The following is a 56,831-nucleotide window of genomic DNA, read 5'->3' as shown; positions in this document are numbered from 1 at the left end:
TTCGGTTCCAGCTGCAAGGCCTGCCGTATCTCGCCCAATTGCAAAGAGACCGGCGGTCACCCGCCGGTCGAATCATGAAGTACTCAAGCTGACAGCTTCTCGCGCATGAGCTTGTCATAGGCGGCGATCAGACGGTTGACGTCGACGCCGGTCTCCTGTGGTCCGAAGCTCAGATGGCTGACCGTAAAGTCAGAGTAGATGCATGTCGGACGTTCGAGGAAGGCCGGCAGGTCGACGGTCAGCATCTTCTCGTCATCGCCCTTGGCGAGCGCCATGTGCTGCAGATCGCGGCCGAGCCAGCCGATGAAGTTGATCGACTGGCGCTCCTGCCAATCAACGACCTTGGTGGGAAGCGGCAACTCCTTGTTCGGCGATGCCAGAAAGAAGTCGTGGAGTTTGTTGGCCTTGTCTGGATCGGTCCAGAGCGTGCCGCCGAAGCCACCCGGTGGACGCTCGAAATGGCCGAGCGAGGCGGGGAGCGCTCCGGAGACCTGCTGGAAGTGGGCGCAGACGCCATTGTTGACGACATTCGCCGAGGTCACGAAGTAATGCGGGTTCTTGCGGCGGTGATCGATGAAGCCAGCGAGGCCGTCGAGATCCAGATAGACGATGTCGTCGTCGCATTTCAGGAAGAGTGCGTCGGCGAAATCGGCAAGGCGACGGGCATAATACTGATAGGCTTGGAAATACGGCATCTGTTCGCCGGGATTCCCGACGTATCGGCGCACCGGCGCGTCGACATGGCAGAGTTCAAGCGTGGCCCCCCAGCCGCCGCGGACCATGACGTCGGCCCCAGCCGGCAGGGCGATGTCTGGCCAGCGACCAAGCACGACGCCGTTGACCGTCAGCTCGGGTGTCCCCGAGTGTTCGATGGAAATGATGACCTCGTTTGCCCGGCCGGGCGACAGCACGCTCGGGGTCAGCTTGGCCCATACAGTCGGTGCATCGCCTCGGTCGGCGTCATTGAGCCGAGCACGGGGCGCCTTACGGATGACGGACTGCTGATTGTTCCAGCCGCCAATGACGACCTCATAGAAGGTGTCCGGGTCATGCTTTGGCAAAATCGCCAGATGCAGGTCGTTGTTGATCCTCGCATCCATCCGCAGCGGAGACCGGGCGGAGACGGTCCCGCAGGCCTGGTAGCCGACGGCGTCGCTCATGAAGCGAAGCGGGCCGAATTCGCGCGTGACCCATTCGTGATCGGCAGCCGCGCGGGTGAAGTCCCAGATATGCCATTCGTCGATCAGACCATCGGCCATGGCCTTGCGGACATAGCTGTTGAGGATCTGCATCCGGTGTTCCCGGCCGGCAAAGGTCACAAGTATTACAGGCGCCACAATTCTCTCCCAGCCCAGTTCGGTCTTTGCCCGCAGTCGGTCGTCAATGCCGTCACGTCCACAGGCGCGTATCGGTCGGGACGGGGTGGAAGTCGTGCCAGGCGGAGATGCGGTCACGATAGCGCTTGCGATAGGCGGCCTCGTCTTCGAACTCCACTTCGGCCATCATCACTTCAGAGCCGATCTCGTAATACATCTCCATGTTGGAGAGATCCGGAACCGGCGTCTCGCCACGCTCGCGTTCGCCCTGCATCTGCCAGTAGAGTTCTTCCAGCCGGCGGACGAGGCGCGGGATGTCGCGAAGCGCGCAGGTTTCGCGCTGGGCCTGCAGGGAGCTTCGGATCCGCGACAGTTCCGTCTTGTCGTTCGCCAGCGCCACCGCCTTGCGGACGTAGTCGTCAGGGCTTGCGCAGATCAGTTCGGGAATGCCGGCCGATTTGACGATGCTGCTGCAGAAGCGCGAGGCGAAGCTTTTGCCCGGGAGCGTCAGCACGGGGAGACCCATGGTCAGGGCGTCCGAAGCGGTCGAATGAGCGCCGTAAGGGAAAGTGTCGAGGAAGAGATCGGCAATTGCGATACGGGCCAGATGGTTCGGGTTCGGCACCTTGGAGGCGAAGTAGAGGCGGGCCGGGTCGACACCTGCGGACTTCGCGAGGTCGCGCAGTCTCTGATTGACGGCATCGGAGCCACCGAGCAGCCAGAGAATACTGCCGGGGGTCGCAGTCAGGATGGCCATCCAGCGGGCAAACATCGGGCCCGTGATCTTCTGCATGCCGTTGAAGCAGGCGAAGACGAAGGCGTCTTCCGGCAAGCCGACCTCGCTGCGTGTCGGGCGCGGTCCGATCGCGCGCTTGCGGTCGACCGGCTGGTTGCAGGGAATGTGGAGCACCTTTTCGGTGTAGTAGAGTTCGTTGCCCGGCGGGATGATTTGCTCGTCGGCAATGATGTACTGATGGACCGGGCTCGCCATAGTGCCGGGATAGCCGCAGAAGTTCACGATGACCGGGGCAGGGCGGTAGGAGAAGATCTTCGTGCGGGCCAGCTTGGTATAGCCGTTGACGTCGATGAGGACGTCGATCTCGTCGGCCATGATCTGTTTGGCAGCATCGAGGTCCGAAAGCGCGGTGATATCGCGCCAGACATCGATGACGGCCTTCATCCGGTTTTGAGTCGCATCATTGGTGCGCGGTTCGCCGATGTAATAGGCGTAGACTTCGACAGATGTCTTGTCGTGCAGCTCGAGAACTTCGCTCAAGGCGAAGCCGACCGCATGGTCGCGCAGGTCCGAGGAGACGTAGCCGATGCGCAGACGCTGGCCGGTGTCGACCTTCTTGCGCGGAACCGGCTTGTTGAGATGTGCCGCATCCGGGCGGCCGGCGAGCATCTTGAAGTAACGATGGGCCTTGGCCATCTGGTAAAGCGGATCGTCGGCATAGCAGGCAAGCGGCAGCGGCGAGATCGAATCCAGCATCTGCCGCTTCGTCACATATTCCGATCCCTGGACGACCGGCCACTTGCATTGATGCTGGCGGACCGAGATCCAGTGCTGGCCTGCTTCAGGTTTGTCGGGACGCAGTTCGATTGCCTGCCAGAGCGCGGTCTCGGCATCCTCCAGAAGGCCGGCGCCTTCCATGACGCGGCCGATATGCTGCAGGGCCATCAGACGATGAACCGATTTGTCGGGGGTGATTTCGGCGGTCGATTCCACGTAGCTTCGCCACTGCTGGATCGCCTGGGCGCCCAGGCCGCAATCTTCATAGGTTCGCCCGAGATTAATGTGGGCCTGGCCCATCATCGGCTGGGCCTTCAGCGCCGCTTTCAATGCGTTGATCGCGCCCGCGCTGTCGCCCAGTTGCTTGAGCGTCACAGAATAGTTGAAGAAGGCGAGGTGAAGCAGCGGGCTTTGATCATTGAACGCCGTCCATGTCTTGTAGAGTTCGGCCGAAAGGGCGAACTGCCCGGCTGCCGACCACCGTTCCGCCAGTTGCAGGGCGTCGAGCAGCGAAAGCTGCTGGCGTCTCGACTTCTCCAGAGCGGCTGCGAGCTGGGCGTTCTGCTCCGGGGCGAATGCGGTATGTATCACCATCGACATGACATCTCTCATCGGCCAAGTGTGGCCGGGTTTCGTTCCCGCGCAGCGGCGTGTTAAAAAACTCCTAATCAGCCTAGCTTGCTTTGGGCTTGCGTGGTTGTAGCCCGCCTTATCTTAGGACTTGCCAAATCACTCGCTATTGACGATAGCATCCGAGGTTAAGAGGTGCCGTCGTAGCTTTCTGCCAAGAATAGACAGGTGAGTTCCGGGGGTGACTGTTAATAGAAAATTAGAGTGTGCGCCCTAATCATCTGGGCAAGACTCGTCTCATCGTATTTCTGTGTTTGCGGAAAGATGAGGCAAGGTCGTCTCCCGGGTCCGGGGGTAGACGTTCCAAAAGGTGTGGGAAGCAGAGATCAGCTCTGCATGCATGATGCCCTCTCCAACGCCAGGCTCGGTCGAGCCATGTTCCACTTAAAAACTTTCGTCCGTAAGGACACCGCACGGTAAGCGCGATCGATGTGCGCTTGCGTTCGGATTGTGGCCATTCGGGGTGCAGGATGCTCCCCGGGTCGCGTGGTGAGGCACCCGACGTGCTCCTCCGACCGGTGGCAAAGGAATGCAACGGCCAATCGCTAACGTTGAAGGCGCGCGTCAAATGACCTCGATTATCTCTTCTCTGAGCATCACCCAGATCAAGTCGCTGTCTACGGCGACCATCGCTTCCTTCACGAGCGACGACGTTGCTGCGCTGAGCTCCGCTCAGGTCGCCGCGCTATCGTCCAAACAGATTTCTGCCTTCCTGACCGATGATTTCGATCAGCTCGACGCAACCCAGCTCAGTGCGATCTCCAGTGCTGCCATCCGCGGCCTGACGATCGACCAGCTGTCTGTCATCGACAGCGCCAAGATGACGGCCCTGAGCAGCCGGCAGCTGGGTGCGCTGACATCCACGCAGATGACCGCCCTGACATCGGAGCAGTTCGCTGCTCTGACCACCGGCCAGCTCGCTTCGCTGAGCAGCGCCGCTCTTTCCGGTCTCCAGACTGACGATATCGCGACGCTGACCTCGGCGGAACTCGCCGTCATCAGCACCCGCGCTCTCAGCGGCCTCTCTACCGCCAACTTTGCCACTCTCGACTCCACCCAGCTTTCCGGCCTGACCTCCGGCCAGATCGCCGCGCTTTCGACCGCTGCCATCGCAATCCTGACCTCGGACCAGATCGACGGCCTGGACGCATCGCAGATCTCGGCCCTCAACTCGCGCCAGATTGCGGCACTTTCGACCGATGCTATCGCCTCCTTCTCCACTGACCAGATCGTCGCCCTGAACAGCCGGGCCCTGTCGGTGCTGAAGTCGACCCAGGTCGCGGCGCTTTCGACCGATCAGATCGGTGTTCTGACCACCGGTCAGCTTGCGTCGCTCACCTCGACGGCGGTCGCCGGCCTCGGCACGGACGACGTTGCCGCGCTCAGCTCCGACGGTGTGGCCGCCCTCAGCTCCAGAACGCTTGCCGCCCTTTCGACGACAAACTTCGCGGCACTCGGTTCCGGCCAGCTCGTCGGCCTGACCTCGGCGAAAATCGCCGGACTGACGGCGGCACAGATTGGCGTGTTGAGCTCCGATCAGGTTGATGGCCTTACGCCCGGCCAGATTGCGGGCCTGACCAGCGCTCAGATGAACGCGCTGACCGCGGATACGCTGGCCTCGTTCTCGACCGATCAGGTCGGTGCGCTCAGCAGCCGTGCGATCGGTGTCCTCAACTCCACCAAGGTAGCCGCACTGAGCAGCGACCAGGTCGCTGCCCTGTCCACCTTGCAGCTCGCTTCGCTGAGCTCTGCCGCCGTCAAGGGGCTGGAGACGGAAGATCTTGCGACCTTCACCTCGACGGAACTCGCAGCCCTCAACTCCCGTGCGCTCGCTGCTCTCTCCACCGACAACATCGCGAGCCTCACCTCCGCCCAGCTGACGGCTCTTTCGAGCGCCCAGATCGCCTCGCTGACAACGGCGCAGGTGGCTGTGCTCGACAGCGATCAGATTGACGGCCTCAGCGCCTCTCAGGTCGGAGCCCTGAGCTCTGCCCAGGTCATCGCGCTCGGTACGGACAATGTGGTCTCCCTCTCCACCGACCAGGTCGCTGCACTCAGCAGCCGCGCGGTGGGTGCGCTGACGGCAGCCCAGCTCACGGCCATGACGAGTGATCAGATCGAAGCCCTCGGCTCGGCGCAGATTGCCGCCCTTTCGTCGGCTGACCTGCTGGCCCTCTCCTCCGAAGACATCAACACCTTCACCACCGATGAATTCGCGATCATCAGTTCGGCCGCCATTCGTGGCATCGCCGCCTCCGTGATCAGCGAACTCTCGACCGACCTCATCGCTGCCATGAACACCCGTGCCGTGGCCGCGCTCTCGTCCGCTCAGGTCGCCGCCATGACCTCGGATCAGGTCGCAGCACTGTCGATCGGCCAGCTCGGAGCGCTGACCTCGGTTGCCGTTGCCGCCCTTGAAGCCGAGGATGTGGCCACCTTCTCCTCCACCGAACTTGCTGCCCTGCAGTCACGTTCGCTGGCGGCCCTGTCGACCGCCAACTTCGCCACCCTCGGTTCGGATCAGATCGTCGGTCTGACGTCCGCGCAGATCGCGGCTCTCTCGACGGTCCTCATCGGCTCGCTGACCAGCGGCCAGATCGACGGTTTGACCACGGGGCAGGTCGCGACATTCTCCTCTGCTCAGCTCGCCGCCATTAACACGGCCGGCATCGCGTCGATGACCACTGACCAGATCGGTGCTCTCAACACCCGAGCGCTCGCTTCGCTCAAGTCTGAACAGCTGAACGTCCTCACTTCCGACCAGTTTGCAGTGCTTGGAACCGCACAGCTGGCGGTCCTGTCGTCTGCTGCCATCCGGGGCCTCAACTCCGATGCCATCGGCACGCTCTCTTCGGCAGAACTGGCGGTCCTGAATTCTCGTACAATTGCCGCGCTCTCGACCGACAACCTGGCCCTGATCAGCTCTGACCAGATTGCAGGTCTGACGACCGCGCAGATGGCTTCGCTGTCATCCGCTCAGGTCGGCATCCTCTCCACCGATCAGATCGACGGTCTGACGGCCACACAGATCGCGACCCTGAGCAGCGCCCAGATCCGAGCCCTCGACGCTGACGCGATTGCATCCTTCACGACGGAACAGGTCGGTGCTATCAACAGCCGGGCCATTGCAAGCCTGTCCTCCGCCCAGCTTGGTGCGCTCGGCTCCGACCAGTTCGCCGCACTTGGAACCGCCCAGCTTGCGGCCCTGACATCTGCGGCCATCGTCGGTCTCGATAGCTCCGCCATCGACACGCTGACTTCGACCGAACTTGCGGCGCTGAATTCCAGAACTCTGGCAGCACTAACCACCAGCAACTTCGCCCTGCTCGACTCGGCTCAGTTGGCCGGCCTCACCACCGGTCAGGTAACCGCTCTCACCACGGCGCAGATCGAGACCCTGGTCAGTGATCAGCTGGATGGTCTGACTGCCGCCCTCATCGCGATGCTCTCCAGCTCGCAGGTCAAGGCGCTGACCACCGATGCCCTGGCATCGCTTGACACAGCCCAGGTGGCTTCGATCAGCAGCCGCGCCGTTGGCGCCCTCGGCTCTGACGCCATCGCCGCCCTGTCTTCCGATCAGATCGGTGTGCTGACGACAAGCCAGCTTGCGGCCCTGACATCCGCAGCGGTCGCCGGCCTTGCGACCGAGGACGTTGCAGCCTTCGAATCGACCGATCTGGCGGCTCTGAACTCTCGCACCCTGGCTGCCCTGTCGACGGACAACATTGCCGCCCTCAGCTCGCTCCAGCTGAGCGGACTGACGACCGGCCAGATTGCCGCCCTGACGACTAACCAGCTTGCGGTCCTCGACTCCGACCAGCTCGATGGTCTGTCCCCGACCCAGGCTGCGGCACTGACCTCCACCCAGATCCTTGCTCTGTCGAGCGACAACATCGCTTCGCTGTCGACCGATCAGGTGGCTGCCCTCAACTCCAGGGCCATCGGTGCCCTGACTTCGGAGCAGCTGGACGCCATGAGCACCGATCAGGTGGAAGCCCTGACGTCTGCGCAAATCATGGCGCTGAGCTCCTCTGACCTCGCGGCCTTGTCGTCCGACGATATCGCCACCTTCACGGCTGCCGAAATCGGGGTGATCAGCTCGGCCGCGATCTCCGGCCTGTCGACAGGCGCGATCGCTGGTCTCGATACGGACCAAGTCGCGGCGATCTCCAGCCGATCGGTCGGCGCCCTGAGCTCGGCCCAGATCGGAGCGCTCGATACGGCTCAGTTCGCCGCTCTGTCGACTGCCCAGCTTGCCCAGATCAGCTCTGCTGCGGTCGCCGGCCTTGGCACGGATGACCTTGCAACCCTCGACTCCGCTGAAATTGCGGTCCTGCAGAGCCGTACGATCGCAGCTCTCAGCACCGACAACTTCGTGGCACTCACCTCCAGCCAGCTGTCGGGTCTGACAAGCGGCCAGCTGGCATCGTTGACCACCAACCAGGTGTCACTGCTGACGAGCGATACGATCGCAGGTCTCTCCTCGGGCCAGATCGCTTCCCTGAACTCCAGGCAGGTTGCGGCTCTGTCGAACACTGCGCTCGCCGCGCTGACGTCTGAACAGCTTCCGGGTCTGTCGACCTCGGGTGTTGCCAGCCTGAACTCGGCCCAGATCGCAGCAATGACGTCTGACCAGTTCGACTACCTCTCGACGGCACAGATTGGAGCGATCAGCTCCGCCGGTGTCGCCGGCCTGTCGACCGAGGACATCGCGACCTTCGCACCGACGGACCTCGCCGCCCTCAACACCCGAGCGCTGGCTGCCCTGTCCACGGAGAACTTCGCAGCCCTCAACTCGACGCAGCTCGCCGGGATGACCTCCACCCAGGTGGCCGCCCTGACGACCGCCCAGATTGGGGTCCTGACCACTGACGACATCGATGGTCTGACGCCAGGACAGGCAGGAGCGCTGACGACTTCTCAGATCGCTGCCATGTCCACCGACAACCTTGCCTCCTTCTCGACGGAGCAGATTGCGGCACTCTCGAGCCGGGTCTTCGCAAGCCTCACCTCGGGGCAGGTGAAGGCACTCTCGACCGACCAGATCGACGTCTTGTCGTCCGGTCAGCTGGCATTGCTGAGCACCGCAGCGATCAGCGGCCTCGAAACCGAGGACATGGCGACCTTCTCATCGGCTGAACTCGGAGCTCTGAGCACGCGGACCATTGCGGCCCTGTCGACCGACAACTTTGCCGAACTGACCTCGGCTCAGCTGACCGGCCTCAGCGCCGCTCAGGTGGCTGCGATCAGCTCCGCTCAGGTGGGTGTCCTGAATTCGGACCAGATCGACGGTCTCTCCACAGGCCAGATCGCAGCACTGACCTCGAGCCAGATCCGCTCGCTGTCGACCGATAATCTGGCCTCCTTCTCCACCGACCAGGTGATGGCATTGAGCACCCGCGCCATTGCGGCCCTCTCTACCGACCAGCTGGTGGCGATGACCACGGACCAGATCGAGGCTCTGACACCGACCCAGGTGGCGGCTCTGAATTCGTCGGGCATCAACGCCCTGTCGAGCGAAGACCTGGCCGAGTTCTCGACCGACGACATTGCCGCGATCAACACGGCAGCTCTTGCTGGTCTCTCCACGCAGGACATCGACGATCTGACCAGCGATCAGCTGCGGGCCCTGACGTCCACACAGATCCAGGCACTGAAGGACGACCAGATCGCAGCGGTCATCGCAGCCTACCAGTCGCTCTGATCAGGGGAGGCGCTCGCCGCCTCTTCCACACATCGTTCGGAAAGCCCCACCCATTGCGGTGGGGCTTTTCGTTTGGGGCATGACGTGTTCGTCTCGTGCAGAGGTCGACCTTGAGTGACGATGCCTGCATCGGGACCCCGGTGTAGGCAGAGAGTCGGCACGGAAAAGCCCGCCAACTTGAAAGCTGACGGGCTTGAGCTGATGCCAAGGGGGCTGCATTTGCTGCCGGGTGGTATCTCCATCAGCCTTGCTACCGTCAGCCCCGAACCTTCGCGGCATCGCGGGCCAGGGCCTCGGCTGTTGCGCTCCGTCGATACCACATGGTGATGAAGGACGAGGTGATGACGATGAACAGGCTGTAGAGGATCGGGATAAACAGAACCTCCTGCTGCTGGATGCCTGTGAAGGAGAGTGTCACGATGAGTGCCGCCAGCGGCCCGTTCTGGATGCCTGTCTCGAGACTGATCGTGCGGGCACGGTTGCTGTCTTGGCGGAGCGCCCGGGCGAGCCAATAGCCGAGCAGCATGCCCGTCAGGCCGATGCCGACCGCCGCGATATAGACGGGGAAGGGGGTGTCGAGCAGCATCTGGTAATTGCGCGGCACCCAGGAGCCGATCAGGAAGAGGATGACGACGACACCGAGCAGCGAGCCGATCATCTCGATCGTCGCGCCGACGTTTGCGTTCATCTTCCGAAGAAACATGCCAAGCACGGTGGGCACGAGCAGTACCACGAGCACCTGCGCAACATTGCCGGCGGGGATCACGTATTCGCCGCCGAGGCCCGCGAGGCCGCTGTAGAAGCTGAGCAGGAAGGGGACGGTGGCGACGGCGACCAGCGTCGAGACCGTCGTCATCATGATCGACAGCGCCAGCACACCCTTCGAGAAATAGGCGAAGATGTTGCTTGTGGTGCCGCCCGGCATGCAGGCGATCAGGATCAGGCCGGCCGCCATACCGGCGGGCAGGCCGAGGGCGAGCGCGAGGCTGTAACCAAGGAAGGGCATGATCAGATACTGGCTGAGCAGCCCGATCAGGATGCCCTTGGGCTTGCGAAAGGCGATGAAGAAGTCGCGCCAGGTCATGGAGGCGCCCATGCCGAGCATGATCACCATCATCATGATGCCGAGAAGGGTGGTTTCAAGTTCCGTCAACATGCTGGCTGCCCCTCACTTCTTGAATTCGCTTTGCACTTCGGCCTTCAGATCCTTGCGCAGGATCTTGCCGATGGGCGTCTTGGGCAGGGTGTCGCGGAAGACGATGGATTTCGGCACCTTGTACTCGCTGAGCAGGGTCTTGCAGTGGCTGCGGATGGCGTCCTCTGTGAGGTCGCCGTCATGATCCGGGTTCTTGACGACATAGGCCCGGACGGCTTCGCCGGTCTTGGCGTCGGGAATGGCGACGACGGCGGCTTCGAGCACCGCATCCATCTTGGCGAGCGCATCCTCCACCTCGTTGGGATAGACGTTGAAGCCGGAGACGAGGACCAGATCCTTCTTGCGGTCGACGATCTTCAGGAAGCCTTCGTCATCCATGACGGCGATGTCGCCGGTCGCGAACCAGCCGTTCTGCAAGGCCGTCGCTGTTTCATCCGGACGCTGCCAGTAGCCGAGCATGACTTGGCGGCCGCGCACGAGAAGTTCTCCCGGCTCGCCCGACGGAACGAGCTTGCCGTCAGCATCGACCAGAATGACGTCGCAGCCCGGCACCGGAATGCCGATACTGCCGGATTTGGCACGATCATCCAGCGGATTGAAGCTGACCAGCGGTGAGGTTTCGCTGAGCCCGTAGCCTTCGGCGATTGGGGTCCCGGTCATCACCCGCCAGCGGGTAGCGACTGCCTCGTGAAGCGCCGTGCCGCCGGCGATTGCCGCACGCAACTTCCTGGGAGGATAGGCTGCGAACCATTCCTCGTTCATCAGGCCGTTGAACAGCGTGTTGACGCCGGTGATCCAGGTGATCGGGTAGTTCTCGATCGCCCGCTGAAGGTTTTGGACCGGGCGGGGCGAGGGGATCAGGATGTTGCGCGCCCCAAGTTCAAAGAACGTCATCAGGTTCGCGGTGAAGGCGAAGATGTGATAGAGCGGAAGCGCCGTCAGCACCTGATCTTCGCGGGCCATCACGCCGCCGGATACCGCGCGCACCTGGTCGAGATTGGTCAGGATATTGCCATGGGTGAGCATGGCACCCTTGGCGACGCCGGTGGTGCCTCCCGTATATTGCAGAAGCGCGAGGTCGTCGGGGCCCGACGAGGCCCACATGGCTTTCACGTCGGCGCTGTGGGTCCTTCCCTTGGCGAGCGCTTCCTTGATCCGCAGGACCGGAACGCCGATGTTCGGGATAGGCGGGAGAACCTTGTTCCAGACCTTCTGGACGCCGCGAATGATGATCTCGGGCAGCTTCGGGAAGAATTCAGGCACGCCGGCTAGAACAACGGTCTTGATTCCCGTCTTCGGCACAACTTCCGCCAGCTTGTCGGCGAACATGTCGACAATCACCAGCGCCTTGGCCCCGGAATCGTTGAACTGATGGATCATTTCGCTCGGCGTATAGAGCGGGTTGGTGTTGACGAGAATGCAGCCGGCCTTGAAGACGCCGAAGGCGACCACCGGATAGGGCAGGCCGTTCGGCAGCTGCACGGCAACCCGGTCGCCGGCGCGCAGGCCGCAATCATGGTGCAAGAAAGCCGCGAAGGCATCCGACATCTCGCCGACCTGATCATAGGTCAGGCTGCCGTTCATGCCGTTCGGCACGACGCAGGTGAACGCCTTGCGCGGGCCGTTCTCGGCGCAGGAGCGATCCACCAATTCGGCGATGCTGCGGTAGCGAAGGTCGCCCAGTTCCTGCGGGATGCCTGTGCCGTAAGCCGCCAGCCACGGGCGTGGCGGCGTGAAGGTGTGTTCCATGTTTCCTCCCCCAGAGCGCTCTTCGGCGCTTCACCGTCGAGGGGCCGGGTGCAAATGCGATTCCGGTTCCCTCTAACGTGTGGAGGATGGATTTCTCCTGGCTCAAAGTCCAGCGTTTTCCGGGGCTTGGTCGGATAGCTGGGCCGACGAGTGCGGCCGTGCTCGGGAAAACCCCATCACGTCCGCGTTATCGGATTGGGGGCTGCCTGCGGCCGCCGGCAGGGAAAGACCCGGGCGAGCCTATACGATTGGCCGACAAGTGACGGAACGCCTCGGCCTTTCGTGACGCCCTTGACAGTCCTTCCCGCTTCATCATCAGGGAGATTGCGATCATTCGCTGCAGGCCGCACTCTATGCAAACGCGCGATGAATGCCGGGCAGGATGCGTGCAAGATGGTTGAACTCCGTCATGTCGTGGACCGACATTTCATAGGCCGTCATTTCAGCAACCTGTTCGTTGAAGCCGATATTCTGCAGCATTGCCGGCGCCTTCTCCGCATTGGCAAAGCGGGCCATATCGGCATGGGCACCGATCCAGTAGCGGCTCAAGAGTTCCATGCCGGCGCTCGTGTCGCGCGCGATATGGACCATCAGCGTGAACGGTATGTCGGGCGCCGGGGTCGCATAGCAGACGGCGCTGGCGCTTGCTGTAAAGCCTTGTTTCGCCAATGCTTTGGCGTCGAAGCCGAGCGTTGTGGGTTCGGCAAAATGGATGATGGCGTCGAGACGGCTCGGTCCGATCCACTCCTGGATGCGGTTGGGATTGTTGAAGAGCCGCTTCTCGTAGCTGAGCGTCGTATCTTTCAGGCGGGCGGGGTCGGCGACGCTGGTGTCGATATGCGCCTGGGGGAACCAGAGCATATACCGTTCTTTTTCGAGAGGATGCCAGGTGAACCACCATTTGAACATGTCGGTGGTCACGCCCGGCATGACGATGCGGCTCTGCGCATAGGCCATCTGGCCGTCGAGAACGGCATAACCGTTGTCTGTCGTCTTGAAGGACGGGTCGATCAGGCGGTTGAGGTTCTGGGCGCTGGGCGAGGGGACTTCGCGGGGATCGAGCGGTCCGAACTGGATGGCCTGTGCCGATGCCGAGGGGACCGAGAGGTTGGTATCAAGGTAGCGCGCGTAAGGGCTGCTGCGCACGGCCTCCTCGTTTGCGGCGCGCTGCTTCTGTGACGGCAGGGAAAGATAGGTGACCGCGCTCCAGTCTCCATAGGCATCGCGGTGCGCTGCGGGGTCGGCTATCGCGGTCGCTTGCGCCGTGTCCGCATGGGAGAGAAGAGCGGCCGACGTGGTGCCGACGATTGCGGCAGGTGCGCCTTTGAGGAGGGTGCGGCGGGACAGCTTGTGGGGCATGGAGCGGGTTCCTTGGACAGATTGATGCTTGACCATGAACCTACGGCGTGGGCAAAATTAATCAAATCGATCCAAAGAATGAACGAAATCGACATGATTGATATAGGTCGCATCGACCTCAACCTGCTGCTCTCGATGGAGGCGCTTCTGGAGGAAAGGAACGTGTCGCGGGCGGCACGGCGTCTCTCTCTTGGTCAGCCGGCCATGAGCCATAACCTCGCACGGCTTCGACGCTTGCTTGGGGACGAATTGCTGGTGCGAAGTGCCGGCGGCATGGTGCTCACTGCGAAGGCAGTCGGTCTTGAGGTCGAGCTGCGCGCGACCATGCGGAAGATACGCATGCTGTTCGAGGAACAGGTGCCTTTCGAGCCGTCGACAGCCGAGATGACCTTTCGGCTGGGCGTGACCGACAGTGCCGAGGCCATTCTCGTACCGGCTGTCTCAGCCTTGCTTCTCGAGAAGGCGCCGGGCGTGACACTAAAGTTGATTCCGACAGACGGCATTGATGTCGCTGATGGTCTGGAAACCGGCGCCTTCGATCTTGCCATCGGTACGTTTGCCGCAGGGAGAAGCTATCACAAGCAACGCGTGATCTATCATGAAGGCTATCACACCATTTTCAACGCAAGCCTCGTCGCTATCCGCGAAACCATGACTCTCGATGACTACAATCGCCATCCGATGCTGTTCGTCGAGGGGCCGGAAGGGGAGGCGCTTCTTGACGCCTTGGGGCAGCGGGGCGTTTGGCCTCGTATCGCCCTGCGAACGCCGCATCTGCTGACAGTACCGTCCATTGTGTCACAAGCGCCGATGATCGCGACGGTGCACACTCAGGTGGCGGAACGTTTCGCGAAGCATTTCGACCTGTCGGCCAGGCCACTTCCGGAAGAGATCGGCCTGGCGTCAGCAAAGCTGATCCTGATGTGGCATGCGGTCACCGACAAAGCGCCCGCACATGTCTTCCTGCGCGATCTCGTCGCCGAAGCACTCAGAGGTTTGCGAGAAAAATGGCGCACCCGACAGGATTCGAACCTGTGACCTTTGGAATCGGAATCCAACACTCTATCCAGCTGAGCTACGGGTGCATCCGAAGGCGATATGACTCGCCGTTCCAGAAGCGGTCATAGCGCAGTCGCTCGCGCGCATCAATCCGAAAAACAGTAGACGGCTGGGGGTAAATCAACGGGGCAGGGGCTGCGACGAGGGCGAAGTGGGCAAATGCCGATCAAATGTCCGCGGGAACTGATGCAGCCTATACCAAACCTGGGGAAATGAACGTTAGACGTTCAAAAACTGCTGCTCACACCGTGAGGGCTGCCGTTGTGCCCTTGTGGCAGCGGTTTAAACAGTTAGTATCGTTACAGGAAGGTCGTTGTCGGGGGCAGCGGTCGCCCGAGGGGGCAATTATGACAGTGGCGGGGAAATGCCGGAAATTACTATGGATGAATTGGTACCCAACGCGTCCGGGCTAGACTTTTCAGTCATGGACGATGCTGTGGGATATCGACTGCGGCGGGCGCAGCTTGCCGTTTTTCAGCATTTCAATGAAGCCTTTTCTTCGAAAGGTCTTCGCCCGACCGATTTTGCGGTCCTTCTTCTTCTGACCGACAACCAGGGTGCCAAGCAGAGCGAAGTCGCCGAGGCGCTTGGCATTCAGCGGGCGAATTTCGTCGCGATCGTCGATGGTCTGGAAAACAAGGGCTATATCGAGCGTCGCAAGTCGGAAACCGACCGCCGGGTCCAGTCGCTCTACATGACGCCGGCCGGCGAGGCCTATCTCGAAGAGTTGATGCCGATCTGGATCGATCACGAGCGCTGGGTTCTGGAGCAACTCGGCGGCGTTGCCGAGCGCGATACGGTGAACCGCCTGCTGAGGCGCCTCTACGACTGATCTTACCGTCCGAATCCAAGATCGAATCGTCTGATTGCTTCGTCGATCAGGCCATTGGCGATTTTCATGCGGATGGTCGCTGCGTCACTATAGTCTTCGGCAAGACGGTCCGGATGATTGTCGCGGGCGAAGGCCCGTCGGCGCTCCTGCAGGCGCTCGCGATCATCCGATGGCTCAAGACCGAGATCCTCGGCGATCTCCTCTGGAGAGAGCCGGTCCAGCCAGGCCGGCGGTGGCGGTGGCGCGGTCGGTGGTGGTTCGGCAGGCGGTTCAGGCTCTGCCGGCGCGACCTCATCGGACATCAGGGACAGATAAGCATCGAGCCTGGGATCTGCGCTCGGTTCCGAAAGAATTGGCGCCTGCTCGGGCGTCTCTGGCAGGAAGCTCGTCGACAGGCCATTGATCCGGAAGGTCGGTTCTTCTGCCGGAGGTGCTTCTTCCGCCTCGGCATCGAGCCGGTCGACGACCGACTGGAAGAGCGACTTGCCAAACAGCATGCGTGCAAAGACCTCCGCTGCGGCCACCTTGCCGCGCTTTCCCTGCAGGAGAACAGGCCGACGTGGTGCGGGGCTTGCGTCGCATGATCCAAGCCAGCCCGGCGGCGGAGGATCAGCTCTGGGACTGGCTTTGGCTCTGCGTCGCCTCGACCATCAGCTTGACCGTCAGGTCCTCTCCGGCGAGCCCGATGCGCATGCCGGAGACAGGGGCTGCATCTGCATAGGACAGGCCTGTCGCGATCCTGATGTATCGGGTGTCGGGGCAGTGGTTGTTGGCGGCGTCGAAGCCCACCCAGCCCAGGCCCTGCAGATAGACCTCCGCCCAGGCATGGGTTGCGGTCTGCTCCAGCCGGTCGTCCATCAGGAGATAGCCCGAGACATAGCGGGCCGGCAGGCTCAAGACCCGTGCCGCGCCGATGAAGGCATGGGCATGGTCCTGGCAGACACCATGGCCAGCTTCCATCGCCTGCTCTGCCGTGGTTTCCGTGCCGGTCGTTCCCGTTTCATAGGCGATCTGTGCGTTGAGCTTCCCCATCAGGTCATGCATCTTCGCCAATTCGTTGTCGCCCGAAAGGCTGCGTGCGAGTTCGCGGATGAGCTTGCCTGGCTTGGTGAGGGGCGTATCGCGCAGATAGAGCCAGAGTGGCACATAGCCCTGATGCGGGCCGAAGACGCCGGCCCGGTCTTCCGTCTCGATCTCGCCCGAAGCGACGATGTGCACGCTGTGGCTATCGCCTTCGGTGGAGACGAGGTGCGTGTGGTTGCCGAACTGATCGTTGAAGCCCGCTTCGACTTTCGCGCCATCAACGACGATATTCCACGACAGCACTTTCTGGCCCGGGCCATCCTGTGGGCTCAGTCGCAGGCGCTGCAGCGAATATTGAACGGGATCGTCGTAGCGATACTCGGTGGTATGGGTAATCCGGAGACGCATGCGCTCAATCCTGCTCAACTGTAGAACCTGTAGCCCTCGGTGATCTCGCTGCCCAGCTTGTTGTTCAAGGCAATGAAATTATCGAGGAACTCGTGCAGCCCCTGATCCATGATCTGGTCGATGCTGGTCGTCCGAAGGGTGGCATAGACCGTGTCGGCGGTGTCGTGTGCCGCGATGCGCTCGCCGTAATCCTTGCCGATGTAACCGAGATTGGAGACGATCTTCTCGTAGCAATAGGCAAGCGAGCGCGGCATCTGCCCGCTCAAGATCAGGAAGTCGGCGATGTTGGTCGCCTTGTATTCCCCGTCATAGACCCAGCGATAGGAGCGATGGGCGGAGACCGAGCGCAGGATCGATTCCCACTGCATGTTGTCGAGGGAGGAGCCGACATGGGTGATCGCCGGCAATAGCACGTAATACTTGACGTCCAGGATGCGGCTGGTGTTGTCGGCCCGCTCGATGAAGGTGCCGATGCGGGCGAAGTTGTAGAGTTCGTTTCGGAGCATCGAGCCATGGAAGGCACCGCGGATCAAGCCGGCGCGGCGCTTCACGGTATCGATGACCTCGGGCAGGTCGGCCGATTTCAGCTTGCGGGCGAGCATCTGCTTCAATTCGATCCAGCATTCGTTGGTCGCTTCCCAGGTCTCACGGGTCAGCGCGGTTCGCACCATGCGGGCATTGTTGCGGCCGGCGTCGATGCAGGACATGACGCTCGACGGATTGGCAGTATCACGCAGCATGAAGTCGATGGCATCAGAGGCCGTCACCTTGCCGTGGCGTTCGGCAAACAGCGGGCGGACGTCGGCGCTTTTCAGGACTGCGTCCCAATCCTCGTCCGAGGCACCGGAGCGGGTGAGCGACATGCGCAGACCGGCATCCACGAGCCGGGCGATGTTTTCGGCTCTCTCGATGTAGCGGAACATCCAGAAAAGACCGTTGGCAGTTCTTCCGAGCATGACCATGTCAGTCCTCCAGTACCCAGGTGTCCTTGGTGCCGCCGCCCTGGCTGGAATTGACCACGAGCGATCCCTGCTTGAGAGCCACGCGGGTCAAGCCGCCGGGAATGATCTGCACCTTGTCGGAGACGAGGACATAAGGACGTAGGTCGACATGGCGGGGCGCGATCCCCTTGTTGACGAGGATCGGCACCGTCGAGAGCGACAGCGTCGGCTGGGCGATATAGTTGGAGGGGCGCGCCTTCAGCTTGTCGGCAAAATCGGCTCGCTCCTTCTTGGTCGCGGTCGGACCGACCAGCATGCCATAGCCGCCGGAGCCGTGCACTTCCTTGACCACGAGCTCTTCGAGATGTTCGAGCACGTATTTGAGGCTGTCGGCTTCCGAACAGCGCCAGGTCGGCACGTTCTCCAGCAGGGCCTTGCGACCGGTGTAGAATTCGACGATCTCCGGCATGTAAGAGTAGATCGCCTTGTCATCGGAAATGCCGGTGCCGGGCGCATTGGCGATTGTGATGTTGCCGGCGCGGTAGACGTCCATGATGCCGGGAATGCCGAGCGCCGAATCGGGTCGGAAGGTGAGGGGGTCGAGGAAGTCGTCGTCGACGCGGCGGTAGAGCACGTCGATTGCCTCGTAGCCGCGCGTGGTGCGCATCTTCACCTTGCCGTCGATGACGCGCAGGTCCGAGCCTTCGACGAGTTCGACGCCCATCATGTCGGCGAGGAAGGAATGCTCGTAATAGGCGGAATTGTAGATGCCGGGTGTGAGAACCGCGACGCGCGGCTTGCCCTTGCAGCCGGGAGGGGCGAGCGATGCGAGCGACTGGCGCAAGAGATAGGGATAATCCTCGACGCGCTGAACCTTGTTGAGCTGGAAGAGCTCCGGGAACATCTGCATCATGGTTTCCCGGTTCTCCAACATGTAGGAGACGCCGGAGGGTGTGCGGGCATTGTCTTCCAGCACGTAGAACTGGTCTTCGCCGGTGCGCACGATGTCGGTGCCGACGATGTGGGTATAGACGCCGCCCGGCGGGCGGAAGCCGATCATCTCGGGCAGGAAGGCGACGTTCTTCTCGATCAGCTCGCGGGGAATGCGGCCCGCCTTGATGATCTCCTGCTTGTGATAGATGTCGTCGAGAAAGGCATTAAGCGCCAGCACGCGCTGCTCGATGCCCTGGGCCAGCTTGCGCCACTCACGGCCGGAAATGATGCGCGGGATGATGTCGAAAGGTATCAGTTTTTCGGCGCTGTCGGCATGACCATAGACGGCAAAGGTGATGCCGGTCTTGCGGAAGATGTTTTCCGCATCTCGCGACTTCGCCAGAAGCCTTGCCGGGTCCTGGCTGGAATACCAATCGAAGTAGTTCTGGTACGGTGCGCGCGGATCGTTGTCCGCAGTCATCATTTCATCAAATGCCAATGGCGCCATCCCCTTTTTTGTTCATTTGAATACAACCAATTGGGCAATGCAAGGTCGTTCGCGGGCTCCGCTCGCAGAAAGAGAGACGACCGCATCTGCTGGAAAATGGTGCAATCGCGTAAAGCCTGTGCAGGTTCCCGACTGTTTTGCCGGTTCCGGTGGCTCTACTCCCGCGTGATTTGGCATATCGTAAAATTCGACAGGCATTATCCTGCCGGATTTGCCGAAAAAACATGCATGCCGGCCTGAGAGATTTTTTGCAAAGACGCGCTTGAACGGAATTCATAGGTGCCTGCAGGAAAACTCTTTTGACCGTTGCTTGGTGCCGCAGTATCGAAGCTTTCCGCCGGCTGCTGCAATCCGGCCCAAGAAAGATACGTTTCCATGACCCTTGCCCGGCTTGCGCCCGTCCTCTTCGTTCTCCTGTGGTCGACCGGTTGGATTTCCGCCAAATACGCGACATTCTTCGCGGATCCGCTGACCTTCCTCGTGGTGCGCTACGGCACGGCCGTCGTCCTCTTCTATGTCGTCTGTCGGATCGGCGGCGTCGCCTGGCCGAAGCAGCGGTCGGGGTGGTTGCATGCCATCGTATCCGGCATGTTCCTGCACGGACTTTATCTCGGCATGGTCTGGTGGGCGATCGGGCAGGGCGTGCCGGCCGCCTTGTCCGGAATTATTGCAGGGCTGCAGCCGTTGATGACCGGGATTGCCGCGGCCTATCTGATCGGGGAAAGTCTCAATACCGGACAGCGGGTCGGTCTGGTCATCGGCTTCCTGGGTGTGGCGATCGCGGTCTTGCCGAAGGTGCTGATCATCGATGCGTCGAGCATTCCGGCCTATGCGGTTGCAGTGAACGTGCTCGCCATGGCCTGCGTGACGGCCGGCACGCTTTACCAGAAGCGTTTCGTCAAAGAGGGTGACCTCCGGTCGGTCGCGACGCTGCAATATGTCGGTGCGCTGATCGTCACCATTCCGGCGGCCGTCGCTCTGGAAAACCTGCGGATCGACTGGAGCCTCGGTTTCTTCGCCACGCTCGCCTGGTCGGTGGTCGGCATTTCGATGGGGGCGGTCGCGCTGCTGCTCTACCTCATCCGTCGCGGAGACGTGTCGAAGGCAGCGTCGCTCATTTATCTCGTTCCGCCGCTTGCCGCGCTTGAGGCAGCGATCGCGTTCGGAGAAGAATTGACGGTACCGATGATGATCGGCACCTCAGTGGTCATGGTCGGCGTCTATCTGATCAACCGGAAGAGCCCGGTCGAGCCGGTCATCCTGAAAGACTGATGCTATGAAAAATGGCGCGGTGTGAACCGCGCCATTTCAAATTCAAACAGGTTCAAGCCTTGGCTCAGGCTTCGCGACGGCGTCCGCCGGCAGTGCCCGAGCGGGCCGGACGGCCCTGGCCGCTGCCATTGCCCGGACGACCCTGGCCGCCATTGGCGCTGCGGTTCTGTCCGCCGCCATTGCCACCCTTGCGGTGACCGGACTTGGCCGGACGACCATCGGCCTTGGCGCCGCCTTCAGACTTGCCACGACCGGGGCCACCCTGGTGGTTGCGGTTGTTGCCGCCGCCACCGCCGCCAGCGCGACGCTGCGGACGGGCCGGGCGTGCGAGGTTTGCCGGCGGTTCGCCAGAGGCGACGGGAATGTCGATGCCCATCAGCTTTTCGACGTCGCGCAGCAGGCGACCTTCATCGGGGCCGCAGAATGCAATCGCGATGCCGTCACGGCCGGCACGGGCCGTACGGCCGATGCGGTGGACGTAGGCATCCGGGACTTCCGGCAGGTCGTAGTTGAAAACGTGGGATACGGCCGGAATGTCGATGCCGCGGGCGGCAACGTCGGTGGCGATCAGCGTCTTGATCTCGCCGTCGCGGAAACCCTTCAGTGCCCGCTCGCGCTGACCCTGACTCTTGTTGCCGTGGATCGAGGCGACCGAGTAGCCGGTGGCGTCGAGATGCTTCATCAGCTTTTCCGCGCCATGCTTGGTGCGCAGGAAGACGATGGAGCGGCCATCCGGATTGTCGTTGAGGATCTTCTTCAGCATTTCCGTCTTGGCGTTCTGGCCGGCGACGAAATGCACGTGCTGCTCGACCTTGTCGGCAGCCTTGCCCGGAGGGGACACGGCGACCTTGAGCGGGTCGGTCAGGAAGCTTGCAGCGAGATCGGCGATCGATGCCGGCATGGTCGCCGAGAACAGAAGCGTCTGGCGCTTCGGCGGGACCATCTTCGAGATCTTGCGCAGGTCATGGATGAAGCCGAGGTCCAGCATCTGGTCGGCTTCGTCGAGAACGAGGTAACGCACGGCGCGCAGCGAGATCGCGTTGCGGGCGATCAGGTCGAGCAGGCGGCCAGGCGTGGCCACGAGGATGTCGGTGCCCTTTTCGAGCTGCAGCTGCTGCTTGCCGATCGATGCGCCACCGACGACCTGGTTGATCTTCAGCGGCAGGCGGCGCAGGTAGCTGCGCAGGTTGTCGCCGATCTGGTTCACCAGTTCGCGGGTCGGGGCGAGAATGAGGGCGCGGGTGGTGCGGTTGTCGGGACGCTTCTCATCCTTGAGGAGCATCTCGATCATCGGCAGGCCGAAGGCGGCTGTCTTGCCGGTGCCGGTCTGTGCGAGACCGATCAGGTCACGACCGCCGAGAACGACGGGGATACCCTTCTCCTGGATCGGAGTAGGGGTCGTGAAGCCGAGCGTCGTCAGCGTCGCGACGATATTCTTGGAGAGGCCAAGATCATCGAAAGTTGTCAAAGTCATACCTTTCGGGGCGCCAAATGCACAAACCCCGGAACGCGTTCTTCGCGAGCCGGTTGGCATTGGCGTCAAGAACCCCGCGTGATTTGGGAACTTGTAAGTTGGAAAAAAGCTTTCCAAGCGCATCGGCGGAATGCCCGCCCTGATGTCATGCGCCTTATCCTTCGTCGCGTCTCAGTTGTCGCTGGGCACGCTCACGCGGCGGCCGGAAGGTAAAAGCTGACCCGCAAATGATCCCTTTTGCCTGAGAAGTCAAGTGCAATGCACAAAACAGTCTCCTCGGTGCCGTCCCTCGCGCGCCATCGGTTCGTCCGTTTCCGGGCTCCGTTGCCGCAATCGTGAGGTGAACAAATACGGCTGACGGGTGTTTGCAACAGGACGACGCCCGCTTCGGGCCGGCCTTCGGTGACAGGCATGATCTGTAGCCTTCGGCACTGCGTCACCCGATGAATGACAAATGGAGACAGCCATGAAGACCCTTCTCGCCGCATCTGCCCTTATCCTTGCCGCTTCGATCGGATCTGTTCAGGCCGATGACGATCCGTCCTGCCGGGACGTGGCGGCCGATGCGCGGATGTCGCTCGGGGACATGGAACAGAAGGCTCTGGCCGCGAATGTCAGGGCCGAGGAAATCACCGTCGATGACGGCTGCTATGAGGTGAAGGGCATGCGCGACGGTCAGCGTGTCGAAGCGACCTTCCATCCCGTCTCGGGCGAATTGCTGAAGATCGAAAATGACTGAGGCGGAGGACCGCTATCTCAATCTATTAGAGGCCCGCTTCCGGCGGGCCTCTCTCGTTTTGTCATGTTTCAATGGTCGCGCCGCTTCCCGTCGTCGGTGTTTGCAGGCGCGGTCAGCTCAAAATCTGCCCCGGCCTGAACGACGCCGTTCAGCATGACTTCCAGCCTGTGAACGCCCGGATGATAGACCCGCGTCGTGATCGGCCGAAAGGCGTGGCGCTTGGCGAACGCCAGGCTTTCTCCGGGCCGTATCGTCAGACTCTTGCCCTTGAAGACCTTGGGCGAGAGCGAGCCGTCCTTCTTCCGATGGTGAATGGCGTAATCAACCAGAACCGTGCGTGCCTCGCTTCCATTGTTACGTACGTGGATCTCGAAGCCGAACTCTCCGGGAAAACGCACGCGGTCGTTTGCCAGAGCCAATGTCACTGTGACATCGGAGAGCGGCTCGAAGCCGAAATTGGCGAGCGCCTTGGCATGGCCCTTTTTGATGAGCGTGCGCGAGGCGTGTTTGAGCAGCCAGAGCCGATCCTTGGAAGCGCCGGCCCTATGCCGTTCGACGAAGTCTGCGACCAGATCGGGGTGATCCTTGGCGATGTCGTTCAGGCTGTTGGCCACCGAGCGGCGGACATAATCCTCGTTGTCACCGATCAGCGCCTCCAGAATTGGCAGGATCGGGGAGGGATCCTCGACCAGTCGCGGCAGGCGCATGGCCCAGGGCAGGCGGGGACGGGTGCCTTCCGAGGCGAGACGCCGGACATGATGGTTGGGATCATGAGCCCAGCCGGCGATGATCGCCAGCGCCCTGTCTTGCTCTTCGGCGATGAAGGGGCGGATGCCGAATTCTCCGGTGAAATGCGGCGTCAGTGCCTTCAGAAGGCCGAGGGAGGTTTCGAGATTGCGGCGGCCATGGGCGGCGATATACTGGTTGAAGGAGAGAAGGGCCCAGCCGCTGAGGCCGCCCTGTTCTGGCCCTGGCAGGCAATTGTGCAGGATGGAGGCCGCTTGCTCGAAATCGTTCGGCAGATGGCGGTGCAGCGCATCCGCAATGCGTTGACCGCGCTGCATCAGCTCCAGCCCGTCAATGACCGGCAGGATGTCTGCGAGAAAGGCGGCGCGATCGAATGCCTCACTCGCCCGCGCCACGGCATCTGCCGTTTCACGGGCCGTCTGAGGGCCGATCAGGTGTTTCAGCGGCTCAGCCATTGTCTCGGATCGTGTCCTGCGTCTCGAAGTGCTGCATCAGCGTAACACCCGTGATCGCTGCCATGTAAGGTGCGAAGGCCGGATCTGCCTGAACCTTTGCGGCTGCCGCTTCGGCGCTTTGCTTGTCGGCCCATTCGACGAGGTCGGCGATCATGTCGCGCTGATCCATGGAGGTGAGCGGCCGCCAACTGACGAAGCCGGGATAGGTCTTGACCGCCGCCATGGCGGCACGACGAGCCTCTTCGGCGGCTGGTTTGTCGGTTACAGTGCACACGGCGATTTCGAGGATGGTGTTGGTGGTCATTTGGCTCTCCCGTTGACGATGATGGCTTGACCTAGCACAGGCCAACTGACAACCTTCTGGCCATTACCTTCGAAGGAGGCCTGCATGCGCCCCGCCGACCGCCTGTTCCGGATCATCCAGCTGATGCGCGCGACGGGTCGGGCCATGACCGCAGCCGAGATCGCCGAGAAGATGGAGGTCGCACCACGCACGATCTATCGCGACATGGATCATCTGATCGCCTCCGGCGCGCCGATCGAGGGGGAACGCGGGGTGGGCTACATGCTGCGCGAGGCCTTCGATGCGCCGCCGCTCACATTCACGTTTGAACAGCTTGAGGCACTGGCTTTCGGCTTGCGGGCGGTCGAAATGCTCGGCGATCCCCGGCTCGGTCAGGCTGCGCGAGAGGCGAAGGAAAAGATGCTCGGCATGTTGCCGATGGAGCATGCCGAGCGGCTGATCTCCGCCCCGATCCATGCATTTCGCTCGTCGGCCCAGCCCGTCGTGCCGGATTGTCTTGGTGATATGCGTTCTGCGCTGTCTGCGAAGCGCAAGGTCTGGATCGCCTATCACTCACTGCCCGGCGAACGCAGCCAGCGTGTCGTCTGGCCGCTGGGGCTCGCCGCCTTCGGCGCGATCTGGGTGATGACCGCCTGGTGCGAGATGCGCGCCGACTTCCGCGATTTCCGCCTCGACAGGGTCGAGGACTGGAAAGTCATGCCGGACCGTTTCGAGCCGGAGCCGCATCAGACCTATCAGGCTTACTTGAAGCAGCTGTCCTGACGAATCAAAAATCCGTCGCAACCCCGCCTTCGGCCTTGCGTTTTGCTACGAAGGCATCGAGCTCTTCCTCCACCGCCGGATCGATCGGCGGGCGCTCGTAGGAAGTCAGCTTCTCCTTGAAGACACGGTTGGCGTGGTCGTAGGTGGTCGGGCGGCCGGCCTCGGTCCAGGTCTCGAAATTTCGCCAGTCGGAGAGGATTGGCGAATAGAAGGCGCTCTCATAGCGGGCGAGCGTGTGGGCCGTGCCGAAGAAATGGCCGCCAGGGCCGACTTCGCGGACGGCATCGAGCGCCAGCGCATCCTGACTGACGTCGAGGGGGGTGAGGAACTCGGCGACCATCTGCAGCATGTCGACATCGAGAATGAATTTTTCGAAGGAGGCCGTCAGACCGCCTTCGGACCAGCCGGCCGAATGCATGATGAAATTGCCGCCGCCTTGCGTCAGTGCCCAGAGCGAGAAGGCGCTCTCATACGCGGCCTGGGCGTCGAGCGTGTTGGCGGCATTGGTGTTGGAGGTGCGGTAGGGGATGCCGTAGCGGCGGGCGAGTTGGCCACCGACGATGACGGCCTTCATGTATTCGGGCGTGCCGAAGGCGGGGGCGCCGGTCTTCATGTCGACATTCGAGGTGAAACCGCCATAGACCACGGGCGTGCCGCGCTTGACCATCTGGGTGAAGGCGATGCCGCAAAGGGCCTCGGCATTCTGCTGGACGACGGCGCCGGCGATGGTGACGGGTGCCATGGCGCCGGCGAGCGTAAACGGCGTCATGACGACGACCTGGCCACGCGACGACATTTCGATGATGCCCTGGAGCATCGGGCCGTCGAGCCGGAGCGGCGAAGACGAGTTGATGATGGTGAAGAGCGAGGGCTCGCTCTCCATCTGCTCCATGGAGACGCCGCGGCCGATGCGGGCGATCTCGATGGCGTCAAGGTTGCGCTGCTTGCCGAGCGAGTAGCAGTGAAACACCTTGTCGGTCAGCTTCACCATGTCGGAGAGGCAGTCGAGATGACGCACGGAGGCGTGGATGTCGATCGGCTCGACCGGGTAGCCGCCTGTCGTGTGGATCACGTCGTAGCACTGGGCAAGCTTCACGAGCTTGCGGAAGTCTTCCTGGTTGCCGGCGCGGCGGCCGCCCTCGCGATCCGCGACGAAGGGGGCGGAGGCAATCTGGGCGAAGACCAGGTTGTTGCCGCCCATCTTGACGTTGCGCTCGGGATTGCGGGCGAACATCTGGAATTCGCGCGGGGCGAACGCGATCATGTCCATGATCAGGTCACGGTCGAAGCGGACGCGGTCCGCGCCTTCGGTGACATCAGCGCCATGCGCCTTCATGATGGCGCGGGCCTCGGGCAGCATGATGTCCATGCCGATCTCTTCGAGGATGGTAAGCGAGGCCTCATGCATGGCGTCGAGGGCGGCTGGATCCAAAAGCTCCGTCTTTGCAAGGCGGTTGACGAGATTGCGATACTTGCCGGCCGCACCGGTGCGGATGCGTTCGGCGCCTCGACCGCCGGTTCGCCTGCGGCGTTCACCGCCGACAGATAGCGTATCAGTCTCGGACAAGGCGGAGGTCGTAATGTCGCTCATGGTCGATCCATTGTGTCAATCTCGACATCAAGTCTCGCAGGTTCGCGGCTGAAAAGGCATTGCCGTTTGCGACGAAAAACCGGCTCATCTGGAACAGTGGCGCTGATGACGGGATCCGAGACCGATACGCGTTCATTCTACTTCGCTTTTAAAGCTTGGGATGGTGGTTCGCTTACCCGCTGTTTACCATTCCGCGTCATTGATCGGAGGAGGGAGAAACTGATTTGATCCGGGGAAGCGACTTGCTGGACTTGGTCTGCGACAAGATCGCGGTGCTTGATCTGCCTTCCTACGTGAAGGACAGCGAACTGCGCTATGTCGCGGTCAATGCGGCCTTTGCTGACCTGCACAACCTCTCGGTCGAAAGCTTCGTCGGTCGCAGCGATCGGGAAATCCTGGGGGGCGATCTGGACGCCCTGCGCGACGATCGCGAGCGGCGGGTTCTCGTGTTCGGGCAGGACGAGGCGCTGCAGCTGCGGGCTGAGCCGGGCGGACCGACGCGGGTCCTGCATATCGAACGCTTCTTCGACGACGATGACCGGATCTATCTTTTCGCTTTCATGGAGGAGAAGAGAGCCGCGACCCCATCCGGCCCATCGGCTGATCCCGCGGCTCTCGGGACGCTTCCCTCCGTCGCGCTCTTTCAGGCGGTTCTCGAACAATATCCCATCGCCACCTATGTCCGCAGCGCCGATCACCGGCTGCTCTTTGCCAATGGCGTCTATTCGCAGATGGTGGGGCGGCCGATCGAGGATCTCCTGGGTCGAACCGAACAAGAGAATTTCCCCGAGCTAGGCCAGGACTATTTCGAGGGCAACCAGCGTGTCCTCGAATGCGGCGTGACGGAGGAATATCAGGACAATTTCATCCGGGCCGACGGGTCACGCATCCCCGTCCTCAGCCGCACCGGGGCCGTCACCGGACCGGATGGCGAACGCTATATCGTTGGCTCGATCACCGACCTTTCGCCACTCAGGCATGAGCAGGAGAAGCTTGAGAGCGTTCGACAGGAATCAGAAGCGCTGCAGTTGCAGCTCCAGAGCCTGATGGCGTCACTGCCGGTCGGCATCATCGTTCTGGACACCGACTTGCAGATCTCCTTCGCCAATGCGGCGGCCGTCGAGATGACGGAATTCGACGCGTCTCAGCGGTTGGAAGGCATGTCCTATCGGGATTTCCTGACGCGGGCGATGATACGGACCATGCCCAATCTTTCTTGCGAAGAAATCGACGAGCGCGTCGCCTATCGCATCGAGCAGGTCGTCAGCATGGACGAGGGGCCGCTGATCGACGTGAAGACGCCATCCGGACGGGCCTTGGCCGGCGGTAGTCGCCGGCTCGAGGGCGGGCGCATCCTTTTGACCTATACCGACGTCTCGGACATTTATCAGCGCGAAGAAGAGACGCTGCTCTATCGCGCGGCGCTCGAGCAAATGCCGGTGCCCGTCTTCATCCGCAATCCGGATCGCCGGATGATCTACGTGAACAAGGCCTATGAGGACCTCCACGGCCAGCGTCGGGAAGACATTTACGGGCTCACCGAAGAAGAACTCTGGCCGGAAAACGGTCAGATCATGAAGGAGGAAAACCTCCGGATCTTCGCAACCGGCGAGATGATCGAGAAGAACCGCGAAGTGGTCGTCCGCGACGGTCAGGAGATCTCCGTCATCACGCGCCTAAGCCGGATCACCACGGCGCAGAACAAGCATTACCTCGTCGGCTCGGTCAACGACATCTCGATGCTCAAGAAGGGGCAGGAGGCGCTGGTTGCGGCACAGGCGCGCGCCGAGGCGCTCTATGCCGATATCGTCTCGATGCTGCAGGTCATGCCTGTCGGCGTGGTGATCATGAATTCCGACTACATGGTCGAATTCGCCAACGAGAAGTGCCGGGACATCTGGCGCTGGCCGGCTGATATGCAACTAAGTGGGTTGAGCTTCCGGTCCTATTGCGAACAGAACCACAAACTCGGCTATGCCTGGCCGGGGATCGACTTCGAGGAAGGCTACCGCGCCCGTATCGCGCAGTTCGATGCGTTGGAAGGCTCGCATGTCACCGAACTCGCCTATGACGATGGCAAGTTCGTTCTGGCAACGATCACGAGGTTGCACGACCGGAAGATCCTGCTCACCTATTCCGATCTCACCGAGATGCGGGCCCGCGAACGCGAGATCGACGAGGCGCAGCAAAAGCTGGAGCGGCTCGGGCGCTTCGTGCAGGAATCCATGCGGATGATGACGCAGGGCCTGATGATGATCGAGCAGGGTCGCATCGCGGAGGTCAATCCGTCCTTCAGCCGCATCCTGGATCTGCCCGAAAACCTGCTGGCATCGGGCGAAAGCTGGCGGCCGATCTTCGAATATTGTGCGGCGCGCGGCGATTTCGGTGCGGAAGCGCACGAGGTTCTGCAGCAGTGGCAAGCGGCATTGCAGACCGCGAATGCGGTCTCGACCAATTTCCTCGTCGACGGAAAGACCTGGGTCAAGCTGGAGGCGACCTTCGGTGGCGACCGCAGTTGTGTGGTCGTGCTGACCGATTTTACCGAGCTCAAGGAGCGCGAAGCCGAACTCGAAGTGCTCTTGGCGCGGAGCGAAGCCGCCGACAAGGCGAAGTCCGACTTCCTCGCCAATATGAGCCACGAGATCCGCACGCCGATGAACGGCGTTCTCGGCATGGCGGAACTGCTCTCCAAGTCCGAGCTCGACAGCCGCCAGAAGACCTTCGTCGACATTATGGTGAAGTCCGGCAACGCGCTGCTCACCATCATCAACGACATTCTCGACTTCTCGAAGATCGATGCCGGGCAGCTGAAGCTGCGCAAGTCTCCCTTCGATCCGGTCGAGGCCATCGAGGATGTGGCGACACTGCTGTCCGCCGCCGCCGCCGAGAAGGATATCGAACTCGTGGTCTCCGGCGACCAGAAGGTCCGCCATACCTTCATGGGTGATCCGGGACGCTTCCGGCAGATCGTCACCAATCTCCTGGGCAATGCGATCAAGTTCACGGAGAAGGGCCACGTGCATGTCGAGGTGTCCACGGACGCCATGGCAGAGGGACAGGCGATCCTGAAGCTGCGCATCGAGGATACCGGCATCGGCATCCCCCAGGACATGCAGGCGAAGATCTTTGAAAAATTCTCACAGGTCGATACATCCTCGACCCGTCGCCACGAGGGTACCGGTCTCGGGCTCGCGATCACCGGCGGTCTAGTGCGCCTGTTCGGGGGCAAGCTGCAGGTCGAATCCGAGGTCGGGCGCGGCTCGGCCTTCACCGTCGAATTGCCGCTCGCCATCGTTGCCGAACGCCGCGGCCAGAAGGAGTTGCCGGCCACCGTCAAGGATGCACGGGTGCTGGTCATCGACGACAACGCCGTCAACCGCCGCATCATCACCGAGCAGCTGGAGATGTGGGGTTTCGACGGGCTCGCGGTTCCGGACGGGCTGACCGGCCTCGATATTCTCGCTGCCGCCCATACGGAAGGGCTGGCGATCGACGTCGTCGTCATAGACTACCAGATGCCTGACATGAACGGCATCGACGTGGCGAAAGCGATCCGCAGCGACCGTCGCTTCGACGATATTGCTCTGGTCTTCCTGACCTCGATGGACATGGTCGGCGATGACAGGCTGTTCGAAAGCTTGAAGATCCAGGCGCATCTGATGAAGCCGGCGCGGGCCAATGTGTTGCGTGGTGCGATCATCGACGTGGTGCGAACGGCGCGGGTTCACGGCGTGAACGCGCCACGCCTTCGTCCCCTTTCGCCGCCTCCACCATTGGCTCCACGCGCGCCATTGCCTGTGGAGGCCAAGCCAACCGCTTCAGCGGCTCCCGACGATGGGGCCCTCAGAGTGCTGATCGCGGAAGACAATCCCGTCAACCAGATCGTCTTCCGCCAGATCCTGACCGGAAGCGGCGTTGCCTATCGCATCGTCGGCAATGGTGAGGAAGCCGTTCAGGCCTGGCGCAGCGAGCCGCCGGATCTGATCCTGATGGATGTCTCCATGCCGGTCATGAACGGGCATCAGGCGACTGGCGTGATCCGCGCGGAAGAGGCTGCTCTCAGCAGCGGAAGGACCCCGATCATCGGCGTGACTGCCCATGCGCTCGACAGCGATCGTGAGGCCTGCCTTGCCGCCGGGATGGACGACTATCTCTCCAAGCCGATCTCGCCGGAACTCCTTATGCGCAAGATCGAGCAATGGAGTGGCAGGCCCGTCATCGGGCTCGCAGTGGAAGGCTGATCAGGCCGAGCGCCTGACGCCGCACAGCATCTCCCGCTTGCCCGCGAAGCCTGGTCGGCGCTCGACGTCGAAACCCGCTGCGATCAAGTTGCGTCGGACGAAGCCGGCTGCGGCATAGGTCGCAAAGCTGCCGCCTAGTCTTGTCGTGTCGTGGACACGCTGCATCAGGTCCGCCGACCACATGGCGCTGTTGCGCGAGGGGGCGAAGCCGTCGAGGAACCAGGCATCGAAGGTCAGTGTGCTTGCCGTCAGGTTATCCAAGGCATCGCCGCAGACGACCGATAGACGCGTCTGGTCATCAAGGTCGATCGAGATGATACCGGACGGCGTCTCCGGCCAGCGCGCGACGAGGACCTCACGCTCGGCATCGATCTCCGGCCAGCGGGAGAGGGCGCGGTCGATCTCTTCGGCCTGCATGGGGAAGAGCTCGAAGGAGACGAAGTGGAGGTGAGTGCCAGGACGACGATGCTCCTTCCACTGCCGCCAGGTTTCGCAGGCATTCAGCCCTGTGCCGAAGCCGAGTTCGCCGATGGTGAAATCGTCCGCATCCCGCCAACGCTCCGGCAGTCCGTTGCCGGCCAGGAAGACATGGCCGCATTCGAGCCGGCCATCGGTCTGGCAATAAAAATGATCGCCAAAGGCGGTGGAAAAGGGCATATCGCCGTCGTGCCAAGCCAGCGGTACCTGGGTGTCGCCGGTGCCTGGCGGATAATTTGAATGGGTCATGGTGATGTCCGATAAAACGGCTGCGATGTCAGGTCAATTGCGCGCCGATCTCGTGATCGTCGGCGGCGGCATAATGGGCCTCTGGGCGGCTCTCAAGGCCGAGCGCCGTGGTCTCGATACCATCCTGATCGACGGCGACGGTATTGCGAGCGGGGCGAGTGGCGGCCTGCTTGGCGCCTTGATGGCGCATATGCCGGATCGCTGGAACGAGAAGAAGCAGTTGCAATTCGAGGGGCTGCTGTCACTCGAGGCGGAGATCGCTCTGCTTGAGGCGGAGACCGGGCTTTCCGCCGGCTATCAGCGCTGCGGTCGTCTTATCCCCTTGCCGAAGCCGCATCTGAGGCCGATCGCCGAGCGGCATTCGGGCGAGGCGGCTACGAACTGGAACCAAGAGGGCAGGGCCTTCGACTGGACCGTCCTCGACGAGAGCCCGTTTGCCGACTGGCCGTCGCGGAGTTTTTCTGAGGCTGGTGTGGTGTTCGATCGCCTCGCGGGCCGTGTTTCGCCGCGTGCTCTCACCACGGCGATCCGGTCACGTCTTGAGCGATCGGGACGTGTGCGGTTGCTGGTCGGGAGCGCCGTGCAATCGATCGATGCCGGGGCAAGCCAGGTAAAACTCGCTGACGGGACCATTGTCGGTTACGGTGATCTTCTGGTTTCAGCCGGTGTCGGCTCTTTCCCGCTGCTCGATGCCATCGGACCTGCGCTTCGCAAGCCGCTCGGCCGCGGCGTTAAGGGGCAGGCGGCACTGCTCAAACTGGACCTGCCAGCCGATCTGCCGCTCCTTTATCTCGATGGCCTCTATGTGGTGCCGCAGGAAGGCGGGCATGTCGCCATCGGCAGCACCAGCGAAAACACGTTCGAGGATCCTTTCTCGACGGATGCGCAGTTGGATGTCCTGATCACCGGGGCGAGGGAGCTTGCACCGGTGCTGCAGCAAGCCGAGGTGGTCGAACGCTGGGCGGGGCTTCGCCCAAAGGCGGTCGATCGGGATCCGATGGTCGGCCCGCATCCCGATCATCCGCATGTGCATGCGCTGACAGGCGGCTTCAAGGTGAGCTTCGGCATTGCTCACCGGCTGGCGGAGGCCGCTCTCGATTCGATTGGCGGTGAGGCCTTGTCCCTGCCTCACGGCTTTGCCCTTGCCCATCACGTTTCGGTGGCTGCGCGCCGCGCAGGCGGTGAGGAATTTACCGAAATACCCTGAAATCAAAGGGATTGGCTTAGGCTCTGGCCGCGAAATTGCCTCGCCCGCTTCGTGATACTGTCATGCAAATCACCTATCCACGGGGTTGTAACGGCAACTGCTAAAGTGCCGTCGCGAGCCAGTGTGAGGTGCTCGACATGCGCTATGCCATCTGCTTTACGCCGCCTGCCCGTGATCCGCTTGCCGATGCAGCGGCACGCTGGCTCGGCCGCAACGTGTTCTCCGGCGAGGTGGAGGAACATCCGGGACTGAAGGGCCTGGGCGTGCACGAGATTGCCTTTCACACGGCCCTTCCGCGTCGCTTCGGCTTTCATGCGACCTTCAAGGCGCCGTTCCGCTTGAGCGAAGGCGCGAACGAGGCCTCTCTCCTGCGCGATCTGATGCATTTTGCCGGCCGGATGGAGCCCGTGGTTCTGCAGGGTCTGTCGGTCGGACGCATCGGTGACGTCTATGGCTTGATCCTTCAGCGCCCTTGTCCGGAGGTCGATCATCTGGCGGCATCCATCGTCCAGGCTTTCGACGGCTTTCGTGCGCCGCTTTCCGAGGCCGAGATCGACCGGCGCAATCCCGAACGGCTCTCGGCGCCGCAATTCACCAATCTCAGCCGCTGGGGACATCCTTATGTGATGGACGAGTTCCGGTTCCACATGACGTTGACCGGACCTTTGCTCGCCCGCGATTTTCCGCGAATCGAGCAGGCTCTCAAAGCGCATTTCGATCCTGCCCTCGCCGAGCCCGTTGTCATCGCCAATCTCGCCCTCTTCGTCGAAACCGAGCGTGGCGCACCGTTTACCGTGCATTCGCTGCATCCGCTGGGCCGGGTTTCCAACCGCAAGATCGCCTGAGGCCTGTGCGCTGCAGCAAAATGCGCGTTTTCCATCTCGACAGGCGCCGCCCTCGCCAATAGCCTCGCGTCAAAACACGAGAGGTGAACCTATGACGACTGCTCCTTATCCCCGCGACCTGATCGGCTATGGCCGCGACATTCCCGATCCGAAATGGCCGGGGGAGGCCCGGATCGCGGTGCAGTTCGTGGTCAATTACGAGGAGGGCGGCGAGAGCTGCATTCTTGATGGCGACCCGGCCTCGGAAAACCTGCTGTCGGAAATCGTCGGCGCCCAGGCCTGGCCGGGGCAGCGCAATCTCAACATGGAATCGATTTACGAATACGGCTCGCGCGCCGGCTTCTGGCGGCTGTGGCGGATGTTCACCGAGCGCAAGGTGCCAGTGACGGTCTACGGCGTCACGCTTGCCATGGCACGCAACCCGGAAGCTGTGGCCGCGATGAAGGAAGCGGACTGGGAGATCGCCAGCCACGGCTATCGCTGGCTCGAATACAAGGATTTCCCGGAAGACGTCGAGCGCGAGCATATTCGAGAAGCCGTGCGGCTGCACAAGGAGCTGACCGGCTCGCATCCGCTTGGCATGTATCAGGGCAAGCCTTCTGACAACACGCTGCGCCTCGTGATGGAGGAGGGCGGCTTTATGTATTCCTCCGACAATTATTCCGACGACCTGCCGTTCTGGGTGCCGGATCTCGAGGGAAAACCCTTCCTGATCATTCCCTATACGCTTGAAACCAACGACATGCGTTTCGCCACTCCGCAGGGCTTCAATACCGGTGATCAGTTCTTCACCTATCTCAAGGACGCCTTCGATGTGCTCTACGAAGAGGGGAAGAACGGCAGCCCGAAAATGATGTCCGTCGGTTTGCACTGCCGCCTTGTTGGGCGTCCGGGACGGGCTGCGGCGCTCGCGCGGTTTATCGATTATGTGACCAGCCATGAGAAGGTCTGGGTGCCCAAGCGCATCGAGATCGCCGAGCACTGGCACAAGCATCACAAGCCGGCGTGGTGAGGGGGCTAGCCGGCAACCTCCGCCAGCAACCAATCCCGCAGGATCGCGGCAGGCTCGGACAGTGCCGCACCTGAGAGCAGCCAATAGGCCTTGTCTTCGTCGGCGGCTTCATCAAACAGCACCGTCAGCGTGCCGGCTGCCAGATGGTCTGATATCAGGGCGGTCGGGCAGAGGCCGATGCCGAGGCCTGAGAGGACCGAACTGACCAGCAGATTGAAATCGGCATAGAGCGGTCCTGACGGTGTCAGGCCCTTGATCCCGCGCGCCGCCAGCCAGGACTGCCAGGCGGCCTCGGTCGCGTCGTGCAACAGGTCCTGGTTAAGGAGGTCGGCTGGTGTGGTGATCGGTCCGTGTCGCTCCAGATAGCTCGGCGCACAGGTTGGCCGGGTTGCGGCTGGCAGAATGCGCTCCGCGCGAGCAGGCGGGCGGGTGCCGTGGCAGATCAGCAGGTCCGCGCCGGCTTCATCCGGAGTCTGCGCTCCCATGGGGTAGACGATCGAGACCTGGATCTGAGGATGTGCTGCGCGGAAACGGGGCAGGCGTGGGCCGAGCCAATGGGTGACCACCGAGGGCATGCAGGCGAGGCTGGCACAGGCCAAGGATTTGCGAGTGGTCAGCCGTTCTGCGGCACGGGCAATGTGGCCAAGCCCTTCCGAGCAGGCGGCGCCGAATTCGCGTCCATCGGTGGTGAGGCGCACGCCACGGGGGCGGCGTTCGAAGAGGGCAAGCCCCAGCCAATCCTCCAGCGCCTTCACATGCTGGCTGATGGCCGCTGCCGTCATGCCGAGTTCGGTCGCGGCCTGCAGGAAGCTTTCTCGGCGGGCGGCGGCCTCGAAAGCACGGAGTGTCGGGAGCGGTGGCAGTTTCATGACTTCATGACTAAGCCAGGCTTGGTCATGGGGCAAGAAGAGAGGCAGTTGTCTTGATGGGGTGGCTGGGGCACCTTGCGGATCACATTATGCCCACTCCGGAGCCGCCCATGTCCCCCTTCAACGCAAACATCCCCATTCCCGCCGATGCGGCGGCCCGCCGCGCGGTGAAGCCTGTCGTCTGCTATCCGGTCGAGTCGCTTGTCGCACCCGATATGAGCATTCTGGATCGGGCGCGGGCGACGATGGAGAAGGTCGGCGAGGTGATCGTGCCGCCGCGCGAGGGCAATACGTTCGAGGTTCCCAAGGGGCATTCCTTCCGCATCGTCAGCGTCGAGGGGCCGCAGGTCGGCGACCTCAACCTCTGGAATGCCAACGATCTCTCCGAGCGCTTCTTCTCGGGCAAGACGCGGGCGCTGCATGCGACGCATGTGACGACCGGCAACCGTCTCTGGAGCAATCTGCCGTCGCTCCGCCCCATGGCGACGATCAGCCATGATACGCTTGGCTGGTACGGCTTCGACGAATTCGGTGGCGGCGTGCATGACGTGATCGGCACGCGCTGCGATCCCTATACCAACCGCCTGCTATCGGGTGACGACTACCATCACTGCTGCCATTCCAACCTCTGCCGCGCGCTGGCGCATCACATCGGTTCCGACATCAGGGCAGTCGAGCCGCATGTGCATGATGTGTTGAACGTCTTCATGTGCACCGGTTTCACCCGCGACACGCAGCAGTATTTCATGAAGGCGAGCCCGGTTCGCCCCGGCGATTTCCTCGAAATGTTCGCGGAGATCGATCTCTTAGGCGCGCTTTCGGCCTGCCCGGGCGGGGATTGCAGCACCAGCCATTCGAGCGATGTCGCCAAGTGTTATCCACTGAAGGTGGAGATCTACCGGCCGGACATGGCCTTGCTGGCTGATTGGCCGTTTCCGGAGCGGAATGGGTATCAGTTGCAGGATTGAACGCCGCCTACCCTGCGGTCGTCATGCTCGGGCTTGTCCCGAGCATCTGCAACGTATCTGGTTAGTTCGGCCTCGGTGGATCCTCGGCACAAGGCCGAGGATGACTTCGCGTTGGAGGGCAGGTTTCTCCACGAAAAGAGGGCCCGGCAGCGATGCCAGGCCCTCTCGTTTCATTCGCGTGTCTAGGCTCAGCCCTTGTCGAGCGTCGCCATGTCGATGACGAAGCGGTAGCGGACGTCGCTCTTGATAACGCGCTCATAGGCTGCGTTCACCTGGGCGATGTCGATGATCTCGATCTCCGGCGTGATGTCGTGCTTGCCGCAGAAGTCCAGCATTTCCTGGGTTTCCTTGATCGAACCGATCATCGAGCCGGCGAGCGAGCGACGGCCGGCGATCAGGGCAAAGGCATGCACGGGGACCGGGTTTTCCGGCACGCCGAGCAATACCATGGTGCCGTCGACCTTCAGAAGGTTCAGGTAGGCGTTCCAGTCGATCTCGGCGCTGACGGTGCAGAGGATCAGGTCGAAGGAACTGGCGAGCGTCTTGAAGGTCTCCGGATCCGAGGTGGCGTAATATTCCTTGGCGCCGAAGGCGAGGCCGTCTTCCTTCTTCGACAGGCTCTGGCTGAGTACGGTGACGTCGGCACCCATGGCCGCGCCGATCTTGACGCCCATGTGGCCGAGGCCGCCCATGCCGATGACGGCGACCTTCTTGCCGGGGCCAGCCTTCCAGTGGCTGAGCGGCGAATAAAGCGTGATGCCGGCGCAGAGCAGTGGCGCTGCCTTGTCGAGCGGCAGGTTGTCCGGAATGCTCAGCACATAATCTTCTTGGACGACGATGGAGTCGGCATAGCCGCCTTGCGTCGGGGTTACGCCGTCGACTTCCGTGGAATTATAGGTGCCGACGAGACCGGGCATATACTGTTCGCGGTAGAGGTCGCGTTCACAATGCAGGCAGGAATTGACGAAGCAGCCGACGCCGACGCGGTCGCCGACCTTGTATTTCGAAACGCTCGAGCCGACTGCTGTGACGATGCCGGCGATCTCGTGGCCAGGGACCATGGGGAAGGTCGAGTTGCCCCATTCGTTGCGCGCCTGGTGAATGTCGGAGTGGCAGATGCCGGAGAACTTGATCTCGATCACCACGTCGTCCGCGTTCGGTTCGCGACGCTCGAAGGTGAAGGGAACCAATGGCTTGGAGGCATCCGTTGCGGCATAGCCTTTGGCAATCGGCATGGGGTATCCTTTCAAATGGAATGGGAGAAGCGAGCTGTAGATAGGTCGATCCGGGTCTGCTGCAAGCGAAGGACCCTGGCGATTGCGTTGAAAGTGCCTGTCGCCTTCGGAAACTCGACAAGGACAGGGGGCTCGGCTAATCCTTGTCGTCAACTGCTTCGCGGGATGCGCAAGCGGACCCTCCCTGCCGCAGCTGTCTCAGCTGCGGCCTCACATGATACTGGATTGACGGCATGGACAGAGCGGACTTCGTTCAGCGTTTCGGCGGAGTGTTCGAACATTCGCCCTTCATAGCGGAGCGTGCCTTCGATGCCGGTATGATCGAGGAGCCACTGACGGCGCTCGACGTGCATGATGCGATGGCGATGATCTTTCGCACCTCGAGCGCCGAGGAGCGGCTCGGCGTGCTTCGCGCCCATCCCGATCTTGCCGGCAAGCTCGCCATATCAGGCGAACTGACGGAAGACAGCAAACGCGAACAGGCCGGTGCTGGGCTCGACCGCCTGACGGCCGATGAGCATGCGCGCTTCACCGAACTAAATACGGCCTATGTCAAGAAATTCGGCTTTCCCTTCATCATCGCGGTCAAAGGGCTGACGAAGGACGACATTCTCGCGGCCTTCGAGACGCGCATCGCCAACACACGAGACCAGGAATTCGACACCGCCTGCCAGCAGGTGGAAAAAATCGCCAGGCTTCGCCTCGAAAGCCTGCTTCCGGAGACACACTGATATGCTTGAGACCTCGACCGTCGTCCTGCCGGATTTTGCTGCCGGTGCCGTCAATCTCGCCTCGGCCCGCCTCGGTGCCGTTGGTGTTTTCTCGACCGACGAGTTCTTTGCGCCGGTGTCGCGCATGCTGAACGATGAGCCCGCGAGTTTCGATCCGGACCTTTACGACGACAACGGCAAATACATGGATGGCTGGGAAAGCCGTCGCAAGCGCGTGCCGGGCCATGACTACGCCGTTATCCGGCTCGCAATGCCAGGCCGCATCTTCGGCTTTGATGTCGATACGCGCTTCTTTACGGGCAATTATCCGCCGCATGGCTCGATCGAGGCGGCGTTCGTCGAAAGCGGCGATCCGACCGATGCTACCGTCTGGACCGAACTGGTGGCCAAGTCGCCACTCGGCGCGTCTGCCCAGCACTTCTTTGCCAATGCGGACACCTCGAAGGTCTGGACGCATCTGCGCCTGCACATCTATCCCGATGGCGGCGTTGCGCGTTTGCGCGTCTATGGGGCGGCCCATTTCGACTGGTTGAAGGTCGGTGCAACCGAAGAAATCGATCTCGCCTATATCTTTCATGGCGCCAAGTCGCTCGCCTGGTCGGACGCCCATTACGGCCATCCCGACAAGATCCTGTCGCCCGGCCGCGGCACAAACATGGGTGATGGCTGGGAAACCAAGCGCCGCCGTGGCCCCGGTCATGACTGGGCGATCATCCGCCTTGGCCATCCAGGCGTGATCAACCGGGTGCTGATCGATACGCATTTCTACAAGGGCAACTATCCCGACACCTGCGAGCTGCTGGGTGCCTATCTGCCGGACGCCGGCGACACCTTCTCCGAAGCGGAGATTGCCGCATCCGAACAGTGGCAGCCGATCCTGACGCGCCAGAAGATGCAGATGGATGCGGAGCACTTTTACGAGGGCGACCAGATCCAGAAGGTTGGACCGGTCACGCATGTGCGGATCGGCGTTCATCCGGATGGAGGCGTCATGCGCCTGCGTCTGTTCGGCACGAAGGCATAAGTTGATACAAACGAAAAGAGCGGGCAAAGGCCCGCTCGTCGCATGCTTGAAGCCGTCCGCAATGCGGGCGGCTTTTTGATCGCCTGGATGGCGACTACTGCTTCGGCGCCCGTTCGGCTTCGCGGATCGCTTCCTCGTGATACCAGCTCGCCGACCCGCTCTCATAGATGACGGGCTTCGGAGCCTGGCGCTCACGCATGGCATTGAGCCGAGCCAGGTCACGCACCGGGAATTCGTAGATCTTCGCCGATTCCCGAACCATGTTCGTTGTCATGCTACTACCTCTCGTTTCCACCGAGTGTCTTCTCGATGATCCCTATCTACCACGTCCCAAACCGCAATGCACATGAAAAGTGCAAAATGCTTATTTAGTGGGCAGTATTCGCGAAGAAAAAGTGATGAATTTAAAATCATCACACCGTTTTCGTGGTCGTTTGTGCTTGAAAAACACCCGACACGGCGCTCCGGTTCCTGAGTATCAGCGGAATCTGTTAAAGAAACGCCTTCTGTTGCAGGGTTTTCGGGTCTCGCCTGCGACAAAATGGCTTGCGCTCGGCCGCCACCGCCAAACTGGCACGCTTCCTGCTTTTTAGTTCCCGACTCCCGGGCACGCCGGAGAATCACCCCTCTGTTGCGCCGATGAGTGGCGCGAGACTGAAGAGAGAGCACCATGACCAAGTTTAAGCTCGAGTATATCTGGCTCGATGGCTACAAGCCGGTAGCTAACCTGCGTGGCAAGACGCAGATCAAGGAATTCGACAGCTTCCCGACCCTGGAACAGCTGCCGCTCTGGGGCTTCGATGGCTCCTCGACGATGCAGGCCGAAGGCCACTCGTCGGACTGCGTGCTGAAGCCGGTCGCCATCTACCCCGACCCGGCTCGCACGAACGGCGCTCTCGTCATGTGCGAAGTCATGATGCCCGATGGCGTCACCCCGCATCCGTCAAACAGCCGCGCCACGATCCTCGACGACGAAGGCGCCTGGTTCGGCTTCGAACAGGAATACTTCTTCTACGAAAACGGCCGCCCGCTTGGCTTCCCGGAGCAGGGCTACCCGGCTCCGCAGGGCCCGTACTACACCGGCGTCGGCTACAAGAACGTCGGCTCGATCGCCCGCGAAATCGTTGAAGAGCATCTCGACCTTTGCCTCGAAGCCGGCATCAACCACGAAGGCATCAATGCCGAAGTGGCCAAGGGCCAGTGGGAATTCCAGGTCTTCGGCAAGGGCTCTAAGAAGGCCGCCGACCAGATCTGGATCGCTCGCTACCTGCTGCTGCGTCTGTGCGAAAAGTACGGCATCGACGTCGAATTCCACTGCAAGCCGCTCGGCGATACCGACTGGAACGGTTCGGGCATGCACTGCAACTTCTCGACCACCTTCATGCGCGAGGTGGGCGGCAAGGAATATTTCGAAGCCCTCATGGCAGCCTTTGCCAAGAACTGGCAGGACCACATCGACGTCTACGGTCCGGACAACCATCTGCGCCTGACCGGCAAGCACGAAACGGCTCCGTGGAACAAGTTCTCTTACGGCGTTGCCGACCGTGGCGCCTCGATCCGCGTTCCGCACTCCTTCGTCAACAACGGCTACAAGGGCTATCTCGAAGATCGCCGCCCGAACTCCCAGGGCTGCCCCTACCAGATCGCTTCCGTCGTCCTGAAGACGATCGCCGAAGTGCCGACGGCCGATTACGCCAAGAACGCTGCCTGATTTCAGGTTGAGCGATTAGATTGCAGCGCCGGGGGTGACCTCGGCGCTGTTTTCGTTCGGGGGGCAAACGGTCGAGGCTTCCGCGGCTTCCGGCTTTGGATTACACTTGATCCTAAGGAGATGGGCCATGCGACCGTCCGAAGTGCTGGAGAAGAACAGGCAAGCCATCCGCGATGTGACGGCACGTCACAAGGCGACGAATCCGCGTGTCTTCGGCTCTGTCGCGCGCGGCGAAGACGGGCCGGACAGCGATCTCGATATCTTGGTGGATGGCCTCCCCGGCATGACGCTATTCGATCTCGGCGGGCTACAGGCGGAGATGGAGGACCTGCTGCCCTGTCGGGTCGACATCGTCTCCTCGGGCGGCTTGAAAGAGCGGATGCGAGCGCGGATCCTCGCTGAGGCTCGCGCCATATGACGCCCGAAGAGCGGCTGCTCGATGATCTCGTAGACATGGAGGAGGCTGCGGCGGAAGCCATAGGGTTCCTCGATGGGGTGAGTTTCGAGGCGTTCGAGAATGATCTGCTGCGCCAGCGCGCGGTGGCCATGACCTTTGTTCTGATTGCTGCCGCCGCCGCCCGTATCCAGGCGCGGTTTCCCGATATTGCCACTGAGCAACCCGAGATCGACTGGGCGCAAATGCGGGGGCTGCGTAATCTTGTGGTCCATCAATATGATCGGCTGGATTGGCGTCAGGTCTGGGATACGGTGCAATCTGATCTTCCGAAACTGGTCCGCCAGATCGACCAACTCCGCCATCCGCATATCCAGGGAGAATAACCCCTTTGCCCATCGACCTCCCCATCCGTCTCCTGACGGCATCCGACTTCGCGCCCTTCGGTGAGGTGATCGAGGCCAATCCTTCGACCATGCGATTGATCAATGGCGGCACGACCGAGCGCTTTCATGCGCTTTTCGCTCCGGAGGTTGCGGGCGAGGGGGCGCGAGTGATCGTCAATATCTTCCGCGGACAGCCACGCGTCTTTCCCTATGAGATCGGCATGATGGAGCGCCATCCGTTCGGCAGCCAGAGTTTTTCGCCGCTGTCGGGCCGGCCGTTTCTCGTGGCCGTCTCCCCGGATGAAGATGGCAAGCCGGGTCAGCCGCAGGTGTTTCTGGCCAGCCCGCATCAGGGCGTGAACTACCGGCGCAACACTTGGCACCATCCCTTGATGGCGATCGGCGAGGTCAGCGATTTCCTGGTTGTCGATCGCGACGGACCCGGCAACAATCTCGAAGAGTATTTCTTCGAAACCCCCTTCATGATTCGGGAGCCTGAGATATGACCGGCCTCACCACCCATGTGCTTGACACCGCTCTCGGCAAGCCCGCCCAGGGGCTTCGCATCCAGCTGATGCGGATGAGCGGGGAGGAGGCGGAGCTGATCAAGACCGTCTTCACCAATGACGATGGCCGCGTCGACGGCGGGCCGATGCTGATCGGAGACGAGTTCCAGGTCGGGCAATACGAATTGCTATTCCATGCTGGCGACTATCTTAAGGCCAAAGGTTTTGCGCTGACCGATCCGCCCTTCCTTGACGTCGTCCCGATCCGCTTCGGCATTTCCGACACCACGGCGCATTACCACGTGCCTTTGCTGCTCTCGCCCTATGGCTATTCCACCTATCGGGGAAGCTGAGCATGCGATTTGCGGCGATCGCCGATATTCATGGCAATCATCTGGCGCTCGAAGCCGTGCTCGCGGATATCCGGGCGCAGGGCATTGAGACGATCGTCAATCTCGGTGACAGTTTTTCCGGGCCACTCGAGGCTGGTTTGACCGCTGACTTGCTGACGCCGCTCAATGCACTGACAGTTCGCGGCAATCATGATCGGGCGCTCATCGACCGGCCCTTCGAGGCGATGGGGGACTGGGAAAAGCCGAGCTATCCGCAATTGTCGCCCGCTCATCTCGACTGGATCCGCAACCTGCCGGAAACGGCTCGCCTCGGTGACGAGGTCTTCCTCTGTCACGCGACGCCACGCGACGATAATACCTATTGGACCGAGACATTGTCGGCCGACGGCATCTTCCATTTGAAGCCGCTCGACGAAATCGAAACCCTGGCGAACGGTGTCGATGCAACGCTTCTGCTCTGCGGACACAGCCACATTCCGCGCGCCGTGCAACTCAGCGATGGCAGGCTGATCGTCAATCCCGGCAGCATCGGCTGCCCCGGCTTCGATTACGACGTGCCCGTCTATCACAAGGCCCAGGCGGGAACGCCCTTTGCCAGCTATGCGATCCTCGAAAAGACGGATCGTGGCTGGCAGCCGAGCTTTCGTCTGGTCCGCTATGACAACCTCGCCATGGCAGAGCTTGCGCGCCGCCACGGCATGATGGATTGGGTCAGCGCGCTCTCCAGCGGCTGGATCGCCTGAGGCAAGCTCAGAACGGGCTTTCCGCGATGATCGACCTGTCGACATCGGCAAGCTGTCGCTTGCCGCACAACGCCATGGTGACATCCATTTCCTTGGCGATGATCTCCAGCGCCTTGCTCACCCCATCCTTGCCCATCGCGCCGAGGCCATAGAGGAAGGGTCGGCCGATATAGGTGCCCCGGGCGCCGAGCGCCACGGCCTTCAGCACGTCCTGGCCGGAGCGGATGCCGCCATCCATATGCACTTCGATCTTGTGGCCGACGGCGTCGACGATCTTCGGCAGCATGGCGATGGAAGAATGCGCGCCGTCGAGCTGGCGACCGCCATGGTTGGAAACGACAATCGCGTCAGCGCCGGTCTTTGACGCCATCTTGGCGTCCTCGACATCAAGAATTCCCTTGATGATCAGCTTGCCGCCCCACTGCTTCTTGATCCATTCGACATCCTTCCAGGACAGCTTGGGATCGAACTGCTCATTGGTCCAGGCGCCGAGCGAGGCAAGATCGGAGACATTCTTGGCATGGCCCTGGATATTGCGGAAGGTGCGGCGCTGTGTCTGCAGCATGTTCCAGCACCAGCGCGGGCGCATGGCCATCTGAAAAAGGTGTTTCGGCGTCAACCGCGGCGGGGCGGACAGGCTGTTCCTGATATCCTTGTGACGCTGGCCGAGCAGTTGCAGGTCGGCGGTCAGAACCAGAGCCGAGCATTTGGCGGCCTTGGCCCGCTCGATCAGGTTCATCACGAAGTCCCGGTCGCGCATGACATAGAGCTGGAACCAGAAGGGGCGGGTGGTGACGGAGGCGACGTCCTCGATCGAGCAGATGCTCATGGTGGACAGCGTGAAGGGCACGCCGAATTCTTCCGCCGCCTTCGCTGCAAGCATCTCGCCATCGGCATGCTGCATGCCGGTGAGCCCGGTTGGGGCAAGCGCCACCGGCATCTTCACCTTCTCGCCGACCATGGTCGTTTCGAGTGTGCGGCCGCTCATGTCGACCAGCACGCGCTGGCGCAGCTTGATTCTGGCAAAATCGCTTTCGTTCGCGCGGTAGGTGCCCTCGGTGTAGGAGCCGCTATCGGCATAGTCGAAGAAGAGTTTCGGCACGCGTTTGCGCGCAAGGGTTTTCAGATCTGCGATTTCGAGGATCGGGGCCATGCGACAGGTTCTCCGGAAATGTCTGGTAACCGCCATATCATGACCGAAAGGCGGCTGGGAACTACGATAACGGCCAACAGGTAAAACTATTTTACCTCTTGTGTTGGTCAGAAATGCTCGCCCGAGCGGAACGGTCCGACGCGAATGCCGGCGGCGATCAGATAGGCGGTCGACCAACCAATAAGGAGGAAGCCGTTGATGCCTTCGAGTGCGGCCAGCATGCGCCATTCCGGATGCGGCACCACGTCTCCGAAGCCGACGGTGGAAAAGGTCGTGGTGGAGAAATAGAGGGCGGTCTCGAAATCGTCGACGACCCCGATCAGGCTGTATGCGGCGGCCCAGAGCCAGACCTCGGATGTCAGAACCGCAAAGACGCCGATGACGACCGTGTTCATGGCGAGCATGTGACTTCTGTGGCCATGCAGGCGAATGCGATCCGTGACCCAGGCCATGACATGGGTGACAGCCATCAGTCCGAAGGTGTGAATGACCACCGTCAGCGAAATCATCAGGGTGCCGAGGGCGAGGTTGGTCAACAGCATGGATTCCAATCCTCCCTCGGGGCTACTTCAGAGGCCGAACTGAGGCTTCGACGCCTTACCTGCCACATAGGTCTCGACCACCGAGCGGTCGTCACCGAGCGTCTGCAGCAGGAAGAGTTCTTCGGACAGCGACGTCACCGTCTCCATACGGAGGCGCATGGCGGGCGTCGCTGCGGCATTCATCACGACGATATCGGCATCCGAGCCTTCGTCCAGCGTTCCGATACGATCAGCGAGATCGAGCGCCACGGCATTGCCGAGTGTCATGTGGTAGAAGCTTTCGAGCGGGTTCAAGCGCTCGCCGAGCAATTGCTGGATCTTGTAGGCCTCGTCCATGGTCTTGAACATGGAATAGCTCGAGCCGCCGCCGATATCGGTGGCGACCGCGACCGTCACGGGTTTCTCTCTGCGCTGGATAGCCTTCAGCGGGAAGAGGCCGGAGCCGAGGAAGAGGTTGGAGGTCGGGCAATGGACCGCGACCGCGCCGCTTTCGGCCATGGCATCCGCCTCGCGCTCCGAGAGGTGGATGGCGTGGCCAAAGAGCGCCTTTTTCCGGAGCAGGCCGTAGCGGGCATAGATGTCGGTATAATCGGTGGCGTCCGGATAGAGTTCGCAGGTGTAGCGGATCTCGTCGTGGTTCTCGGACAGATGCGTCTGGATGTGCAGGTCGGGGAATTCTTCCGCCAGTTTCTGCGTCATCGCCATCTGCTCTGGCGTCGAGGTGATGGCGAAGCGCGGGGTGATGGCGACATGGTTGCGGCCCTTGCCGTGCCATTGCTCAATGACAGCACGGGTCTCATCATAACCGAGCTGCGGCGTGTCGAGTAGGCCTTGAGGGGCGTTGCGGTCCATCATCACCTTGCCGCCGATCATCAGCGTGCCGCGACGTAGGCTCTCGGCAAAGAAGGCGTCGGCAGAGGCCTTGTGTACGGAGCAATAGGCAACCGCGGTCGTGGTGCCCTGACGCAGAAACTCGTCGAAAAACTGGGTGGCGATGCGTTCTGCATGTGCCGTTTCGACGAAGCGGCATTCCTCGGGGAAGGTGTAGGTATCAAGCCATTCCAAGAGATTGGCAGCATAAGACGCGATCACCTGCATCTGCGGGAAATGCACGTGACAATCGATCAGGCCGGGTAGGATCAGATGCGGCCGGTGGTCGACTTCTTCCGCTTCCGCGCCGGCCTTCGCCTTGACGTCCGCATAGACGCCGACGGCTGCAATCTTGCCGTTGCGGACGAGCAGTGCGCCGTCTTCCTCGTAGAGATAGCTTTCGCTGTCGCCGGCATGTTGGGGGGCGCGGCGGAAGGACAAAAGGCGTCCGCGGATCAGTGTCTCAGGTGTCATCACTTGCCTTGAACCGTCGTCTCGTACCAGGCGACCAGCAACTGGCGCTCCTCGGGTGAGAGATCGGTGATGTTTCCGGGCGGCATGGCATGGCTGCGGCCGGCCTGGAGGTAGATTTCACGGGCATGGGCGGCGATCTCGCCGTCCGTTTCAAGCTTCACGTTTTTCGGTGCCCGCGCAATGCCTTCCCACACAGGTTCGGCGGCGTGGCACATCGAACAGCGTCCCTGTACGACATCGCGCACCGCTTCGAAATGGCCGTTCGCGACAAAGGTCTGTTCACGGGCAGAAAGGCTCGCCTGTTCCTCCTCGCCGGTCAGCACCTTCGGAACGGTAGACAGCCACATGATGACGATGAACAGGAGCACCGTGACCAGCCAAGTCCAGGTCGGCTTGCCCTTGCGGGCATGCGTCGTGTTGAACCAATGGCGAATGGTGACGCCCATCAGGAAGACGAGGGCTGCGATGATCCAGTTGAACTGCGTGGCGAATGCCAGCGGATAGTGGTTCGACAGCATGAAGAAGATGACGGGGAGCGTCAGGTAGTTGTTGTGTAGCGAGCGCTGCTTGGCGATCACGCCGTATTTCGGGTCGGGTGTGCGGCCGGCGATCAGGTCGGCAACGACGATCTTCTGGTTGGGGATGATGATGAAGAAGACGTTCGCCGACATGATGGTCGCAGTGAAGGCGCCTAGGTGCAGAAAAGCGGCGCGGCCGGTGAAGATCTGCGTATAGCCCCAGGCCATGGCGATCAGCACGAGATAGAGGAAGACCATCAGGCCCCAGGTGTTCTTGCCCAGCGGCGACTTGCAGAGGAGATCATAGAGGATCCAGCCGACGGCCAGCGACCCAACCGACAGGCCGATCGCCTGCCAAGGCTCGATGTCGAGGACGGTACGATCGATCAGGAAGAGATCGGCGCCGCCGTAATAGACGACAGCCAGAAGCGCAAAGCCCGAGAGCCAGGTGGCGTAGCTTTCCCATTTGAACCAGGTGAGGTGCTCCGGCATCGAGGCGGGGGCAACCAGATATTTCTGGATATGGTAGAAGCCGCCGCCATGCACCTGCCACTCCTCGCCATAGGCGCCGACGGGCAGGCCGGGACGCTTCACGAGGCCGAGATCGAGCGCGATGAAATAGAAGGACGAGCCGATCCAGGCGATCGCGGTGATCACATGCAGCCAGCGGACGGCGAAGGACAGCCATTCCCAGGCGATTGCGTATTCATACATTCGGAGTTCCCCTTGTCATCCTCCCGGCCGGACAGTGTGGAAAATATTGCGCTGCAAGGGAAGCCCTCGTGAACACGCCGAGGGCTTTGAAGCGCGATTTATGCAGAGATTCTTTTCTTGCCGAGAAGCCGGTGAAATCAGTGGGCTTTTTCCGCTTCGAGCGTGCCCAGGAGCCATGTCTCGAAGGCCTTGATCTTGGGCTGGTTGGTGCGAGTTTGCGGGTAGACGAGCCAGTAGGTGTTTTCGTCGGTCCAGCTGATGTCGAAAGGCCGAATCAGGCGGCCGGATAACAGGTCATCTTGAACATAGAAGGGGCTGAGCATTGCCACACCATGGGCGGCAAGGGCGGCACCTGCCTCGAGATCAAGGACGCCGAGAGCATCGAGCCGTCGCGCGGATTTTGCCGGCGCTTCTAGGCCCGCGAGCTGGAACCAGTAGCGCCACCGAAGGTCATCGTGGCTGATCCAGGGCAGCTTCAGAAGATCTGCCGGCTCGTTTACCCCGCCTATGGTCTCTGCAAGCTTGGGGCTGAGGATGGGCGTGTAGTCAAGCCGGATCAATTCGCGACAGGTGAGGCCAGGCCAGGGACCCTGGCCGACCCTGATGGCGACATCGGCCGTCTGCCGGTTGAAGTCCGTGAGGATCGATCCACGCAGAAGGCGGACCGCAATGTTGGGATGCTGCAACTGAAAGGCCCCAAGCGTGCGCGCCAGCCACTGCGACGCAAATGTGGGCGAGGAGTGGATTTCCAGGATCTCGTCGTCGCCACGCGCTGCACCCGCCATCGCTTCCTGCAGCAGGGAGAACGCGTCGGACACCTTTGGCAGCAGGCGTTCTGCGGTATCGGTCATTTCTATCCGGCGCGGCAGACGCAGAAAAAGCCTTTCTCCCACATGCTCCTCGAGCAGCTTGATCTGATAGCTGACCGCCGTCTGGGTCATGCCCAGTTCCTCGCCGGCCTTTGTGAAACTCGACAGTCGCGCCACCGCCTCGAAGACGCGGAGGGCATTCAACGGGAATTGGCGCGACAGCTTCATGGATAAGGCCTCTTTATGCATCGTCAGCGTAATTGAATTGGATCTGGCCGGCAACCGGCTGCATGATCGTCGCATCAGACAGAAACGAATTCATGCACGTGGAGGCAGAGATAATGTCCGCGATCGGACGGTTCATGCCCGGATCAGAGGGCATCCAACATTGGCTGCGAGAGGTCTTCTCGCCGCAGAAACGGCGCCGGCGGTTCTCGGTGGACGAGTTGCCCGAGGACCTCAGACGGGACGTGGGGCTGGAGGCAGAGAGTGATTTTCAGCGGGGAATAGAGGCGTCTCAGAGACGGTTGCTCGACCGCATGCAGCTTGGATCGATGTGAGGGGAAGACCAATCAATAGAGTAGGTTGGGAGGTGTTTTTGTCGATGTGATTCCGCTTGTTCGGATATCGCTTCAGGGGAGCAGCACACCCAGCAATTCGGCCGCGACCATGGCCGCAATCACCGCGGGGCGCTTGTCCTTCACCGCGCTGCCGCCGATCGGTAGGGTCAGGCCTTCGATGGAATCTCGCCCCACGCCCTCGCGCTCGAGAAAGGAGGCGAAGGTAGCGCGCTTGGTCTTCGAACCGATCATGCCGACATAAGCGAGGTCGGTGCGCTCAAGCGCTTCCTTCCCGATCAGAAAATCCAATGCATGGTCGTGGGTGAGGATGACGGCAGCGCCGCCTGGTTTCAACTTCGCGATCTCCGCCTCGGGCATGGCGACGCGGCGGAAGGTGATGCCTTCGGGCGGTTCGCCATCGATTTCGGGCCGCGAGTCGATGAGCGTGGCGTTCAGCGGAAGCGGGGCGAGCGCCTGCGCGAGCGCCAGCCCGACATGGCCGGCGCCGAAGACCATGACCTCAGGGAAATGTGACCGCTCCTCGGCGAGGCGTTGCAAGAGGATCTGGCTGCCGTCCTTGTCGAGCCGGGTGAACTTCAGAAGTGTCCGTCCGCCGCAGCACTGACCGATCTCCGGCCCGAGCGGCACGTCAAGGGTTGCAGCAAGCGTCTCGCCGCTGAGCAGCCTGCGCGCATGACCGATCGCCAGGAATTCCAGATACCCGCCGCCGATCGTCCCCCAAAGGGCCGTTTCCGCGACCAGCATGATCGTGCCGTTGTCGCGCGGCGTCGATCCCTTGGTCTCGGCGACCTCGACGAGGACAGCGTTTTGATGGGCGCCGAGGAATGCGCGGAGGGTGGTGAGGCTCATGATGCGGCGATCCTAGCATTTTCCGCGGGGAACTGGACAGCGCGGCTTTTGGTTTATCCGACCATGGTTTCTCTGCGCCCGTAACATGCCGACCATGTTATGGTTTCGCATCGACGACATGGGAGCTCGAATGTCCAGAACGCAGGGAACGATCATCTGGCTTCTCATTACCTGTTTTGCCGTGGCGCTCTTTCTCGTCAATCCGCTGGCAGACATTGCTGCCCGGTTCAGCCGCGATGTCATGATTGGCAGTAGCGCGCTTTATGGCACCTTGCGCGTGGCAAATTCGGTGATGAGCGTGGCGCGCGATGCCGACATCACCGGCGGCGTGGGCGTCGCATCGGTGACTGCAAGCCCGGGGCAATTGCTGCAGCCTGTCATCAACACGATTGAGCGCCTGGTCGACTTTCTCTTCGGCCTTGCGATCGTCTCCGGCGTCCTGTCGCTCGTTCTGGTGCCGGTCGCAAAGGTCGCGTCGATCGCTTTGGGGGCTTGCGCGCTGTTTTGCGCCGGGCTCACCCTTACCGCGCGTCGGGTGCCACCCATCCTTAACCGGTTGGCCAGGGCCGTTCTCGTCCTTGGCGTGCTGGGGGCGGTCCTCCTGCCTGCATCCTATACCATCGCCTTTTATGCCGGTGACGCGATCACCGACCGCGCCTGGACCAATGCGACGGACGTTCTGGATCGCATGAGCGGCCAGCATGATTTCGCTGGCATCGAGGGCGAGGTGGCGCCATCGCTTCCGACACTGTCACCGACCGACCGGATTCCACCTGCGGAGGAGGGGATGTTCGACCGCCTCGGTTCGGCCTTTACCGGGACATTGCAGGCGGCCTCCGACATGGCGGCCACCGCCGCCGCGAATGCGCAGGTCATTCAGGATGGTGTCGCGATCTCGGCCGACCTCTTCTCCGCATCGATCGGCATCGCCACGGCCTATCTGGTCAAGCTGCTGGTCCTGCCGGTGCTGATCCTCGCGGCCTTTCTTTATCTGTTGCGGGCAGCAACACGCCATTAACTAGGCGCGCTTCAGCGTTTCCACCGCCATCAGCACACGCTCCGGGGTCGCCGGTGCGTCCAGTCTCGGGCAGACGCGATAATCGGCAACGGAGGCCACAGCCATGGACAGTGCCTCCAGCACCGAGATCGCCAGCATGAAAGGCGGCTCGCCGACGGCCTTGGAGCGGCCGATGGTGGGTTCTGAGTTTTCCGACCACGGGACCAGTCTTGTGTTGAAGATCTTCGGGCGGTCGGAGGCGAGCGGGATCTTGTAGGTCGAGGGGGCGTGGGTGCGTAAGCGCCCCTTGCCGTCCCACCAGAGTTCTTCCGTCGTCAGCCAGCCCATGCCCTGGACGAAGCCGCCCTCGATCTGGCCGATGTCGATGATCGGATTGAGCGACTTGCCGACGTCATGCAGGATGTCGGTCCGATCCATCAGATATTCGCCAGTCAGCGTATCGATCGAGACTTCCGTGCAGGCAGCGCCATAGGCGTAATAGTAAAAGGGCGTGCCGCGACCAGCAGCCCGGTCCCAGTGGATCTTCGGCGTCTTGTAGAAGCCGGCGGCCGAGAGCTGGACGCGGCCGAAATAGGCCTGTTTGACGAAATCTCCGACGGAGAACAGCTGCTCACCGACGCGCACGCGGTTGGGCAGGAACTCTACCTCCGAGGCCGGGACCTCATACTTCTCGGCAGCAAAGGCGACCAGTCTCTCCTTGATCTGCCGGGCGGCATCCCAGGCGGCCATGCCGTTCAGGTCGGAGCCGGAGGAGGCGGCGGTTGCCGAGGTGTTCGGCACCTTGGCCGTGGTCGTTGCGGTAATCTTCACCGTGTCGACATCGACCTGGAAACAGTCGGCAACGACCTGGGCGACCTTGGTGTAGAGGCCCTGGCCCATTTCGGTGCCGCCATGGTTCAGATGGATCGAGCCGTCCTGATAGATATGGACGAGCGCGCCCGCCTGGTTGAAGGCGGTCATGGTGAAGGAGATGCCGAACTTGACCGGGGTGAGCGCGATGCCCTTCTTGATGACCGGGCTCGTCCTGTTGAAGTCGATGATCGCCTGCCGGCGGGCCTGGTAGTCGCAGGAGGTTTCGAGTTCCTCGACGACCTTCAGGATGATGTTGTCCTCCACCTGCTGGTGATAGGGGGTGACGTCACGCCCCGAGCCCTTCTCGCCATAGAAATTGGCCTTGCGGACCTCGAGCGGGTCCTTGCCCAGCGCATAGGCGATCTCCTCGATCACCCGCTCGGCCCCCAGCATGCCCTGCGGTCCGCCAAAGCCGCGATAGGCGGTGTTGGAGACGGTGTGGGTCTTCAAGGGCTGCGAGGTCAGCTTCACATGCGGGTAGAAATAGCTCGAATCGGCGTGGAAAAGGGCGCGGTCGGTGACCGGGCCGGAGAGATCGGAGGAGTAGCCGCAGCGGGCTGCGAAATTGGCCTCGATCGCATGGATCTTCCCGTCATGATCGAAGGCGACGTCAAAATCCATCTTGAAGTCATGGCGCTTGCCGGTGACGCCCATGTCCTCGTCACGGTCGGGGCGGAATTTGACGGCGCGCTTTAGCTTCTTGGCGGCGAGTGCGGCGAGCGCTGCAAACTGGTTGCCCTGGGTTTCCTTGCCGCCGAAGCCGCCGCCCATGCGCCGCGTGTTGACGGTGATGGCGTTGGAGGGAATGTCGAGCACATGGCTGACGATGTGCTGGATTTCCGAGGGGTGCTGGGTGGAGGACCAGACGGTCACGTCGTCGTCCTCGCCGGGGATGGCGAGCGCGATATGGCTTTCTAGGTAAAAATGCTCCTGGCCGCCGATGCGCATCGAGCTCTGGATGCGGTTGGCCGCCTTGTCGAGTTCGGTCTCGGGCGTGCCGCGCTTCAGTGTCATGCCTGGGGTCACCAGCGGGCTGCCATTCTCCAGCGCGCCGTCGATATCAGTCCAGAAGGGCAGGTCGCGATAGTCGACCTTGGCGAGGCGGGCGGCCTTTCGGGCCGCGTCGCGGGTCTCGGCGATGACGGCGAAGATGGTTTGGCCGTGGAATTCGATCTTGTCGGTGGCGATCAGCGGCTCGTCGTGGCGGCCGCCAGAGGAAACATCGTTGACGCCGGTGATGTCATCGGCCGTCAGCACGCAGACGACGCCGGGATAGGCCTTCACCGCAGAAAGATCGATCGACAGGATTTCCGCATGGGCGCGGTCCGCCATGCCGAGCGCACCATGCAACAGGCCGGCGGGTTCGGGAATGTCGTCGATATATTCGGCACTTCCGGCAACATGCTTGTGTGCTGAATCATGCTTGAGCGACTGGTGCAGCGGCCCCTTGATGTATTTGGTCGTCTCGTAGGTCGCCTTATCCATGAAGGCCTCCGTCTTTAAAAGTCGTGCCTGATGCACCCCCCTCTGTCCTGCCGTACATCTCCCCCACAGGGGGGGAGAGTGGCAAGCCGCACCCGCGCGGCCTCACCCTCCCCTTGAGGGGGAGGGTCGGAGCGTAGCTCCGGGGTGGGGTGATTGTCGTGAGTTGGGAACCAGTCTCACATGTCGAACTTGCGACCTTGGTCACCCCCACCCGCCGCTTCGCGGCGACCTTCCCCCTCGAGGGGGAGGTGGGGAGCGCGGGAACCGCGGCGATACTCAGTCGGGAGGTGGACAGGCGGCCAGCGGCCACTCGCCCCCCTTGTGGGGGAGATGTCGGCGCAGCCGACAGAGGGGGGTATGCTGGCGAGAGAGCACATAGAATCATCACGCCTCCTCCACTGCAAACCGCTGCAGTTCCTGCGGCGTGCCAGACACCTCCAGGAAAAACCGGGTCAGCAGGTTCTTCGCCGTCAGCTGGCGGTATTCCGCCGTGGCGCGCCAGTCGGTGAGCGGCTTGTAGTCGAGGTCGAAGGCCCCGCGGGCAGCTTCGACACTCGCTTGCGTGAAGGGTTTGCCGTAAAGGGCGGCCTCGACCGACCGCGCACGTTTCGGCGTCCCCGCCATGCCGCCGAAGGCGATGCGGATATGGGTGATCACTCCGTCAGCATCGGTCTCCAGATGGAAAGCGCCGCAAAGCGCGGAGATGTCCTCGTCGCGGCGCTTGGTGATCTTGTAGATGGCCACGTGGCTATCCGCCTTCGGGCGCGGCACAAACATGCTTTCGACGAATTCGCCTGGCTGGCGGTCCTGCTTGCCGTAGTCGATGAAGAAGTCTTCGAGCGGCATGGTGCGGGTGCCCGAGGCTGAGCGCAGGGTGACGGTGGCGGAGAGCGCGATCAGCGCTGGCGGTGAGTCGCCGATCGGCGAGCCGTTGGCGACATTGCCGCCGATGGTGCCCATGTTGCGAACCTGCTGGCCGCCGATGCGCTCGATCAGGCGACCGAAGGCGGGGATTTCTTGGCGCAGCACCTCGAAGGCGACATTGTAGCTAACACCGGCACCCATCGTGATGCCTTCGGATATCACTGTGATCTTCTGCAGGTCTTCCAGGTGGTTGATGAAGACGACCGGGTCCAGCACGCGCATCTGCTTTGTGACCCAGAGACCGACATCGGTCGCACCGGCGACCACGGTCGCCTCGGGATGGGCGGCCAAGGTTTTGGCGAGACCTTCGACGCTGCCGGGCACAACGAGGCGGCGGCCATCGGGGCCCGTGATCGCGATCGTTTCGCGTGTCGAGATATCTTCCAGCCGGGCGATGATCTCGGCGCGTTCGCGCTCCAGCGGGTCGAAGAGGGCAGACGGGCGGATGCGCGCGACGTGCTCGGCCGCCTTGACGATTGGCTCATAACCCGTGCAGCGACAGAGATTGCCCTGCAGGGCGCGCTCGATCTCGGCGCGGCCAGGGTTCTGCGAGGTGAGCCACAGACCGTAGAGCGACATGACGAAGCCCGGCGTGCAGAAGCCGCATTGCGAGCCATGACAGTCGACCATGGCCTGCTGCACGGGATGCAATGTGCCGTCTTTCGCCGCTAGGTGCTCGACCGTCACCACATGGGTGGCGTTCAGCGAGCCGACGAAGCGGATGCAGGCATTGACCGTCTCATACTGCAACTTGCCAGCAACGAGCCGCCCGACCAGCACGGTACAGGCGCCGCAATCGCCCTCCGCACAGCCCTCCTTGGAGCCAGTCAGCCGGCGCTTCAGGCGCAGGAAATCGAGAAGCGTCTCGGTCGGATCGAGGCTTGCAAGGGCGATGTCCTCGCCGTTCAGGATGAAACGAATGCTGTCTGCCATCTATGTCTTTTGTCCCCCTGGAGACGTCCATAATGCGGACGCCGGCGCTGCGCCGACCATGTGACCAATGGTGGGCGGCGCAGCGTTATCTTTCAAGTCTATTGTGCGGTCCAGCCACCATCGATCGAGATCGAGGTGCCGGTGATCTGGCGGGCAGCATCGCTCGCCAGGAAGATCGCGGTCTGGGCGACCTCGTCGATCGAAACGAATTCCTTGGTTGCCTGCAGGCGCAGCATGACCTCGGTCTTCACCTGTTCTTCGGTGATGCCGCGGGCCTTGGCTGTGTCCGGGATCTGCTTTTCCACAAGCGGTGTCAGCACGTAACCCGGGCAGATCGCATTGATGGTGATGCCGAACTCGGCGACTTCGAGCGCGACCGACTTCGTCAGGCCGAGAATGCCGTGCTTGGCTGCCACATAAGCGGACTTGTAGGGCGAGGCGACGAGGCCGTGGGCCGAGGCGATGTTGATGATGCGGCCTTTTTTCTTCGCCTTCATGCCGGGGACGACCGCTCGCACCGTGTGGAAGGAACTGGTCAGGTTGATCGCGATGATCTGGTCCCATTTCTCGATCGGGAAATCCTCGACCGGGGAGACATGCTGGATGCCGGCATTGTTGACGAGCACATCGACGCCGCCAAAGGTTTTCTCGGCGCTGGCGATCAGGTCGGCGATCTCGGCCGGCTTGGTCATGTCGCCGCCGTGGTAGAGCGCCTTACCACCATGCGCTTCCAGAGACTTGCGGGCCTTCTCGATTTCGGCGGCATCGCCGAAGCCGTTGATGACGACATTGGCCCCTTCAGCGGCAAAGGCACGGGCGATTCCAAGGCCGATTCCACTGGTGGAGCCGGTAATGACAACAGTTCTTTTCATATGAATGTTTCCTTCTCGACGGATGCCGATGGATCACGGGCGTGATGTTGCGCCCGCGAAGGGAAAGGTTAGTCCTAAAGGAAGTTCCGGCGCAATGACCTTTTGACGCAGCAGACGCGGCCCATCGCTGCAGAGCAATTGCGGGGAAACACACTGTTCGATGGCGGGCCCTTTTGTCTGCAGCCGCAAATCTCTATGTCTGGGCCAACACACGCAATCAGGAGTCTTCCCATGGAACTCGGACTTTACACATTTGCCGATGTCGACCCGAATGCCGCCAACAAGGGGGCCGATGCCAAGCGCCGTGTCGACGAGCTTCTGGCGGAAATCCGGCTGGCGGACGAGGTCGGTCTCGATGTCTTTGGCTTGGGCGAACATCACCGCCCTGACTATATGGCGTCTTCGCCGGCGACTATTCTTGCCGCTGCGGCCGTGCAGACGAAGAACATCCGGCTGACCAGCGCCGTTTCGGTGCTCTCCTCCGACGATCCGGTGCGCGTCTTCCAGCAATATGCCACCGTCGATCTGCTTTCGAATGGCCGCACCGAACTGATGGTCGGGCGTGGCTCGTTCATCGAGAGCTTCCCGCTCTTCGGCTATGATCTCGAAGACTATGACCTGCTGTTTGCCGAAAAGCTGCAGCTGCTCATGGAAATCCGCGAGAACGAGGTGGTGACCTGGGAAGGCCAGACCCGCAAGCCGATCGAGGGCAGGGGTGTCTATCCGCGACCGCTGCAGGATCTCCTGCCGCTGTGGATCGCGATCGGCGGCACGCCGCAGTCGGCGGCGCGTGCCGGTTATCTCGGCCTGC

Annotated in this window: 49 protein-coding genes and 1 tRNA gene (1 of these 50 running past the window's edge); 22 read left to right on the top strand and 28 right to left on the bottom strand. The window is 61.9% G+C overall.

Translation table 11 applies throughout. From position 1 onward, the window contains the following. Nucleotides 1–83: 83 nt before the first annotated feature. Nucleotides 84–1,337, bottom strand: a complete 1,254-nt coding sequence (locus QWE_RS08920) for a DUF6250 domain-containing protein (RefSeq protein WP_040299770.1) — start codon at nt 1,335–1,337, stop codon at nt 84–86. Between the two features lie 52 nt (nt 1,338–1,389). Next, complete coding sequence (locus QWE_RS08915) at nt 1,390–3,423, bottom strand: O-linked N-acetylglucosamine transferase, SPINDLY family protein (RefSeq protein ID WP_040299861.1); 2,034 nt, start codon at nt 3,421–3,423, stop codon at nt 1,390–1,392. A gap of 604 nt (nt 3,424–4,027) precedes the next feature. Here QWE_RS08915 and QWE_RS08910 point away from each other — a divergent pair. Next, entirely contained in the window at nt 4,028–9,163 is a 5,136-nt protein-coding gene (locus QWE_RS08910; protein WP_006725779.1) for a beta strand repeat-containing protein, read from the top strand. 256 nt (nt 9,164–9,419) lie between these two features. Here QWE_RS08910 and QWE_RS08905 read toward each other — a convergent pair whose 3' ends face one another. From QWE_RS08905 to QWE_RS08895, 3 genes are all read right to left on the bottom strand, one after another. Beyond that, the gene (locus tag QWE_RS08905) at nt 9,420–10,319 is read right to left on the bottom strand and encodes a bile acid:sodium symporter family protein (protein ID WP_006725778.1); all 900 of its coding nucleotides are present in this window, start codon (nt 10,317–10,319) and stop codon (nt 9,420–9,422) included. Between the two features lie 12 nt (nt 10,320–10,331). Further along, the gene (locus QWE_RS08900) at nt 10,332–12,068 is read right to left on the bottom strand and encodes an AMP-binding protein (RefSeq protein ID WP_006725777.1); all 1,737 of its coding nucleotides are present in this window, start codon (nt 12,066–12,068) and stop codon (nt 10,332–10,334) included. A gap of 351 nt (nt 12,069–12,419) precedes the next feature. Further along, on the bottom strand, nt 12,420–13,427 hold the full coding sequence (locus tag QWE_RS08895; RefSeq protein ID WP_006725776.1) for a DAPG hydrolase family protein: 1,008 nt from the start codon (nt 13,425–13,427) through the stop codon (nt 12,420–12,422). Nucleotides 13,428–13,451: 24 nt separating this feature from the next. Between QWE_RS08895 and QWE_RS25245 the strand changes: the two genes are divergently transcribed. After that, entirely contained in the window at nt 13,452–14,465 is a 1,014-nt protein-coding gene (locus tag QWE_RS25245; protein WP_052018129.1) for a LysR family transcriptional regulator, read from the top strand. On the opposite strand, the gene QWE_RS08880 is transcribed toward QWE_RS25245, so the two are convergent. Continuing rightward, nucleotides 14,436–14,512 (bottom strand) — tRNA-Arg (locus QWE_RS08880). The two genes, QWE_RS25245 and QWE_RS08880, sit on opposite strands and share 30 nt — an antisense overlap. Before the next feature lie 353 nt (nt 14,513–14,865). On the opposite strand from QWE_RS08880, the gene QWE_RS08875 reads away from it, so the two are divergent. Beyond that, nucleotides 14,866–15,318 (top strand): MarR family winged helix-turn-helix transcriptional regulator, encoded by a 453-nt coding sequence (locus QWE_RS08875; RefSeq protein ID WP_040299767.1) that lies wholly within the window; start codon nt 14,866–14,868, stop codon nt 15,316–15,318. Nucleotides 15,319–15,320: 2 nt separating this feature from the next. Here QWE_RS08875 and QWE_RS08870 read toward each other — a convergent pair whose 3' ends face one another. The 5 genes from QWE_RS08870 to QWE_RS08850 form a co-directional block, all read right to left on the bottom strand. Continuing rightward, the gene (locus tag QWE_RS08870) at nt 15,321–15,842 is read right to left on the bottom strand and encodes a hypothetical protein (RefSeq protein ID WP_006725773.1); all 522 of its coding nucleotides are present in this window, start codon (nt 15,840–15,842) and stop codon (nt 15,321–15,323) included. A gap of 85 nt (nt 15,843–15,927) precedes the next feature. Further along, nucleotides 15,928–16,749 (bottom strand): transglutaminase family protein, encoded by an 822-nt coding sequence (locus QWE_RS08865; protein WP_006725772.1) that lies wholly within the window; start codon nt 16,747–16,749, stop codon nt 15,928–15,930. Between the two features lie 14 nt (nt 16,750–16,763). Continuing rightward, on the bottom strand, nt 16,764–17,705 hold the full coding sequence (locus QWE_RS08860) for an alpha-E domain-containing protein (RefSeq protein WP_006725771.1): 942 nt from the start codon (nt 17,703–17,705) through the stop codon (nt 16,764–16,766). 7 nt (nt 17,706–17,712) lie between these two features. Further along, nucleotides 17,713–19,122 (bottom strand): circularly permuted type 2 ATP-grasp protein, encoded by a 1,410-nt coding sequence (locus QWE_RS08855; RefSeq protein ID WP_006725770.1) that lies wholly within the window; start codon nt 19,120–19,122, stop codon nt 17,713–17,715. A gap of 206 nt (nt 19,123–19,328) precedes the next feature. Beyond that, nucleotides 19,329–19,508 carry a hypothetical protein gene (locus QWE_RS08850; RefSeq protein ID WP_040299766.1) on the bottom strand — a complete coding sequence of 60 codons (180 nt, stop codon included), beginning with the start codon at nt 19,506–19,508 and terminating at the stop codon, nt 19,329–19,331. Between QWE_RS08850 and QWE_RS08845 the strand changes: the two genes are divergently transcribed. Continuing rightward, nucleotides 19,507–20,403 carry a DMT family transporter gene (locus tag QWE_RS08845; RefSeq protein ID WP_006725769.1) on the top strand — a complete coding sequence of 299 codons (897 nt, stop codon included), beginning with the start codon at nt 19,507–19,509 and terminating at the stop codon, nt 20,401–20,403. The two genes, QWE_RS08850 and QWE_RS08845, sit on opposite strands and share 2 nt — an antisense overlap. Before the next feature lie 64 nt (nt 20,404–20,467). Here the strand turns inward: QWE_RS08845 and QWE_RS08840 are convergent, their stop codons facing one another. Next, nucleotides 20,468–21,877: a DEAD/DEAH box helicase gene (locus QWE_RS08840; RefSeq protein WP_006725768.1), complete on the bottom strand. Its 1,410-nt coding sequence runs from the start codon at nt 21,875–21,877 to the stop codon at nt 20,468–20,470. Between the two features lie 466 nt (nt 21,878–22,343). Between QWE_RS08840 and QWE_RS08835 the strand changes: the two genes are divergently transcribed. Then, entirely contained in the window at nt 22,344–22,616 is a 273-nt protein-coding gene (locus QWE_RS08835) for a PepSY domain-containing protein (RefSeq protein WP_040299764.1), read from the top strand. 68 nt (nt 22,617–22,684) lie between these two features. On the opposite strand, the gene QWE_RS08830 is transcribed toward QWE_RS08835, so the two are convergent. Next, the gene (locus QWE_RS08830) at nt 22,685–23,818 is read right to left on the bottom strand and encodes a DNA alkylation repair protein (protein WP_006725766.1); all 1,134 of its coding nucleotides are present in this window, start codon (nt 23,816–23,818) and stop codon (nt 22,685–22,687) included. Continuing rightward, nucleotides 23,811–24,122, bottom strand: a complete 312-nt coding sequence (locus QWE_RS08825) for a hypothetical protein (protein WP_006725765.1) — start codon at nt 24,120–24,122, stop codon at nt 23,811–23,813. Before QWE_RS08825 ends, QWE_RS08830 begins: the two co-directional genes overlap by 8 nt. A gap of 84 nt (nt 24,123–24,206) precedes the next feature. On the opposite strand from QWE_RS08825, the gene QWE_RS08820 reads away from it, so the two are divergent. Further along, nucleotides 24,207–24,884 (top strand): helix-turn-helix transcriptional regulator, encoded by a 678-nt coding sequence (locus QWE_RS08820; protein WP_006725764.1) that lies wholly within the window; start codon nt 24,207–24,209, stop codon nt 24,882–24,884. A 4-nt stretch (nt 24,885–24,888) separates the two neighbouring features. Here the strand turns inward: QWE_RS08820 and QWE_RS08815 are convergent, their stop codons facing one another. Beyond that, on the bottom strand, nt 24,889–26,475 hold the full coding sequence (locus tag QWE_RS08815; protein ID WP_006725763.1) for a trimethylamine methyltransferase family protein: 1,587 nt from the start codon (nt 26,473–26,475) through the stop codon (nt 24,889–24,891). 242 nt (nt 26,476–26,717) lie between these two features. Here QWE_RS08815 and QWE_RS08810 point away from each other — a divergent pair, with 242 nt between their 5' ends. Continuing rightward, nucleotides 26,718–30,716 (top strand): response regulator, encoded by a 3,999-nt coding sequence (locus QWE_RS08810; RefSeq protein ID WP_167539690.1) that lies wholly within the window; start codon nt 26,718–26,720, stop codon nt 30,714–30,716. Here the strand turns inward: QWE_RS08810 and mnmC2 are convergent, their stop codons facing one another. Beyond that, entirely contained in the window at nt 30,717–31,442 is a 726-nt protein-coding gene (gene mnmC2, locus QWE_RS08805) for a tRNA (5-methylaminomethyl-2-thiouridine)(34)-methyltransferase MnmC2 (protein ID WP_006725761.1), read from the bottom strand. It abuts the gene before it with no gap. On the opposite strand from mnmC2, the gene QWE_RS08800 reads away from it, so the two are divergent. The 3 genes from QWE_RS08800 (at nt 31,441) to puuE (ending at nt 34,506) form a co-directional block, all read left to right on the top strand. Continuing rightward, nucleotides 31,441–32,649: an NAD(P)/FAD-dependent oxidoreductase gene (locus tag QWE_RS08800; RefSeq protein WP_006725760.1), complete on the top strand. Its 1,209-nt coding sequence runs from the start codon at nt 31,441–31,443 to the stop codon at nt 32,647–32,649. The two genes, mnmC2 and QWE_RS08800, sit on opposite strands and share 2 nt — an antisense overlap. 137 nt (nt 32,650–32,786) lie before the next feature. Continuing rightward, nucleotides 32,787–33,494 (top strand): DUF1045 domain-containing protein, encoded by a 708-nt coding sequence (locus QWE_RS08795; protein WP_006725759.1) that lies wholly within the window; start codon nt 32,787–32,789, stop codon nt 33,492–33,494. Nucleotides 33,495–33,585: 91 nt separating this feature from the next. After that, nucleotides 33,586–34,506 (top strand): allantoinase PuuE, encoded by a 921-nt coding sequence (puuE, locus tag QWE_RS08790; protein WP_006725758.1) that lies wholly within the window; start codon nt 33,586–33,588, stop codon nt 34,504–34,506. Between the two features lie 5 nt (nt 34,507–34,511). Here puuE and QWE_RS08785 read toward each other — a convergent pair whose 3' ends face one another. Further along, entirely contained in the window at nt 34,512–35,375 is an 864-nt protein-coding gene (locus QWE_RS08785) for a LysR substrate-binding domain-containing protein (RefSeq protein ID WP_006725757.1), read from the bottom strand. A gap of 110 nt (nt 35,376–35,485) precedes the next feature. On the opposite strand from QWE_RS08785, the gene QWE_RS08780 reads away from it, so the two are divergent. Further along, a complete protein-coding gene (locus tag QWE_RS08780) occupies nt 35,486–36,343 on the top strand; it encodes an urea carboxylase-associated family protein (protein ID WP_006725756.1) in 858 nt (285 codons plus the stop codon). A 188-nt stretch (nt 36,344–36,531) separates the two neighbouring features. Here the strand turns inward: QWE_RS08780 and QWE_RS08775 are convergent, their stop codons facing one another. After that, the gene (locus QWE_RS08775) at nt 36,532–37,578 is read right to left on the bottom strand and encodes an NAD(P)-dependent alcohol dehydrogenase (protein WP_006725755.1); all 1,047 of its coding nucleotides are present in this window, start codon (nt 37,576–37,578) and stop codon (nt 36,532–36,534) included. Nucleotides 37,579–37,811: 233 nt separating this feature from the next. Here QWE_RS08775 and uraD point away from each other — a divergent pair, with 233 nt between their 5' ends. Together uraD and alc are read left to right on the top strand one after the other, a co-directional pair. Continuing rightward, nucleotides 37,812–38,309, top strand: a complete 498-nt coding sequence (gene uraD / locus QWE_RS08770; RefSeq protein WP_006725754.1) for a 2-oxo-4-hydroxy-4-carboxy-5-ureidoimidazoline decarboxylase — start codon at nt 37,812–37,814, stop codon at nt 38,307–38,309. 1 nt (nt 38,310) lies between these two features. Then, nucleotides 38,311–39,333 carry an allantoicase gene (gene alc, locus QWE_RS08765; protein WP_006725753.1) on the top strand — a complete coding sequence of 341 codons (1,023 nt, stop codon included), beginning with the start codon at nt 38,311–38,313 and terminating at the stop codon, nt 39,331–39,333. Between the two features lie 94 nt (nt 39,334–39,427). On the opposite strand, the gene QWE_RS08760 is transcribed toward alc, so the two are convergent. Beyond that, complete coding sequence (locus tag QWE_RS08760) at nt 39,428–39,607, bottom strand: DUF2735 domain-containing protein (RefSeq protein ID WP_006725752.1); 180 nt, start codon at nt 39,605–39,607, stop codon at nt 39,428–39,430. A gap of 396 nt (nt 39,608–40,003) precedes the next feature. On the opposite strand from QWE_RS08760, the gene QWE_RS08755 reads away from it, so the two are divergent. The 6 genes from QWE_RS08755 (at nt 40,004) to QWE_RS08730 (ending at nt 43,426) form a co-directional block, all read left to right on the top strand. After that, nucleotides 40,004–41,044, top strand: a complete 1,041-nt coding sequence (locus tag QWE_RS08755; RefSeq protein WP_006725751.1) for a glutamine synthetase beta-grasp domain-containing protein — start codon at nt 40,004–40,006, stop codon at nt 41,042–41,044. Nucleotides 41,045–41,171: 127 nt separating this feature from the next. Beyond that, a complete protein-coding gene (locus QWE_RS08750; protein ID WP_006725750.1) occupies nt 41,172–41,462 on the top strand; it encodes a nucleotidyltransferase family protein in 291 nt (96 codons plus the stop codon). Next, nucleotides 41,459–41,824 carry a HepT-like ribonuclease domain-containing protein gene (locus QWE_RS08745; protein ID WP_006725749.1) on the top strand — a complete coding sequence of 122 codons (366 nt, stop codon included), beginning with the start codon at nt 41,459–41,461 and terminating at the stop codon, nt 41,822–41,824. The genes QWE_RS08750 and QWE_RS08745 overlap by 4 nt, the downstream gene beginning before the upstream one ends. Nucleotides 41,825–41,829: 5 nt before the next feature. Next, nucleotides 41,830–42,330 (top strand): ureidoglycolate lyase, encoded by a 501-nt coding sequence (locus QWE_RS08740; RefSeq protein WP_006725748.1) that lies wholly within the window; start codon nt 41,830–41,832, stop codon nt 42,328–42,330. Further along, the gene (gene uraH / locus QWE_RS08735; protein ID WP_006725747.1) at nt 42,327–42,683 is read left to right on the top strand and encodes a hydroxyisourate hydrolase; all 357 of its coding nucleotides are present in this window, start codon (nt 42,327–42,329) and stop codon (nt 42,681–42,683) included. Before QWE_RS08740 ends, uraH begins: the two co-directional genes overlap by 4 nt. 2 nt (nt 42,684–42,685) lie before the next feature. Then, nucleotides 42,686–43,426 carry a metallophosphoesterase family protein gene (locus QWE_RS08730; RefSeq protein WP_006725746.1) on the top strand — a complete coding sequence of 247 codons (741 nt, stop codon included), beginning with the start codon at nt 42,686–42,688 and terminating at the stop codon, nt 43,424–43,426. A 7-nt stretch (nt 43,427–43,433) separates the two neighbouring features. Here the strand turns inward: QWE_RS08730 and QWE_RS08725 are convergent, their stop codons facing one another. From QWE_RS08725 to QWE_RS08705, 5 genes are all read right to left on the bottom strand, one after another. Then, a complete protein-coding gene (locus QWE_RS08725) occupies nt 43,434–44,579 on the bottom strand; it encodes an alpha-hydroxy acid oxidase (RefSeq protein ID WP_006725745.1) in 1,146 nt (381 codons plus the stop codon). Nucleotides 44,580–44,686: 107 nt separating this feature from the next. Next, entirely contained in the window at nt 44,687–45,121 is a 435-nt protein-coding gene (locus tag QWE_RS08720; protein WP_006725744.1) for a potassium channel family protein, read from the bottom strand. Nucleotides 45,122–45,148: 27 nt separating this feature from the next. Beyond that, nucleotides 45,149–46,465 (bottom strand): guanine deaminase, encoded by a 1,317-nt coding sequence (gene guaD / locus QWE_RS08715; RefSeq protein WP_006725743.1) that lies wholly within the window; start codon nt 46,463–46,465, stop codon nt 45,149–45,151. Beyond that, entirely contained in the window at nt 46,465–47,697 is a 1,233-nt protein-coding gene (puuD, locus tag QWE_RS08710; RefSeq protein ID WP_006725742.1) for a urate hydroxylase PuuD, read from the bottom strand. Before puuD ends, guaD begins: the two co-directional genes overlap by 1 nt. Nucleotides 47,698–47,834: 137 nt before the next feature. Then, nucleotides 47,835–48,734: a LysR substrate-binding domain-containing protein gene (locus tag QWE_RS08705; protein ID WP_006725741.1), complete on the bottom strand. Its 900-nt coding sequence runs from the start codon at nt 48,732–48,734 to the stop codon at nt 47,835–47,837. A gap of 62 nt (nt 48,735–48,796) precedes the next feature. Between QWE_RS08705 and QWE_RS08700 the strand changes: the two genes are divergently transcribed. Continuing rightward, nucleotides 48,797–49,066, top strand: a complete 270-nt coding sequence (locus tag QWE_RS08700; RefSeq protein ID WP_157790692.1) for a hypothetical protein — start codon at nt 48,797–48,799, stop codon at nt 49,064–49,066. 72 nt (nt 49,067–49,138) lie between these two features. Here QWE_RS08700 and xdhC read toward each other — a convergent pair whose 3' ends face one another. Next, the gene (gene xdhC, locus QWE_RS08695) at nt 49,139–49,936 is read right to left on the bottom strand and encodes a xanthine dehydrogenase accessory protein XdhC (protein WP_006725739.1); all 798 of its coding nucleotides are present in this window, start codon (nt 49,934–49,936) and stop codon (nt 49,139–49,141) included. 130 nt (nt 49,937–50,066) lie between these two features. Between xdhC and QWE_RS08690 the strand changes: the two genes are divergently transcribed. Then, nucleotides 50,067–50,954, top strand: a complete 888-nt coding sequence (locus QWE_RS08690) for a hypothetical protein (RefSeq protein ID WP_006725738.1) — start codon at nt 50,067–50,069, stop codon at nt 50,952–50,954. Here QWE_RS08690 and xdhB read toward each other — a convergent pair whose 3' ends face one another. The 3 genes from xdhB to QWE_RS08675 form a co-directional block, all read right to left on the bottom strand. Further along, entirely contained in the window at nt 50,955–53,291 is a 2,337-nt protein-coding gene (gene xdhB, locus QWE_RS08685) for a xanthine dehydrogenase molybdopterin binding subunit (protein ID WP_006725737.1), read from the bottom strand. Between the two features lie 384 nt (nt 53,292–53,675). Next, on the bottom strand, nt 53,676–55,148 hold the full coding sequence (gene xdhA / locus QWE_RS08680; protein WP_006725736.1) for a xanthine dehydrogenase small subunit: 1,473 nt from the start codon (nt 55,146–55,148) through the stop codon (nt 53,676–53,678). Nucleotides 55,149–55,246: 98 nt separating this feature from the next. Continuing rightward, nucleotides 55,247–56,020: a 3-hydroxybutyrate dehydrogenase gene (locus tag QWE_RS08675; RefSeq protein WP_006725735.1), complete on the bottom strand. Its 774-nt coding sequence runs from the start codon at nt 56,018–56,020 to the stop codon at nt 55,247–55,249. Nucleotides 56,021–56,251: 231 nt separating this feature from the next. Here QWE_RS08675 and QWE_RS08670 point away from each other — a divergent pair, with 231 nt between their 5' ends. After that, nucleotides 56,252–56,831: the 5' portion of an LLM class flavin-dependent oxidoreductase gene (locus QWE_RS08670; protein ID WP_006725734.1), read on the top strand. 467 nt of this gene lie beyond the right edge of the window; the window shows 580 of its 1,047 coding nt (coding positions 1–580); the start codon lies at nt 56,252–56,254; its stop codon lies beyond the right edge, outside the window.

Origin of the sequence: Agrobacterium albertimagni AOL15 (genome assembly GCF_000300855.1) — a bacterium.
Classification (GTDB): Bacteria; Pseudomonadota; Alphaproteobacteria; order Rhizobiales; family Rhizobiaceae; genus Allorhizobium; species Allorhizobium albertimagni.
This window is presented reverse-complemented; position numbering and strand designations above follow the sequence as displayed.

Bases quoted from the DNA above. Each gene is read 5' to 3' on its own strand.
- QWE_RS08915 (WP_040299861.1), bottom strand. From the start codon at position 3,423: ATGGTGATACATACCGCATTCGCCCCGGAGCAGAACGCCCAGCTCGCA.
- QWE_RS08910 (WP_006725779.1), top strand. From the start codon at position 4,028: ATGACCTCGATTATCTCTTCTCTGAGCATCACCCAGATCAAGTCGCTG.
- QWE_RS08905 (WP_006725778.1), bottom strand. From the start codon at position 10,319: ATGTTGACGGAACTTGAAACCACCCTTCTCGGCATCATGATGATGGTG.
- QWE_RS08900 (WP_006725777.1), bottom strand. From the start codon at position 12,068: ATGGAACACACCTTCACGCCGCCACGCCCGTGGCTGGCGGCTTACGGC.
- QWE_RS08895 (WP_006725776.1), bottom strand. From the start codon at position 13,427: ATGCCCCACAAGCTGTCCCGCCGCACCCTCCTCAAAGGCGCACCTGCC.
- QWE_RS25245 (WP_052018129.1), top strand. From the start codon at position 13,452: ATGCTTGACCATGAACCTACGGCGTGGGCAAAATTAATCAAATCGATC.
- QWE_RS08875 (WP_040299767.1), top strand. From the start codon at position 14,866: ATGGATGAATTGGTACCCAACGCGTCCGGGCTAGACTTTTCAGTCATG.
- QWE_RS08865 (WP_006725772.1), bottom strand. From the start codon at position 16,749: ATGCGTCTCCGGATTACCCATACCACCGAGTATCGCTACGACGATCCC.
- QWE_RS08860 (WP_006725771.1), bottom strand. From the start codon at position 17,705: ATGCTCGGAAGAACTGCCAACGGTCTTTTCTGGATGTTCCGCTACATC.
- QWE_RS08845 (WP_006725769.1), top strand. From the start codon at position 19,507: ATGACCCTTGCCCGGCTTGCGCCCGTCCTCTTCGTTCTCCTGTGGTCG.
- QWE_RS08850 (WP_040299766.1), bottom strand. From the start codon at position 19,508: ATGGAAACGTATCTTTCTTGGGCCGGATTGCAGCAGCCGGCGGAAAGC.
- QWE_RS08840 (WP_006725768.1), bottom strand. From the start codon at position 21,877: ATGACTTTGACAACTTTCGATGATCTTGGCCTCTCCAAGAATATCGTC.
- QWE_RS08835 (WP_040299764.1), top strand. From the start codon at position 22,344: ATGAAGACCCTTCTCGCCGCATCTGCCCTTATCCTTGCCGCTTCGATC.
- QWE_RS08830 (WP_006725766.1), bottom strand. From the start codon at position 23,818: ATGGCTGAGCCGCTGAAACACCTGATCGGCCCTCAGACGGCCCGTGAA.
- QWE_RS08825 (WP_006725765.1), bottom strand. From the start codon at position 24,122: ATGACCACCAACACCATCCTCGAAATCGCCGTGTGCACTGTAACCGAC.
- QWE_RS08820 (WP_006725764.1), top strand. From the start codon at position 24,207: ATGCGCCCCGCCGACCGCCTGTTCCGGATCATCCAGCTGATGCGCGCG.
- QWE_RS08815 (WP_006725763.1), bottom strand. From the start codon at position 26,475: ATGAGCGACATTACGACCTCCGCCTTGTCCGAGACTGATACGCTATCT.
- QWE_RS08800 (WP_006725760.1), top strand. From the start codon at position 31,441: ATGGTGATGTCCGATAAAACGGCTGCGATGTCAGGTCAATTGCGCGCC.
- mnmC2 (WP_006725761.1), bottom strand. From the start codon at position 31,442: ATGACCCATTCAAATTATCCGCCAGGCACCGGCGACACCCAGGTACCG.
- QWE_RS08795 (WP_006725759.1), top strand. From the start codon at position 32,787: ATGCGCTATGCCATCTGCTTTACGCCGCCTGCCCGTGATCCGCTTGCC.
- puuE (WP_006725758.1), top strand. From the start codon at position 33,586: ATGACGACTGCTCCTTATCCCCGCGACCTGATCGGCTATGGCCGCGAC.
- QWE_RS08785 (WP_006725757.1), bottom strand. From the start codon at position 35,375: ATGAAACTGCCACCGCTCCCGACACTCCGTGCTTTCGAGGCCGCCGCC.
- QWE_RS08780 (WP_006725756.1), top strand. From the start codon at position 35,486: ATGTCCCCCTTCAACGCAAACATCCCCATTCCCGCCGATGCGGCGGCC.
- QWE_RS08775 (WP_006725755.1), bottom strand. From the start codon at position 37,578: ATGCCGATTGCCAAAGGCTATGCCGCAACGGATGCCTCCAAGCCATTG.
- uraD (WP_006725754.1), top strand. From the start codon at position 37,812: ATGGACAGAGCGGACTTCGTTCAGCGTTTCGGCGGAGTGTTCGAACAT.
- alc (WP_006725753.1), top strand. From the start codon at position 38,311: ATGCTTGAGACCTCGACCGTCGTCCTGCCGGATTTTGCTGCCGGTGCC.
- QWE_RS08760 (WP_006725752.1), bottom strand. From the start codon at position 39,607: ATGACAACGAACATGGTTCGGGAATCGGCGAAGATCTACGAATTCCCG.
- QWE_RS08755 (WP_006725751.1), top strand. From the start codon at position 40,004: ATGACCAAGTTTAAGCTCGAGTATATCTGGCTCGATGGCTACAAGCCG.
- QWE_RS08750 (WP_006725750.1), top strand. From the start codon at position 41,172: ATGCGACCGTCCGAAGTGCTGGAGAAGAACAGGCAAGCCATCCGCGAT.
- QWE_RS08745 (WP_006725749.1), top strand. From the start codon at position 41,459: ATGACGCCCGAAGAGCGGCTGCTCGATGATCTCGTAGACATGGAGGAG.
- uraH (WP_006725747.1), top strand. From the start codon at position 42,327: ATGACCGGCCTCACCACCCATGTGCTTGACACCGCTCTCGGCAAGCCC.
- QWE_RS08730 (WP_006725746.1), top strand. From the start codon at position 42,686: ATGCGATTTGCGGCGATCGCCGATATTCATGGCAATCATCTGGCGCTC.
- QWE_RS08725 (WP_006725745.1), bottom strand. From the start codon at position 44,579: ATGGCCCCGATCCTCGAAATCGCAGATCTGAAAACCCTTGCGCGCAAA.
- QWE_RS08720 (WP_006725744.1), bottom strand. From the start codon at position 45,121: ATGCTGTTGACCAACCTCGCCCTCGGCACCCTGATGATTTCGCTGACG.
- guaD (WP_006725743.1), bottom strand. From the start codon at position 46,465: ATGACACCTGAGACACTGATCCGCGGACGCCTTTTGTCCTTCCGCCGC.
- puuD (WP_006725742.1), bottom strand. From the start codon at position 47,697: ATGTATGAATACGCAATCGCCTGGGAATGGCTGTCCTTCGCCGTCCGC.
- QWE_RS08705 (WP_006725741.1), bottom strand. From the start codon at position 48,734: ATGAAGCTGTCGCGCCAATTCCCGTTGAATGCCCTCCGCGTCTTCGAG.
- QWE_RS08700 (WP_157790692.1), top strand. From the start codon at position 48,797: ATGATCGTCGCATCAGACAGAAACGAATTCATGCACGTGGAGGCAGAG.
- xdhC (WP_006725739.1), bottom strand. From the start codon at position 49,936: ATGAGCCTCACCACCCTCCGCGCATTCCTCGGCGCCCATCAAAACGCT.
- QWE_RS08690 (WP_006725738.1), top strand. From the start codon at position 50,067: ATGTCCAGAACGCAGGGAACGATCATCTGGCTTCTCATTACCTGTTTT.
- xdhB (WP_006725737.1), bottom strand. From the start codon at position 53,291: ATGGATAAGGCGACCTACGAGACGACCAAATACATCAAGGGGCCGCTG.
- xdhA (WP_006725736.1), bottom strand. From the start codon at position 55,148: ATGGCAGACAGCATTCGTTTCATCCTGAACGGCGAGGACATCGCCCTT.
- QWE_RS08675 (WP_006725735.1), bottom strand. From the start codon at position 56,020: ATGAAAAGAACTGTTGTCATTACCGGCTCCACCAGTGGAATCGGCCTT.